Annotated in this window: 52 protein-coding genes (1 of these 52 running past the window's edge); 26 read left to right on the top strand and 26 right to left on the bottom strand. The window is 70.7% G+C overall.

Annotated features, from left to right (window positions below; translation table 11 throughout):
• A protein-coding gene (locus ABGB05_RS21165) for a MerR family transcriptional regulator (RefSeq protein WP_347655184.1) crosses the window boundary here: on the top strand, positions 1–193 show its end. It extends 203 nt beyond the left edge of the window; only the last 193 of its 396 coding nucleotides appear in the window; its start codon lies off the left edge, out of view; it ends in the stop codon at positions 191–193.
• Positions 194–236: 43 nt separating this feature from the next.
• On the opposite strand, the gene ABGB05_RS21160 is transcribed toward ABGB05_RS21165, so the two are convergent.
• The 4 genes from ABGB05_RS21160 to ABGB05_RS21145 all read right to left on the bottom strand — a co-directional run bounded on the left by ABGB05_RS21160 (position 237) and on the right by ABGB05_RS21145 (position 2860).
• Positions 237–401 carry a hypothetical protein gene (locus ABGB05_RS21160; RefSeq protein ID WP_347655183.1) on the bottom strand — a complete coding sequence of 55 codons (165 nt, stop codon included), beginning with the start codon at positions 399–401 and terminating at the stop codon, positions 237–239.
• Positions 402–950: 549 nt separating this feature from the next.
• Positions 951–1715, bottom strand: coding sequence for a hypothetical protein (locus ABGB05_RS21155; RefSeq protein ID WP_347655182.1), 765 nt, complete (start codon positions 1713–1715; stop codon positions 951–953).
• A 114-nt stretch (positions 1716–1829) separates the two neighbouring features.
• Positions 1830–2180, bottom strand: coding sequence for a type VII secretion target (locus ABGB05_RS21150; protein ID WP_347655181.1), 351 nt, complete (start codon positions 2178–2180; stop codon positions 1830–1832).
• Entirely contained in the window at positions 2180–2860 is a 681-nt protein-coding gene (locus ABGB05_RS21145; RefSeq protein WP_347655180.1) for a hypothetical protein, read from the bottom strand. The genes ABGB05_RS21150 and ABGB05_RS21145 overlap by 1 nt, the downstream gene beginning before the upstream one ends.
• Positions 2861–3648: 788 nt before the next feature.
• On the opposite strand from ABGB05_RS21145, the gene ABGB05_RS21140 reads away from it, so the two are divergent.
• Together ABGB05_RS21140 and ABGB05_RS21135 are read left to right on the top strand one after the other, a co-directional pair.
• The gene (locus ABGB05_RS21140) at positions 3649–4749 is read left to right on the top strand and encodes a hypothetical protein (RefSeq protein ID WP_347655179.1); all 1101 of its coding nucleotides are present in this window, start codon (positions 3649–3651) and stop codon (positions 4747–4749) included.
• A 193-nt stretch (positions 4750–4942) separates the two neighbouring features.
• On the top strand, positions 4943–8185 hold the full coding sequence (locus ABGB05_RS21135) for a UvrD-helicase domain-containing protein (RefSeq protein WP_347655178.1): 3243 nt from the start codon (positions 4943–4945) through the stop codon (positions 8183–8185).
• A 4-nt stretch (positions 8186–8189) separates the two neighbouring features.
• On the opposite strand, the gene ABGB05_RS21130 is transcribed toward ABGB05_RS21135, so the two are convergent.
• A complete protein-coding gene (locus tag ABGB05_RS21130) occupies positions 8190–8936 on the bottom strand; it encodes an A24 family peptidase (protein ID WP_347655177.1) in 747 nt (248 codons plus the stop codon).
• A gap of 145 nt (positions 8937–9081) precedes the next feature.
• On the opposite strand from ABGB05_RS21130, the gene ABGB05_RS21125 reads away from it, so the two are divergent.
• From ABGB05_RS21125 to ABGB05_RS21115, 3 genes are all read left to right on the top strand, one after another.
• Entirely contained in the window at positions 9082–10005 is a 924-nt protein-coding gene (locus ABGB05_RS21125) for a flagellar basal body protein FliL (RefSeq protein ID WP_347655176.1), read from the top strand.
• Positions 10006–10171: 166 nt separating this feature from the next.
• Positions 10172–11089 (top strand): hypothetical protein, encoded by a 918-nt coding sequence (locus tag ABGB05_RS21120; protein WP_347655175.1) that lies wholly within the window; start codon positions 10172–10174, stop codon positions 11087–11089.
• Between the two features lie 174 nt (positions 11090–11263).
• A complete protein-coding gene (locus ABGB05_RS21115; RefSeq protein ID WP_347655174.1) occupies positions 11264–12520 on the top strand; it encodes an ATP-binding protein in 1257 nt (418 codons plus the stop codon).
• Between the two features lie 69 nt (positions 12521–12589).
• On the opposite strand, the gene ABGB05_RS21110 is transcribed toward ABGB05_RS21115, so the two are convergent.
• Positions 12590–13129 (bottom strand): N-acetyltransferase, encoded by a 540-nt coding sequence (locus ABGB05_RS21110; RefSeq protein WP_347655173.1) that lies wholly within the window; start codon positions 13127–13129, stop codon positions 12590–12592.
• A gap of 84 nt (positions 13130–13213) precedes the next feature.
• Here ABGB05_RS21110 and ABGB05_RS21105 point away from each other — a divergent pair, with 84 nt between their 5' ends.
• On the top strand, positions 13214–13759 hold the full coding sequence (locus ABGB05_RS21105; protein ID WP_347655172.1) for a DoxX family protein: 546 nt from the start codon (positions 13214–13216) through the stop codon (positions 13757–13759).
• A 248-nt stretch (positions 13760–14007) separates the two neighbouring features.
• Positions 14008–15459, top strand: a complete 1452-nt coding sequence (locus ABGB05_RS21100) for a glycosyltransferase 87 family protein (RefSeq protein WP_347655171.1) — start codon at positions 14008–14010, stop codon at positions 15457–15459.
• Between the two features lie 65 nt (positions 15460–15524).
• Here ABGB05_RS21100 and ABGB05_RS21095 read toward each other — a convergent pair whose 3' ends face one another.
• The 7 genes from ABGB05_RS21095 to ABGB05_RS21065 all read right to left on the bottom strand — a co-directional run bounded on the left by ABGB05_RS21095 (position 15525) and on the right by ABGB05_RS21065 (position 19675).
• Positions 15525–15953 carry a VOC family protein gene (locus tag ABGB05_RS21095; protein WP_347655170.1) on the bottom strand — a complete coding sequence of 143 codons (429 nt, stop codon included), beginning with the start codon at positions 15951–15953 and terminating at the stop codon, positions 15525–15527.
• A 61-nt stretch (positions 15954–16014) separates the two neighbouring features.
• Positions 16015–16473, bottom strand: a complete 459-nt coding sequence (locus tag ABGB05_RS21090) for a molybdenum cofactor biosynthesis protein MoaE (protein ID WP_347655169.1) — start codon at positions 16471–16473, stop codon at positions 16015–16017.
• The gene (locus tag ABGB05_RS21085; protein WP_347655168.1) at positions 16470–17792 is read right to left on the bottom strand and encodes a molybdopterin molybdotransferase MoeA; all 1323 of its coding nucleotides are present in this window, start codon (positions 17790–17792) and stop codon (positions 16470–16472) included. Before ABGB05_RS21085 ends, ABGB05_RS21090 begins: the two co-directional genes overlap by 4 nt.
• A 141-nt stretch (positions 17793–17933) precedes the next feature.
• Entirely contained in the window at positions 17934–18416 is a 483-nt protein-coding gene (locus tag ABGB05_RS21080) for a MogA/MoaB family molybdenum cofactor biosynthesis protein (RefSeq protein WP_347655167.1), read from the bottom strand.
• On the bottom strand, positions 18413–18904 hold the full coding sequence (gene moaC, locus ABGB05_RS21075) for a cyclic pyranopterin monophosphate synthase MoaC (protein ID WP_347655166.1): 492 nt from the start codon (positions 18902–18904) through the stop codon (positions 18413–18415). The genes ABGB05_RS21080 and moaC overlap by 4 nt, the downstream gene beginning before the upstream one ends.
• Before the next feature lie 25 nt (positions 18905–18929).
• Positions 18930–19439 carry a hypothetical protein gene (locus ABGB05_RS21070; RefSeq protein ID WP_347655165.1) on the bottom strand — a complete coding sequence of 170 codons (510 nt, stop codon included), beginning with the start codon at positions 19437–19439 and terminating at the stop codon, positions 18930–18932.
• The gene (locus tag ABGB05_RS21065) at positions 19436–19675 is read right to left on the bottom strand and encodes a winged helix-turn-helix domain-containing protein (RefSeq protein ID WP_347655164.1); all 240 of its coding nucleotides are present in this window, start codon (positions 19673–19675) and stop codon (positions 19436–19438) included. The genes ABGB05_RS21070 and ABGB05_RS21065 overlap by 4 nt, the downstream gene beginning before the upstream one ends.
• A gap of 755 nt (positions 19676–20430) precedes the next feature.
• Here ABGB05_RS21065 and ABGB05_RS21060 point away from each other — a divergent pair.
• The 4 genes from ABGB05_RS21060 (at position 20431) to ABGB05_RS21045 (ending at position 25239) form a co-directional block, all read left to right on the top strand.
• Positions 20431–22953, top strand: coding sequence for a bifunctional diguanylate cyclase/phosphodiesterase (locus ABGB05_RS21060; RefSeq protein ID WP_347655163.1), 2523 nt, complete (start codon positions 20431–20433; stop codon positions 22951–22953).
• Positions 22954–23036: 83 nt separating this feature from the next.
• The gene (locus tag ABGB05_RS21055) at positions 23037–24422 is read left to right on the top strand and encodes a glycosyltransferase 87 family protein (RefSeq protein ID WP_347655246.1); all 1386 of its coding nucleotides are present in this window, start codon (positions 23037–23039) and stop codon (positions 24420–24422) included.
• Positions 24419–24877, top strand: coding sequence for a fluoride efflux transporter CrcB (crcB, locus tag ABGB05_RS21050; RefSeq protein WP_347655162.1), 459 nt, complete (start codon positions 24419–24421; stop codon positions 24875–24877). The genes ABGB05_RS21055 and crcB overlap by 4 nt, the downstream gene beginning before the upstream one ends.
• Positions 24874–25239 carry a CrcB family protein gene (locus tag ABGB05_RS21045; protein ID WP_347655161.1) on the top strand — a complete coding sequence of 122 codons (366 nt, stop codon included), beginning with the start codon at positions 24874–24876 and terminating at the stop codon, positions 25237–25239. The genes crcB and ABGB05_RS21045 overlap by 4 nt, the downstream gene beginning before the upstream one ends.
• A 94-nt stretch (positions 25240–25333) precedes the next feature.
• Here ABGB05_RS21045 and ABGB05_RS21040 read toward each other — a convergent pair whose 3' ends face one another.
• On the bottom strand, positions 25334–25951 hold the full coding sequence (locus ABGB05_RS21040; RefSeq protein WP_347655160.1) for a GNAT family N-acetyltransferase: 618 nt from the start codon (positions 25949–25951) through the stop codon (positions 25334–25336).
• Positions 25952–26067: 116 nt separating this feature from the next.
• Between ABGB05_RS21040 and ABGB05_RS21035 the strand changes: the two genes are divergently transcribed.
• From ABGB05_RS21035 to ABGB05_RS21025, 3 genes are all read left to right on the top strand, one after another.
• Positions 26068–26703: a phosphoribosyltransferase family protein gene (locus ABGB05_RS21035; RefSeq protein ID WP_347655159.1), complete on the top strand. Its 636-nt coding sequence runs from the start codon at positions 26068–26070 to the stop codon at positions 26701–26703.
• A gap of 19 nt (positions 26704–26722) precedes the next feature.
• Positions 26723–27121 carry a zf-TFIIB domain-containing protein gene (locus tag ABGB05_RS21030; protein ID WP_347655158.1) on the top strand — a complete coding sequence of 133 codons (399 nt, stop codon included), beginning with the start codon at positions 26723–26725 and terminating at the stop codon, positions 27119–27121.
• 96 nt (positions 27122–27217) lie between these two features.
• Positions 27218–27937, top strand: coding sequence for a maleylpyruvate isomerase N-terminal domain-containing protein (locus tag ABGB05_RS21025; RefSeq protein ID WP_347655157.1), 720 nt, complete (start codon positions 27218–27220; stop codon positions 27935–27937).
• Between the two features lie 25 nt (positions 27938–27962).
• Here ABGB05_RS21025 and dnaB read toward each other — a convergent pair whose 3' ends face one another.
• Positions 27963–30602, bottom strand: a complete 2640-nt coding sequence (gene dnaB / locus ABGB05_RS21020) for a replicative DNA helicase (RefSeq protein ID WP_347655156.1) — start codon at positions 30600–30602, stop codon at positions 27963–27965.
• A gap of 489 nt (positions 30603–31091) precedes the next feature.
• Here dnaB and ABGB05_RS21015 point away from each other — a divergent pair, with 489 nt between their 5' ends.
• Entirely contained in the window at positions 31092–33743 is a 2652-nt protein-coding gene (locus tag ABGB05_RS21015; RefSeq protein WP_347655155.1) for a hypothetical protein, read from the top strand.
• A 115-nt stretch (positions 33744–33858) separates the two neighbouring features.
• Here the strand turns inward: ABGB05_RS21015 and rplI are convergent, their stop codons facing one another.
• The 4 genes from rplI to rpsF all read right to left on the bottom strand — a co-directional run bounded on the left by rplI (position 33859) and on the right by rpsF (position 35528).
• Complete coding sequence (gene rplI / locus ABGB05_RS21010) at positions 33859–34308, bottom strand: 50S ribosomal protein L9 (RefSeq protein WP_331213536.1); 450 nt, start codon at positions 34306–34308, stop codon at positions 33859–33861.
• 13 nt (positions 34309–34321) lie between these two features.
• Positions 34322–34561, bottom strand: a complete 240-nt coding sequence (gene rpsR / locus ABGB05_RS21005) for a 30S ribosomal protein S18 (RefSeq protein ID WP_007073789.1) — start codon at positions 34559–34561, stop codon at positions 34322–34324.
• Between the two features lie 56 nt (positions 34562–34617).
• Positions 34618–35163, bottom strand: coding sequence for a single-stranded DNA-binding protein (locus ABGB05_RS21000; protein WP_347655154.1), 546 nt, complete (start codon positions 35161–35163; stop codon positions 34618–34620).
• Positions 35164–35237: 74 nt separating this feature from the next.
• Complete coding sequence (gene rpsF / locus ABGB05_RS20995; RefSeq protein ID WP_347655153.1) at positions 35238–35528, bottom strand: 30S ribosomal protein S6; 291 nt, start codon at positions 35526–35528, stop codon at positions 35238–35240.
• Positions 35529–36445: 917 nt separating this feature from the next.
• On the opposite strand from rpsF, the gene ABGB05_RS20990 reads away from it, so the two are divergent.
• Together ABGB05_RS20990 and ABGB05_RS20985 are read left to right on the top strand one after the other, a co-directional pair.
• On the top strand, positions 36446–37225 hold the full coding sequence (locus ABGB05_RS20990) for a deoxyribonuclease IV (protein ID WP_347655152.1): 780 nt from the start codon (positions 36446–36448) through the stop codon (positions 37223–37225).
• Between the two features lie 8 nt (positions 37226–37233).
• Positions 37234–39414 (top strand): hypothetical protein, encoded by a 2181-nt coding sequence (locus ABGB05_RS20985; RefSeq protein ID WP_347655151.1) that lies wholly within the window; start codon positions 37234–37236, stop codon positions 39412–39414.
• 39 nt (positions 39415–39453) lie between these two features.
• Here the strand turns inward: ABGB05_RS20985 and ABGB05_RS20980 are convergent, their stop codons facing one another.
• From ABGB05_RS20980 to ABGB05_RS20970, 3 genes are all read right to left on the bottom strand, one after another.
• Positions 39454–40956 (bottom strand): glycosyltransferase 87 family protein, encoded by a 1503-nt coding sequence (locus ABGB05_RS20980; RefSeq protein ID WP_347655150.1) that lies wholly within the window; start codon positions 40954–40956, stop codon positions 39454–39456.
• 170 nt (positions 40957–41126) lie between these two features.
• Positions 41127–43808, bottom strand: a complete 2682-nt coding sequence (locus ABGB05_RS20975) for a transglycosylase domain-containing protein (protein WP_347655149.1) — start codon at positions 43806–43808, stop codon at positions 41127–41129.
• 458 nt (positions 43809–44266) lie between these two features.
• Positions 44267–44755, bottom strand: coding sequence for a DUF5318 domain-containing protein (locus ABGB05_RS20970; protein ID WP_347655148.1), 489 nt, complete (start codon positions 44753–44755; stop codon positions 44267–44269).
• 192 nt (positions 44756–44947) lie between these two features.
• Between ABGB05_RS20970 and ABGB05_RS20965 the strand changes: the two genes are divergently transcribed.
• From ABGB05_RS20965 to ABGB05_RS20955, 3 genes are all read left to right on the top strand, one after another.
• Complete coding sequence (locus tag ABGB05_RS20965; RefSeq protein WP_347655245.1) at positions 44948–45634, top strand: PadR family transcriptional regulator; 687 nt, start codon at positions 44948–44950, stop codon at positions 45632–45634.
• Between the two features lie 23 nt (positions 45635–45657).
• Positions 45658–46737 (top strand): inositol-3-phosphate synthase, encoded by a 1080-nt coding sequence (locus ABGB05_RS20960; protein ID WP_347655147.1) that lies wholly within the window; start codon positions 45658–45660, stop codon positions 46735–46737.
• Between the two features lie 154 nt (positions 46738–46891).
• The gene (locus ABGB05_RS20955; protein WP_347655146.1) at positions 46892–48955 is read left to right on the top strand and encodes a heavy metal translocating P-type ATPase; all 2064 of its coding nucleotides are present in this window, start codon (positions 46892–46894) and stop codon (positions 48953–48955) included.
• Between the two features lie 130 nt (positions 48956–49085).
• Here ABGB05_RS20955 and ABGB05_RS20950 read toward each other — a convergent pair whose 3' ends face one another.
• Complete coding sequence (locus ABGB05_RS20950; protein ID WP_347655145.1) at positions 49086–49598, bottom strand: methylated-DNA--[protein]-cysteine S-methyltransferase; 513 nt, start codon at positions 49596–49598, stop codon at positions 49086–49088.
• 96 nt (positions 49599–49694) lie between these two features.
• Between ABGB05_RS20950 and ABGB05_RS20945 the strand changes: the two genes are divergently transcribed.
• The 3 genes from ABGB05_RS20945 to ABGB05_RS20935 all read left to right on the top strand — a co-directional run bounded on the left by ABGB05_RS20945 (position 49695) and on the right by ABGB05_RS20935 (position 52029).
• Positions 49695–50051 carry an ArsR family transcriptional regulator gene (locus tag ABGB05_RS20945; protein WP_347655144.1) on the top strand — a complete coding sequence of 119 codons (357 nt, stop codon included), beginning with the start codon at positions 49695–49697 and terminating at the stop codon, positions 50049–50051.
• Complete coding sequence (locus ABGB05_RS20940) at positions 50048–50341, top strand: hypothetical protein (protein WP_347655143.1); 294 nt, start codon at positions 50048–50050, stop codon at positions 50339–50341. The genes ABGB05_RS20945 and ABGB05_RS20940 overlap by 4 nt, the downstream gene beginning before the upstream one ends.
• 143 nt (positions 50342–50484) lie before the next feature.
• Positions 50485–52029 carry an alpha/beta fold hydrolase gene (locus ABGB05_RS20935; protein WP_347655142.1) on the top strand — a complete coding sequence of 515 codons (1545 nt, stop codon included), beginning with the start codon at positions 50485–50487 and terminating at the stop codon, positions 52027–52029.
• 79 nt (positions 52030–52108) lie between these two features.
• On the opposite strand, the gene ABGB05_RS20930 is transcribed toward ABGB05_RS20935, so the two are convergent.
• The 3 genes from ABGB05_RS20930 to ABGB05_RS20920 all read right to left on the bottom strand — a co-directional run bounded on the left by ABGB05_RS20930 (position 52109) and on the right by ABGB05_RS20920 (position 54618).
• Positions 52109–53116, bottom strand: a complete 1008-nt coding sequence (locus ABGB05_RS20930) for a phosphotransferase (protein ID WP_347655141.1) — start codon at positions 53114–53116, stop codon at positions 52109–52111.
• A gap of 67 nt (positions 53117–53183) precedes the next feature.
• Entirely contained in the window at positions 53184–54104 is a 921-nt protein-coding gene (locus ABGB05_RS20925; RefSeq protein ID WP_347655140.1) for a hypothetical protein, read from the bottom strand.
• A complete protein-coding gene (locus ABGB05_RS20920; protein ID WP_347655139.1) occupies positions 54091–54618 on the bottom strand; it encodes a SigE family RNA polymerase sigma factor in 528 nt (175 codons plus the stop codon). The genes ABGB05_RS20925 and ABGB05_RS20920 overlap by 14 nt, the downstream gene beginning before the upstream one ends.
• A 176-nt stretch (positions 54619–54794) precedes the next feature.
• Between ABGB05_RS20920 and ABGB05_RS20915 the strand changes: the two genes are divergently transcribed.
• Positions 54795–55334 (top strand): helix-turn-helix domain-containing protein, encoded by a 540-nt coding sequence (locus ABGB05_RS20915; protein ID WP_347655138.1) that lies wholly within the window; start codon positions 54795–54797, stop codon positions 55332–55334.
• 102 nt (positions 55335–55436) lie between these two features.
• Complete coding sequence (locus ABGB05_RS20910) at positions 55437–57635, top strand: MMPL family transporter (protein ID WP_347655137.1); 2199 nt, start codon at positions 55437–55439, stop codon at positions 57633–57635.
• Positions 57636–57671: the final 36 nt, after the last annotated feature.

The raw sequence follows: 57671 nt of genomic DNA, 5'->3' as shown, positions 1-57671 counted from the left end.
TGTCGACGCCGGGGTCAGCACCCCCGAGTCGATGGCCCGGCTGGTCGCCGAACGCGACCGCATCAACCTGCAGATCGACGGCCTGATCGCCGCCCGCGACCGCCTCGACGCCGTCATCGCCGCCGCCAGCGATTCCGCCAGTTCGTGTTCGTCAGCGCGCGTCGACGCCCAGCGGCGGACCGCCCGGAGCTGACCCGGTCGACCGCTCTCACCAGCAGGAGCAGAGTCCCACCTGATCACCGTAGGTCGTCGAGCACGTCCCGGGTCGCCGCGATGATGTTGGACTGCTGCGCCCGCAACACCTCCCGCCGGCGCTCCAAGTCGTACGTCACGTCGTCCTTCAGCAACAGGGTCGTGGTGACCACAGCATTCTCGGAAAGGACCTTGACCCCGATTCCCATGCCCGCGAGGTTGAGCGTGAGGTATGCCTCCTCCCCCAGGCCCGGCAGCTCCTCCAGCGGCAGGTTGTAGTCAGGAGCTCGGCGCGTCCCCTCCTGCGCTCGCTCTCTAGCCCGATCGAAGGATTTGTAGGCGGTCTCCTCGGGGGGGCCCGCGTCCCCATTCCGAAAAATTGAGACCAGCGCCTGGAGGGAGGGTTTTTCGTCATTGTTTCGTTCCCAGGAACAGGCCGCCGAGAGACCGCCTCGGATATCGAAATAGTCGTCGTCCGCAGTCCCCTCACCGACTAGCCCCGGAAGCCCGGGGAACTCACGGCTGATCGTCGGACACTTTGCACTCAAACCTCTCCAGTGGCCGGATGGTCCCCACGAGTAGGTGGGTACCGGCCCGAAGGTCGAGTCCCCGGGCAAATCAGAACGGACCGGTTCTGGGGTGTCCATCGAGCATGCCGTCAACATCGACAATGCCAGCATGCCAACCACTGCATTCGGACCGAGCCGTTGTGTTCTCATTCTCCCAGTACCCTTCCTCTGAGCCGAAGTAAGCGATGCCTAGACCGTCGCAACCTGTGGCCACTCGCCTCCATCCAAGCCACGGTTGTCTTCCGAACTGCCAGCCAGCTCGATGCTCTGATCCAACACCTCAGACAGACGTCTGGTGAGGTTGATACCGTACTCAAGAGCCTCTGCCACTGTCTGTCCGATGACCTCCGAGAGAGAGTGCAGGGCGAACAGAGCCTGGGGCGCATTCCCTGCGCCGGCCTGCGCCGAATTCGCGATCGCAGCCACGAACGGACCCGATATCGCCGCCACCCGATCCCCGAGTTCGGCGAGGTAGGCGATGTTCTCCTTGCCGACCGAAGCCAGCCACTTGCCCGTGTCTTTCACCTTGTTGTGGGTGTTCGTCACGGCGTTGACCTGGTCCTGCAACTTCTTGTCGTAGGCGATTCGGGCGGGCCCACCCCAGTAGGCAAGGTTGATCCCGCCGTCCATCTCCTCAGGAATGTCAGAAAGTTCGCTGTTGAGCCACGTGACGTAGACGATCGCTCGCTCGAACAGCAGCCCTACAGCTCCGGACTTCTCGACAGCTTCCTGCAACATCGACAGGATCTTGTCGACGCCGACCCTGACCTGCTCCAGCGTCTGCCGTATCTCGTCCAGGGTCCTGGCGACCTCGTCGGTCCACCACTCCACTACCCGAGCCAAGATGCTTCGCTGAACCTCGTTCCTCGCTCTGATCAGAAACGCGTTGACCTCACTGACCAGACGGTTCCACGCGGCGCGAATCTCCTCGAGGAGTTGCACGAGGAGTTCCACTCCCATACGCAACATCTCGAGGGAGCGTGGCATATATTCCGCGGCCGCGCTACCCCCTTGGCCGGTCGAGGGAGTGAGCCGGCGGAGCACACCTTCTTCGCTCATTATCGACGCCTACTCTCCCGTCCAGATCTCTTTGAGGTTGACCGCTGACTCGGCGTCGGTCCGCTCGTACGAGTCGGCCGCTCTCCGTAGGGCGTCACCGAACAGCTCGAACTGTTCCGTAGCCTGCTGGAAGAGCATCGTCAGTTTGCCGTGCATCCGGTCGTAGGTGTCCTTCAGGTCAGCGGCGGTGACCTCGCCGGTAGCCGGGTCGGCAATCAGAAACGACGACTGCGGGAGCGGCAAGGCGGCGGTTGTCTCGCGGACCTTTCCCATCCGTTCGGAGAGCTTGTAGAACTTGTTCGCCTCTTCACGGATCGCATCCGCCGCGATCCGGATCTCCCCGGTCGTGTAGTCGCCCATCAGATCCCCCGAAGATGCGTCAAGCGGGAATAGTCGTACGCCTCCTGCAGCGCGGGGCGGGCATCATCAGCGAGTTGGTTTCCGCCGTACGGACCCAGCCGGTCCTGGTCCACCTCCGCGCCCTGTACGGCCGTCCCGACCACGACGACCCGGAACAGTCCGCGCGGCCCCGACACGATCCGCCGCTGCGGGTCGTCAAGCCTCTGCCGGAGACGCCGGGCGGCTTCCAGGACGGCGAAACCCCGCGCGATCTTCGCCTCGATCGTGCGCTCGAAGTCCGGCGAGTCGAGGTGCGGCACGTCGATCGGCGGGCCCGCGACCTGTGCGGCGAAGTCCGGTCCGGGCGCCGGCTGCGCCTGGTGCCCGTGACGGTTGAGCGCCATCACCGCCACGACCACTTTGGTCCTGGCGTGCTCGAGTGCCTCGAGAACGCCGGCGGCGACTCGTTCCGGCCCCAAGGCTGACCACCAGCCCGGGTCGATCTGCAGATCGAGCAGCGCCCCGGCCAGGTCGACCGTGCAGTGGATTGTCCCGCTGGCGTCGACGCCGTCGATCCGGCTCAGATTCGGGACAGGCGTACCCGGCTGGGTGGCGGCGACAGTTTCCTCCAGGTTCTGGACGAATATCTCCGAATCCTGGGTACGGGCGTCAGGGTCATTCTGGTGGCCGTGCAGCCGCACTGGTCTCTGCTCCTCATGAAGGCTGTCTCTCGGCTCAGCGAGGTAGACGAGACTGGTCGCGGCTTCGCGGCCCCGCCCCGCTACTGTCCGAACAGGTTCCGAAGCATAGTGGAGTAGTTCAATATTGACTGCCCCGTCCCAGCCGATATGACCACTACCCGACACCTATCCATCCGGAACCGGCGGGGCACCGCTCCAAGATCTCAAGCTTTGCGTCGAAACCGTCGTTGGCACGACGGTTTTCGTCCAAGATCTGCGATCTTGAATCGGGTGGAGAGTAGTTGGGGCAGGGCAAACTGACGTACGAGGGCGCGTTCGACCCGAAGACCGACACCGGCGTACGGAAACCTGACCGCACTCACCGTCCAGGTCTCGTACGACGACGGCGCCACCTGGCGTCCGGTACGGCTGAGCGGAAGCGGTCTGCACCGTACCGCACACCTCCGGCATTCCGCCGGATCCGGATTCGTCTCGCTGAGGGCCAGCGCGACCGACTCGGCCGGCAACGCGGTGGGGCAGACGATCATCCACGTCTACGCGATCCACTAAATTGACGGACCGCCCGGGTGGCCGACACTCGGCCATCGGGGCGGAGCGCGATGGCCGATCCCGTGTCCGTACCCGTCCGCCGGGCCGTCGACCTGGGAACACGGATCCGGTCTCGGAAGGCTCGACCGTCATCGAGGCCCGGTCCGGCCGGGGGAGCGGGAGGGCGGCCGGGCCCGCCGAGACCCATTCCTCTAATAACATCGCCCAGTCATGCTGATCCATCGACCGAGGCGGGCCGAATGAGCTGTCCGAAGTGTGGAGAGGTCGCCGAGCCCGGGGCGACGTACTGCCTGCGGCCCGAGTGCGGAGCCCGCCTGCCCCTGACCGACATCGCGGAGCAGGAGGAACGCACCGAAACGGCGGGCGCCCCCGGAAGTGACGCAGCGGACCCCTCGAAGAAGCAGGGCACGACGCCGGATCAGGCCCCGACGGGACCGGGCGACACCGCCGCGAAGCCGGGCAGCCTCGGCGCGAAACCGGGCGACACCGCCACGGGACCGGGCAAGGTCGGCCCGAAACCGGGTGCCGTCGCCGCAGAACCGGCCAGCGCCGCCGCGAAGCCGGGCAGTGGCGGAACACCGCCCGGGAACGGTCCGACGGGCCGGCAGAGCGCCGGAACCGGGCCGGACGACGACGCGATGGGACCAAAGGAGGGCCCGGCGAGACCAATCGGTCGGATCGCCGCCGTCGCCGCCGCCGTACTCGGGCTGATGCTGGTCGGGACGGTTGTCGTACTCGGCCGGGACGATAACCCGGCGCGGCAGCAGGCCACCGTACCGCCGCCGCCCGCACCGGTCGGCCAACCGATGCCGAGCAGTCTGCCGAGCGTCGAACCCGCGCCGACCTCACCGCCGACGAAGCCAGGCGGGTCGGGCCGACCGCGCGACGGCGGCGGGCACGACGACAACCGGGAGCCGGCCGGTGACCGGGAGCCGGCGGACGACACACGACGACCGTCCGCCGACGACAACCAGCCGGAACCGACGCCGAGACGGACGACGAACCCACCGAGGGCGCCCCGGACGCAGGCCCCACCCGCACAGCCGCCGTCCATCACCGCTTCGGCGACGGCAGTCTGCTACGGCGACGGCACCTGGGCGGTACGCATCACTGGACAGGTGAAGAACGGCAGTGCCAGCATCGTGTGGGGATTTGCCCAGGGCGACGACTACGCGTACGTCGGATCGGGCATCGGCAGCGGCACCTCGTTCTCCGGCGAGGTCTACCCGGCGGTCGGCGACAGCGAACTGACCCGCTCGTCCACCAGCTGGTACGTCCAGGCCACCGTCAACGGGAAGCAGATCCACTACCCGACCGGTACGGTCAGTCGTAGCTGCTGACCGTACCGGCCGGCCACCCACCGAGGACGCCCCGGGGCCCGAGCCCATCGAACAGGGCGTTGCCGACACGTCACTCCAGGTGGCGGTGCTCGTCGTCAGATCGCCGTCGTCGACGGTGACGGCGACACAGGCGAGAAATCACATTCGCGCGTGGCGACAGGCGCTCACATACCGGCCCGTGACAGGATGCGGCGTGTCTCCGTTGCGCGCCGCACCCGCTGACGGCTCCCCCAGCGCCGCCGTGCCCTTCGTCGCGGACCTGCACATCCACTCGAAGTACTCCCGGGCCTGCAGCCGCGACCTGACCCTGCCGAACCTCACCTGGTGGGCCCGGCGCAAGGGGATCAGCCTGCTCGGCACCGGTGACTTCACCCACCCGGCCTGGTACGAGCACCTGCGCGAGACGCTGCATCCCGCCGAGCCCGGCCTGCACCGGCTCACCCCGGACGCGGAACGGGAGATCAACCGCAGGTTGCCACCCCGACTGGCGAGTGTCGCCGAGTCCGCCCCGATGCGGTTCATGCTGAGCGTCGAGATCTCCACGATCTACAAGCGGGGCGACCGGACCAGGAAGGTGCACCACCTGGTCTACCTGCCGGACCTGGACGCGGTGGCCCGGTTCAACGCCACGCTCGGGCGGATCGGGAACATCGGTTCGGACGGCCGGCCGATCCTCGGCCTCGACTCCCGCGACCTGCTGGAGATCGTTCTCGAAGCCAGCCCGGACGGCTACCTGGTGCCGGCGCACATCTGGACCCCGTGGTTCTCCGCGCTCGGCTCGAAGTCCGGCTTCGACGCGATCGCCGACTGCTACGCCGATCTTGCCGAACACATCTTCGCCGTCGAGACCGGGCTCTCCTCCGACCCGGCGATGAACTGGCGGGTGTCCAGTTTGGACGCCTACCGGCTGGTCTCGAACTCGGACGCGCACTCCCCGGCCGCACTGGCCCGGGAGGCGACGCAGTTCAGCACCGATCTTGACTACTACGCCGTCCGCGAGGCGCTGCGGACCGGCGACGGGCTGCACGGCACCATCGAGTTCTTCCCCGAGGAGGGGAAGTACCACGCCGACGGGCACCGGCTCTGCGGGGTCAACTGGGAACCGGAACGGACCCGCCAGGCGGGCGGCAGCTGCCCGGAATGTGGCAAACCGCTGACCGTCGGCGTACTGAGCCGGGTCGAGGACCTCGCCGACCGACCGGACGGGCACCGACCGGCAAACGCTCCCCGGGTCACCCACCTGATCCAGCTCGCCGAGATCCTCGGCGAGGTCAACGGGGTCGGACCGAAGTCGAAGACGGTGGAGGGGCAGCTCAACACCCTGGTCGCCGGGCTCGGCGCCGAGCTGGACATCCTCACCGTCACCCCGGTCGACGAGATCCGCCGGGTCGGCGGCGAACTGCTCGCCGAGGCGATCGGCCGGCTCCGCCTCGGCCAGGTCCGCCGGGTGCCGGGCTACGACGGCGAGTACGGCGTGATCACTCTCTTCGAGCCCGGTGAGCTGCCCGGCGGGCGGGGCGGCCAGCAGGCCGACACCCTGTTCGCGGACGCGCTCTTCGACGTACCGGTGCCGAAACCGCGACCGGCGGCGGAACCGAAGGCGGCACCCCGGGCGAAGAGCACGACGGCCGCCACGCCGACCGAACCGACGCCACGGCGGCGGTCGAAGCCGACCGCCCCGGCCGAGCCGGTCCCGCCGCTGCCGCCGGCACCCTCACCACACGAGCCGTTCGAACCGATGCTCGCCGGCATGGAGGAGGTCGGCACCGGGCTGCTCGACCGGCTCGACGCGATGCAGCGGGTCGCCGCGTCCGCCCCCGGCGGGCCGCTGCTGATCGTCGCCGGCCCCGGTACCGGCAAGACCCGCACCCTGACCCATCGGATCGCGTACCTCTGCGCCGAACTGAACGTCTATCCGGAACACTGCCTGGCGATCACCTTCACCCGGCGGGCCGCCGAGGAACTCCGGCACCGGCTCGACGGGCTGCTCGGGCCGGTCGCCGAGGACGTCACCGTCGGCACCTTCCACTCGCTCGGCCTGACCATCCTGCGGGAGAACGCCAAGGCGGCCGGACTGCCGGTCACCTTCCGGATCGCCGACGACACCGAACGGGCGACCGCCAGGGCCGAGGCCGGCGACGACGACGCCACGTACGTCAAACTGCTCCGCGCCGCCGACCTGGTCGACCTCGACGAGCTTGTCACCCTGCCGGTCGAGCTGCTGCGCGCCGACCCGGCGCTGGTCGAGAAGTACCGGGACCGGTGGCGGTGGATCTTCGTCGACGAGTACCAGGACGTCGACGCCACCCAGTACGAACTGCTCCGGCTGCTCAGCCCGGCGGACGGCAACCTCTGCGCGATCGGCGACCCGGACCAGGCGATCTACTCGTTCCGGGGCGCGGACGTCGCGTACTTCCTGCGCTTCTCCGAGGATTTTGTCGACGCCCGGCTGGTCCGGCTGACCCGCAACTACCGGTCGTCGGCGCCGATCCTGGCCACCGCCGTCCAGGCGATCGCGCCCTCGTCGCTGGTCCGGGGCCGGCGGCTCGACCCGGCCCGGCTGGACCCGGAGGCGCCGCTGGTCGGCCGCTACCCGGCCGCCTCCGTCGCCGACGAGGCCGACTTCGTCGTCCGCACCATCGACGAACTCGTCGGCGGCCTCTCCCACCGGTCACTGGACTCGGGAAAGATCGACGGCCGCAACACCGACATCTCGTTCTCCGACATCGCCGTGCTGTACCGCACCGACGCCCAGGCGGCACCGATCCGGGACGCGTTGGCCCGGGCGAACGTGCCGGTGCAGAAACGGTCGCACAACCGGCTGCGGGACCGGCCCGGTGTCTCCGTCATCGCCCGCGAACTGCGGCACGCCGACGGGCTCGGCGGCTCGGTCGCCGCCCGGGTACGCCTCGCCGGCCAGGTCCTCGCGCAGCGGTACGCCGCACCGACCCTCGACGTCACCGGCGGCGTCGGCCCGGAGGACATCTGGTCGGCGGTGGAGGTGCTGACCCCGCTCGCCCAACGCTGCGGCGACGACCTGACGTCGTTCCTGTCCCAGCTCGCCACCGGTGCCGAGGTCGACGCGCTCGACCCACGTGCCGAGGCGGTCACCCTGCTCACCCTGCATGCCGCCAAGGGCCTGGAGTTCCCGGTCGTCTTCCTGGTCGGCTGCGAGGACGGGCTGCTGCCGATGCGGTTCCCCGGCTCGACCCCGACCGACGACGACGTGGCGGAGGAACGCCGGCTCTTCTTCGTCGGCCTGACCCGCGCCCAGGACCGGCTCTACGTCAGTCATGTCGGGCGGCGGCTCCGACACGGGCAGGAGCGGGACTCTTTCCCCTCCCCGTTCCTGGCCGACATCGACCCGGGCCTGTTCGAACGACTCGGCGACACCGCCCCGCGCCGCCCGAAGGACCGCCAACTCCGCCTGCTGTGAACTGTCAGGTGGCGAGCAGCACCGCGCCGAAGGTGCCGACCAGCATCGCCGGACCGTGCGGCAGCGGGTCGTGGCGGCTGATCCGGCGCAGCCCGAGCAGTATCGCGGCGGTGCCACTGGCCAGCAGCAGACCGGCGAGCACGGCGTTGAGCGTGGTCGGCCAGCCGTACCAGCCGGCCGCGGTGCCGAGCAGGAACCCGAGTCGTACGTCGCCGGCACCGAGCCCGGTCGGGGAGGCGAGCACCAGCGCGAGGTAGAGCAGGGCAACGCCGAGTCCGCAGGCCAGCGCGACGCCGAGCCGGGTCGCCGGCTCCCCGGCGAGGACGGCGACGGCGAACAGCAGCACGGTGCCGCCGGTCGCCGGTCCGGTGAGCCGGTCCGGAAGCCGACGTACCGCCACGTCGACCGAGCCGAGCACGATGCCGCAGAGCGCGAGCCAGCCGTACGCGAGCAGTGGCACCGGCTCGTCGATCCGCCAGGCGAGGGCGGCGAGGAGTACGCCGGCGAGCACCTCCACGAGCCCGGTACGGGGGCCGACCCGCTGGCGGCACCGTGCGCAGCGGCCGGTGGGGGACAGCACACCGAGCCGGTGCGGAAAGCCGGGGCGGGGCAGCATCGTGGCGCAGTGCGGGCAGTGTCGCCGCCCCGGTTCACCGGCCGGTACGGCGTACCGGTGGATCTGTCCGCGCAGCGACGGTCCGAGCAGGACTCCGAGGAGCCCGGCCAGGGTCGCCGCCACGCCCGGGGTCACGGTCGGCCCGTTCCACCGTTCGGCGCGACGATTGGCGCGTTTCCGGGAGGTGAGCTCATCGGGGGGTCACGCTACGGTGACCACAGCAATCGCGTAACCGGCGAGTGGCATGCCTCTCACCGACGGCGTACCAGGAGGACCTCCGATGGCTAACTACGGACCGCCGGGCGGGCCGTACCCCGGCTCGTCCCCGGAGCCCTGGCCGCGACCGGACCGGGAGGCCACCGACGAGTACGGTCAACCGGCCGACCCGTGGGGCGGTCAGGACCAGCCCGGTGGGGAGCAGCGTTGGGGCGGCACCCCGTCGTCCGTCCCGCCCGGCGGTCCCGGCTCGCCGGTCAGCCACCCCGGATATCCGTACCAGAGTCCGCCCGGCCAGCCGGGAGCCGGCGCCGGCTATCCGGGCGCGAGCCCGGCCGGCGGCGGCGGATATCCGGACCCGGGCTATCCGCAGACCAGTCGGCACGACGTCGGGTACGGAACCCCGCCGCACCACGCCGGCGGGGCGGTCGGCGCACCGCCCGGTTGGACACCGCCCGAACCCGAGCCGATGTGGGCGCCGCCCGCCGCGGACGCCAACTGGCCCACGCCCCAGCCGGTGCCGCCCCCGAAACGGGGTGGCGGACGGCTTGTCCTCGGGGTCGTCGCGACCCTGCTGGTGTTGGCGCTCGGCGGGATCGGCCTCGGCATCTACCTGTCGGACGGCGAACCGGTGACCCCGACGGTGCTGCCGACCAGCGAACCGACCGGTGCCGTGGTCGAGGGTGAGGAATGGCCGGAGCCGACCGAGCCGGCCCCGACGACCCCGGTGCCGGGGCCGTCCACCGACGCCCGGTTCGTCAAGGCGGGGCAGTGTGTGGCGAACGAGGGCTCGGCCCAGCGGCCGAAGCTGGTGATCGCCGAGTGCCGGCCGAAGACGTACGAGGTGCTGGCCCGGATCGACGAGCGCACCACCGGTGACGCCGACGCCAAGGCCAAGTGCGCGAAGGTGAAGGACTACACCAACTACTACTTCTTCAACAGCGAACTGGACGACCTGGACTTCGTGCTCTGTCTCAGGGAACGATAAGGGTTTCCGACCGGCTCGACGCCGTCACCCAGAATGTGGTGCGGACGTCCGGTGTGGCTGCCACACCTGCCAGCGGGGCACCCTTCGGCGCCCGCCACCCCGCAACTCCTACCATCCCCAGGTCCCGTGTACCAGCCGGAACGCGTGGCCCCGACCCTGGAGCAACATGTCGATCTACGGCTCCCCGAGCCCAGGCCAGCCCGAAGACCCCTACCAGCAGCAGCCGTCGTCGAGCCCGCCGGGTGGCGGCTACCCGCCACCACCCCAGGGCAGCTACCCCGCACCGCCGCCCGGCGGTTACCCGCCGCCACCCGACCCGGCGTCCGGTTACCCGCCGGCACCGGGCACCGGCTACCCGCCGCCGACGCCGGAGTGGGGGCAGCCGGCCAACCCGGGGTACACACCGCCGACCCAGGAGTGGGGACAGCCGCCGACCAGCGGTGGGCCGCAGCAGCCGCCGTACGGGTCGGACCAGCCGCAGTCGGGTCCGCCGGCCGCTCCGTACGGCAGCCCGGCGGCGCCGTACGGTCAGCCGGGTGCGGAGTACGGGCAGCAGCCGGCGGCGCCGTACGGTCAGCCGGGTGCCGGTTACGGCCAGCCCGGTGCCCCGCTCGGCCCGCCGGTCGCGGAGAAGAAGGGCGGCGGCCTGAAGATCGCCCTGATCATCGGCGGGATCGTGCTGGTGCTGCTCTGCGTCTGCGGTATCGGTGGCGTCGTCTGGGCGCTGAACCAGGATGACGACAAGCCGACCGACCCGATCGGCGCGCCGACCCCGTCGGCCTCCGCCTCCGCCCGCCCCAGCAGTACGCCGAGCAAGCCCAGCAACCCGGGTGGCGGCTCGGACGAGGACGACTTCCGCAAGGGCGACTGCCTGGTCAACGAGGGCAGCAACGACGATCCCGAACTGCGTAAGGTGCCGTGCGGTCCGGACACCTACGAGGTGCTCTCCCGGATCCCGTTCACCACGGACGGCGACCGCTGTAAGGACGACCCGATCTTCGGTTCGCCGGACACCGACGTCAACTACGTCTACGACGACTCACTGGACATCGGCGACTTCGTGCTCTGCCTGAAGGAGCGCTGAGCGCTCAGGGCTACCGGGCAGGTACGACAGGAAAAACTAGGGCTGTCTAGCGGATCCGCTAGACAGCCCTAGTTTCTGCTCGACGCGCTGACCCTCCACCCCGGACCGCGACACGCCTACCCCGATCTATCCATCTCTAGCCGGTCGGCTAGACGGACCGATACCGTGCGATACGTGGATCCGGTCCGCAACCCGTACGCGCCCGGCGCCGGCCAGCGCCCACCCGAACTCGCCGGTCGGGGCCGCGAGCTCGAGGTCTTCGACATCGTGCTGGAACGGATCGCCCGGGGCCGCCCGGAACGCAGCCTGATGCTCACCGGACTGCGCGGCGTCGGCAAGACCGTGCTGCTCAACACGCTGCGCTCCCAGGCCATCAGCCGACTCTGGGGCACCGGCAAGATCGAGGCGCGGCCGGACCAGTCGCTGCGCCGCCCGGTCGCCGCCGCCCTGCACATGGCGATCCGCGAACTGGCCCCCCGACACCGCGCCCCGGACCGGATCGACGACTTCCTCGGCGTACTCAAGGCGTTCGCGCTGCGCGCCGCACCGAGCGGTCGGGGTACGGCCGGCCCGGCGAAACTGCGGGACCGCTGGCAGCCGGGCATCGACGTCCCGGCGGCGAGCGGCCGGGCCGACTCCGGCGACATCGAGATCGACCTGGTGGAACTCTTCACCGACGCGGCCGAGGTCGCCGCCGACGTCGGCACCGGCGTCGCGGTCTTCATCGACGAGATGCAGGACCTCGGGCCGGAGGACGTCTCCGGGCTCTGCGCCGCCTGCCACGAACTGTCCCAGCTCGGCGCACCGCTGATCGTGGTCGGCGCCGGACTGCCACACCTGCCGGCGGTACTCTCCGCGGCCAAGTCCTACTCGGAACGCCTCTTCCGCTACCAGCGCATCGACCGGCTCGACCGGATCGCCGCCGACCAGGCGCTCTGCGCACCGGCCGCCCGCGAGGACGTGGAGTACGAGCAGAAGGCCCTCGACCTGCTCTACGAGAAGTCCGGCGGCTACCCGTACTTCGTCCAGGCGTACGGGAAGGCGACCTGGGACCACGCGCCCCGGTCCCCGGTCACCGCCGCCGACGTACGGGTCGCCGCGCCGGAGGCCGAGGCCGAACTGGCGGTCGGCTTCTTCGGCTCCCGGTTCGAACGAGCCACCCCGGCGGAACGCGAGTACATGCGGGCGATGGCCGCGCTCTCCCTGGTCGAGGCGGGCGACGGTGGCGGCGGGGACGACAGCGTCCGGGACGACATGGACGCCGCGGTCTCCACCGCCGAGATCGCCCGGTCGCTGGGCCGCAAACCGGCGAGCCTCTCTCCGGCCCGGGACGCGCTGATCAAGAAGGGCCTGATCTACTCCGGGGAACGGGGCACGGTGGCCTTCACCGTGCCACACTTCGGTCGCTACCTGCGTACCCAGCCGGGTTGACGAGTGCCCACGCCGGCGCCGCGCCACGCGGGCCGGGCCAGGTCCGGCGGCCGGTCCGGCATGCTGGCGTCAGACCTGTGACCAGGGCGGCGGGAACGTCACCTCACCGCGCGGGACCACCGGTTCCGAGCCGTCGACCGAGGGCAGCGGCAGCGCCTGCCACGGGTCACCGAGCCCGGACCACGGGCTGGTCAGGCCGAACCGGGCCGCCGGCGTGAAGCCGAACCGGCGGTAGTAGGCGGGGTTGCCGAGCACCACCACCAACCGCTCGCCGAACTCGGTCGCCGCGTCCAGCGCGGCCTGCACGACGTCCCGACCGTAACCACGGCGCTGCCGGTCGGGGCGTACCGCCACCGGGCCGAGGGCGAGTGCCGGCACCTGGCCCGGCTGCACCCGGACCCGGGTGAGCAGGGCGTAGCCGACCAGTTCACCGTCGACCTCGGCCACCATGGACAGTTCGGGAAGCCATGCGTCACTGCCGCGCAGTGCCTCGACGAGCCGGACCTCGGCCGGTACGCCGCCGTCCGGGCGGGCGAAGGCCAGGGCGACCAGGCGCCGGATCACCGCACTGTCGGACTGCTGCTCCGGTCGCAGCCGTACAGTCGTCACAGGTGGCGACGGTACCGGTACCGCACCATCCAGTCCGTCCCATCCACGGGTGAAATGTGCGCCGGACGGGTAAGACTATGACTCATGAGACCCGTACGCACCGCCGCCCGTACGCTGCTGAGCGCGATTTTTGTCGTCGGCGGCGCCCGTGCCCTCACCGATCCCGAAGCGCACGTGGAGCGGGCGAAGCGGGTGACCGACGTGGTCGGTCCCGCGCTGAACCGGGTGCATCCCGGGCTCCCGACCGACGCCGCGACGCTGATCCGGCTCAACGGGGCTGCCCAGGTCGTCGGTGGCGTCATGCTGGCCACCGGTCACCTGACCCGGCCGGCCGCCGCCGTGTTGGCCGGCACGCTGGTGCCGACGACCCTCGCCGGGCACTCCTTCTGGACCGTCCAGGATCCGGTGGAACGTCGCGGGCACCAGGTCCACTTCCTGAAGAACCTCGGCCTGCTCGGCGGGCTGCTGCTCGCGATCGCCGACAACCAGGGGCAGCCCGGGCTGCGCTGGCGGGCCGGTCACGCGGTCGGGACCGGTCGGCGTACCGTCCGTCGGGCGGTGCGGACCGCGCGCCGGGACGCCCGGATCGCGGTACGGTCCGCAGCGGCGGCCCGCCGGCTGCCCGGATAACGCCCCGGCGATCGGCACGATTGCCTGGTCCGACCCCGGTCCACGCCGGACATATGCTAGTTTCGCCTCACTGAGCGGCTGTGAATAACCTGAACCGCACGCCCTGCGTTAACGCGGTGGAAATGTCGCGAACCAGTGTGGGATCGGACACGGTCGCATAACGCAGGAGGCATCTGAGTGACCCACCGTTCTAGGCTCCCTGGAGGACCTGGGCGGAACACCGACATCGGTACGGGGGTGGCCACGCCATGCCGGCGACCGTCGCGAGACGGCTGAGCCGCCTCGCCCCAGTCCGTCGCTTTGTTCGTGGGATCGACCGTCGAACAGTCGTACGGGTCGGCATCGTCGCCGCCGTCTGCTACGCGTCGTGGCTTGCCATAGCCACATTCGGGCGGCCGTACAACTTCTTCGACATGAAGATCTACCACGGCGCGGTGGTCTGGTGGGCGGGCGGGCACGACCTCTATGAGTTCATCGCGCCCAGAACCACCCTCGGCTTCACCTACCCGCCCTTCGCGGGCCTGGTCATGCTGCCGATGGCGGCCATTCCACTCGGTCTCGCCGGCTGGCTCAACGGCATCGCCAGCGTCGCCGCGCTCACCGTCGTCCTCGCCGCGCTGCTCAAGCCGATCACCGACCGGCTGGGCTGGTCGCTCTGGTTCACCCTGGGCATCGCGGTACCGGCCGCGGTCGCCATCGAACCGGCCCGGGAAACCCTCGGGTACGGCCAGGTCAACCTGCTGCTCTTCGGCCTCATCATGGCCGACCTGGTGGCGTTGCGCTGGCGTGCCCGCCGCGGCTCCCGGGTCAGGCCGACCGACGGGCCGCTGCGGCGGCTCTTCTTCAGCGGCGCCTGGGCCGGAGTCGGCATCGGCCTGGCCACGTCGATCAAACTCACTCCGGCGCTGTTCATCGTCTACCTGATGCTGACCCGCCAGTGGCGGGCCGCGATGACCGCGATCGGCGCCGCCGTCACCGTCACCATCGGCACCTTCGCGGTCACCAGCCGCGAGTCGACCGCCTACTTCACCTCGGTGCTGTGGCAGACCGAACGGGTCGGGGCGGCGGACATGACACCGAACCAGTCGCTGGCCGGTCTCCTCGCCCGGCTCTACGACTCGATCGACACCCCGACCCTGCTCTGGTTCTCGTTCGCGATGCTGCTGCTCGCGCTCGGGCTCTCCCGGGCCTCGCACTCACACGCCGACGGCGACGAACTGACCGCGTTCACCCTGGTCGGGCTCACCACCAACGCGATCAGCCCGATCTCCTGGTCACACCACCTCGTCTGGGTGATCCCGGCGATCCTGGTACTCGCCGACGCCGCCAGCCGGCGCCGCTCCGCGAGTCGCCCGCCGGCACACCGGACCGCGCTCGGTCCGGTCGGCTCGGGACCGGTCGGCCTCGGCGGGCTCCGGGCACCGATCTGGTTCCCGACCCTGGTCGGGCTCAGACACGGCATCGCCGCGGTCGGCCTCTACCTGCTCTTCCTGATCTCGCCGATCTGGCCGTACGAGCACCAGTTGCCCGAGGTCTCGCACTACCAGGACGGCTTCTTCGGGGTCCTGATGGAGAACTCGCTCGCGTTGGCGATCATCGTGCTGCTCGCCGCGCTGCCGTGGCGCCCGGGTGCGGAGCCGGCGTTCTACACCGAGCCGAGCCGGTTCGAGCGTCGACTCGCCAGCCGTTCGGCACACTGAGGGGTCCCGCCCGACCGAGACGTTCGGGGCGGCGGGACTCCGGCAGGGCCAGACCGGACAGCCGGCTAGGCGACGAAGATGCAGAACGGGTGACCGGCGGGGTCGGCGTACACCCGGAGCGGCTCGTCCGGATCGTCGAGGCGTTCGAGCCGCAGCCGACCACCGAGGCGTAGCACCCGCCCGTGCTGCCGCTGCAGTTCCTCGACAGAGTCGACGGTGAGGTCCAGGTGCATCTGCTTCGGCACCCCGTCCTCCGGCCAGGTCGTTTCCGGCAGGTGCGTGACCTGCTGAAACGCGAGCTGACGGGCGCCGTCGGGGCTCCTGAGCACCAGCCAGTCACGGCCACGCTCGTCGTCACGCCCGGCCTCCGGCGGTTCGTCGCCGGGCCGGTAGACCAAGCCGAGCAGGGACCGGTAGAACTCCGCCAGTGTCCTGATGTCGGTGCCGTCGAGCACCACCTGGCACAGTTTGGGCACACTCTCGCGCTCGGTCATGTGACCACCTCCGCGCCGCCATTCTGCCCGAGGATGATCAATCCCGCCGGGTACGCGCGGCTCAGGCGCAGTTGACCCACTCCTCGGTGCCGTCGGCGAAGAGCTGCCGCTTCCAGACCGGCAGCCGGTCCTTCACCTCGTCGACGAGCTTGGCGCAGGCGGCGAACGCGGCCGCCCGGTGTGCCGTACTCACCGCCGCCACCAGGGCCACGTCGCCGATCTCCAGCGCGCCGAGCCGGTGCGACACCGCGACCGCGTAGACGTCCGGGTCGGCGGCGATCTCCTCGGCGACCTCCCGCAGCACGGCCGCGGCACTCGGGTGGCCCTCGTACTCCAGCCGGGTCACCGACCGGCCGTGGTCGTGGTCGCGGACGACCCCCTGGAACGAGACCACCGCCCCGGCCCCGGCGTCGGTGACCAGCGCCTCGTGGAAGGCGAGGTCAAGCGGCTCGACGCCGACCGTGGTGTGCACCCGGGTCGGCGCCTCCGGCTCGACGGTCGGCCCAATCTCGACGCTCATCTGTCTCCCCCCTGGAACCGCTCGCCCGGCAGCAGCGGTAGTGGTACGAGCGGGACCTGGTCACCCGGTCGTCCCTCGGTGCCGGGAACGATGACCGCAAAACCGTCCGCCTGGGCGAGCCCGCGCAGCATCGCCGAGCCGACGTGCCGTACCGGGTGCGCGGTGTTGCGGACCGGGTCGACCCGGACCAGCGCCAGGTGGGTGTGGTCGCCCCGCCCGGCGACCGGCTCGGCGAGCGTCACCCGCGGCAGCTCCGGCATCGGCCGGCCACGCAGCCCGGCGAGCAGCGGCGCGACCAGTGACACGGTCGCGACGATCGCCGACTGCGGGTTGCCGGGCAGTCCGGCGACGAACCGGGTACGCCCGTCGGCGCCGACCACCCGGGCCAGCAGCATCGGGAAACCGGGCCGGACGGCGACGGTGTTGACCACGTACTGGGCGCCGAGCGCGGCGAGTGTCGGGTGCAGGTGGTCGACCGGACCGTTCATGGTGCCGCCGGTGGTGCAGACCAGGTCGGCGGTCTGCAACGCCTGACGCAGCGCGGCGACGTGTGCGTCGAGGGTGTCCGCCACCGGACCGACCACGTCGGCGGGGGTACTGACGCAGCCGTACCGGCGCAGCCAGGCCGGGACGGACGGGCCGAGCGAGTCACGGACCCGACCGGCGCCGGGAGATCCGGCGGTGAGCAGCTCGTCACCGAAGACGATCACGGCGGCTCGGGGGGCGCGGCGGACCCGCACGGTGTCGTAGCCGCAGGAGGCGGCGAGCCCGATCACTCCCGGGTCGACGGCGGTGCCGGCCGGGAGCAGTTCCTCACCGGCGTACGCCTCCTCGCCCGGGTCCCGCCACTCCGGGGTGTCCCGCAGGGTGCCGGTGACCAGCCCGTCGACGGTCCGGCTCGACTCCTCCACCCGGAGCACACCGGTGGTGCCGTCCGGCAGCATCGCGCCGGTGGCGATCTCGGCGGTCGTACCGTCTTCGGTGAGCGGGGGCGGGGTGCCGCCGGCGAGGACCCGGCCGACGACCCGCCACGGTCTGGCGCCGCGCACCGCCCAGCCGTCCACACTGGAGGTCGGGAAGGCGGGCAGGTCGGTGAGGGTGGTCAACGGGTCGGCCAGGGTCTGACCGTCCGCCTCGGCCAGCGGCAACTCGACCGGCTCCGGTGCGGCGGCCCGACCGGCCGCGTACGCCCGGGAGCGGGCCTCGGCCCAGTCGAGGGTGCCCGGATCGGCGGTGGCCGACGCGGTCCCGACAGCCCCGGCACTGCCGGCGCCTTCGCTGCCGGCGGCTTCGCTGTCGACGGCAGAGCGGGCGCTCATCGCTTCCTCACGTTCACCGTCCGAGCCTATCGCCGGGATCCGACGGTCGGCGGATGAGTCAGATCAATCCGCTGGCGGTCGGGCGATTCGATCCGCTGGCGGTCCGGCGCTTGTTCGTCGCTGGCCCGGACATGGCCGGGTTCAGTCCGTCCGGGGGTGGTCGCCGCCACGGAGCTGGTCGACGGCGTGCCCGAGGATCGGGCCCAGTACCGCGAGCCCGTCGCGCGCCCCGCCGGTCGAGCCGGGCAGGTTCACCACCAGGGTCCGGCCGATCACTCCGGCCACCCCCCGGGAGAGTACGGCCGTCGGAACCTTGTCCCGGCTGTGTGCCCGGATCGCCTCGGCGATGCCGGGGATCTCGTAGTCGAGCAGGGCCCGGGTGACGTCCGGGGTCCGGTCGGTCGGGTTGATGCCGGTGCCACCGCTGGTCACCACCACGTCGACGCCGTCGGCGGCAGCTTGGCGCAGCTGTTCGCCGACCGGGTCGCCGTCCGGCACCACGATCGGCGCGTCGACCTGGCAGCCGAGTTCGGTCAGCCCGGCGACCAGCAGCGGGCCGCTGGTGTCGGCGTAGATCCCAGCAGCGGCCCGGTTGGAGGCCACCACGACCCGGACCCGGATCACGGCCGGTCCGCCGGTCGGGTCCAGTCTCCGGTCTTGCCGCCTTCCTTGCGCAGCACGCGTACCCCCTCGATCGAGGCCGCCGGGTCGACGGCCTTCACCATGTCGATCAGCGCGAGCCCGGCGGTGGCGACCGCGGTCAACGCCTCCATCTCGACCCCGGTCCGGTCCGCGGTCCGGACCGTCGCGGTGATCTCGACGGTGTCGGTGCCGGGTTCGAGATCGACGGTCACGCCGTGCAGCGCGATCGGGTGGCAGAGCGGGATCAGGTCCGGGGTGCGTTTGGCGCCCATGATGCCGGCAAGCCGACCGACGGCGAGCGCGTCGCCCTTCGGCAGGCCGTCGCGGCGCAGCAGCTCGATGACCTCGACGGTGGTACGCAGCCGACCGGCGGCGACCGCCCGCCGGACCGATACCGTCTTGCCGGAGACGTCGACCATCCGGGCCGCCCCGGCGGCGTCGACGTGGGTGAGGTGCGCGGATTCGGTCACGTCCGCGAGCCTACCGACCGGGCGCTCAGCCCTGGAACTTCTGGATCTGGTACGCGATCGCGGCCTGAGCGTTGCCCGCCGGGATGATCAGCACCGAGGAGTTCGTCGCCGGGTCCGGCAGCGTCAACTCGACAATGCCGGTGGTGACCGTCGGCGTGCAGGTCGGCAACTCGGTCACTTCCGATCGCTCGCCGAGCGAAAAGTGCGCGTAGATGGTGCCAGCACCCACGCAGTACACGACAAGGCGATAGTTGCCGGCTTCCCAGCGGTCCTGCCCCTCGTCGCGGATAACCATGGTCATCAGCTCCGAGTCTTGGAGGGTAACCGTGGGCCGCGCAGCGGTAGAAACCACCGTGTGCTCAGTTCTGGCGTTGGCCCGGTCAGCTTCCCTCAGATAGTGCGGCATCTGGTCGGAGATGGTCGTGGAGGCGCCGGCGATCGTGGTGGGACCCGAAGGCTCCGCATCGGGGCCCTCTCCATCGCCGGTGCACCCTGTTACGCCGAGGAGGGCGATGACGAGCACAACTCCGATCACCCGTATCCAGCTCCCTGACGGACCAGCAGTTGCTTGGTCGCGGCTGTTCGGTCGAGGGTGCGCCGCAGGTTCGCCGCGTAGGTGCGGGTGTTCGCGACCGCCGAGGGCGGCGGCCGCTCCGGCCACACCTCGTCCACCAACTCTTCGACGCTGACGAGCCGGCCGGGCCGTACCGCCAGCATGGCCAGCACGACCTGCTGCTTGGGCGTGCCGAGCGGCAGGGACACACCATCCACGAGGAGCTCCATCGCTCCAAAGAGCCGAATCTCGATCATGGATCGCCCTCGTCATACGAAAAGGACACGCGTCATGCGACCCAGCAGTCTGTCGGTCACGGTCGACTCAAATCGACAGGCGTCATTTCTTGTCAAGGTTGCCGCAGACCGGATTCGTGGCCGTTGACCTGCCCCCCAAAAAGATCACCTTTCAGCCCAACCCGACCACACGCAGGGTGAGCTCATCAACACGAGACGAGTTCTGGCAGGTCATCCGATGCGGACCGACATTCGTTACAGCGACACTCTCGTCAGTCAAGTGCAGTACATCACATCAGCACAGACCCCAAGCGAGTCCACCCGGGTTTTCCGGTGCAATGCCACCAGGACGCGGAAGAGATCTTCCGCTGCGGCCTGCGACGGGGTATCCAGATGAAGCCGGACAACGCCCCCCACCGCCAACGCTTTCGATCACCGCTCTGAGTTCTCATATATGGACAGAGCGTAGCGAATCGGCCACTACTTAGCTAATAGTGAGCATACCGACATTTATTGTGGCTAACCCGGCCTTTAGTGCCTAGGCTCGAGTCATCAATCGAACGCATCAGGCATTCGGGGACCATTCCACATTTTCGGGCCTCGAGCATGGATGGCCGGAGGGAGTAAAGGCATGCGCACCAACGAGTGGTACTGAGGGCGATGCAACCATCACGTCAAGGCGGTTTGGTTGCTACCGTTACTGAGCCATGAGGTTTCGGTAACACAGAGGAACCAGCGTGAGTCGAACACAGCGAAGCGACAACGGGACTGATCAGCGGCTAGTGCCGCTCATCGGTCTCGTCGCTGTTTGTGCCGGCATAGTGGCGATCTTGTCGATACTGGACTTTTCCGCCGATGCGCCGACGTCGGTGGCCCAGTTGGCCACCGTGACAGCGCTCGTCTCCATGATCACAATCAGCGCCACAGTCAAAGCCCCAATCCGAATCGGCTCCACAACACAGGCAATCACATGGAACGAGACCGCCATCGTCATCGGGGTTGCCGTCGCGCCCACCTCATGGATGGTGTTATGCACTGGTCTCGGCTTGATCATCGTGGTCCGCCTACTGCGTCTGCCATTGATCAAGGCTGTCTTCACCATCAGCAAGAACATGCTTCTGGCCGCAGCGGCAGGAACCACACTGACACTCCTCGGCTGGGCTTGGCCGCCCACCGAGCTCCATCACATGGTCGTCTCGCTCCCCGCCGCCTATGTCGTTCTGGTGCTGCTCGATGAGGCCATCGCCATTCCGGTGATCGCGATCGCGAGCCGGACGCGGATACTGCGGCAGTTCACCACGAACTGGGATCTCCGACTTGTCGGCTACGCTGTGCGCTTCGCTGTCACTGTCCTCACCCTGGTGCTTCTCCGAGCCGAGACATGGCTACTCGTGGCGGTGCCGCCGCTGGCGTTGAGCCTGCACCTGGCGTACTCGACGCGGGTCAGGGCACGAGCCGAACGGCAGGCCTGGCAGCGACTGGCGCACACCACCGACGCACTCAACGTGGTCGACCTGGACGCCGTACTGCACACCGCCGTGGCGCAGGCCGCCAACCTCTTCTCCGCCGACGAGGTCGAGGTGGAACTCGAGGACGTCGGACGCACGGTACGGGGCAACAGCGAGACCGTCACGTACGACGGCTCTCCCGACGAGGCCTCCACGGTCAGCGGCACCGTCATCCCGATCGAACTCAAGGGGTACGACAACACCGCGATCGGTCTGCTGCGGCTGCGCTTCCACGGGCCGGTGAAACTGTCCGAGCGGGAGCAGTACACCCTGCGTACCTTCGGCTCCGCGCTCTGTACGGCGGTCCGCAACGCCACCGCGTACGCCGAACTGAACCGGGTCGCGGAGGAACACGCGCACGCCGCCCGGCACGACGCGCTCACCGGGCTGGCCAACCGCCGGCACCTGCTCGACCGGGGTGCCGAACAGCTCGGCCGACGCCGTACCGAGGGCGTGACAGCCCTCCTGCTGATCGACCTCAACCACTTCAAAGAGGTCAACGACACCCTCGGCCACGCCGCCGGTGACCGGGTGCTGACCCGGGTCGCCGAACGGCTCCGTGCCGCCGTGCACGCCGACGACCTGGTCGCCCGGCTCGGCGGCGACGAGTTCGCCGTACTCTTCCACGCGCTGCCCGCCCCGGCGGTCGCCGCGCACCGGGCGGAGACCCTGCTCGGCGCGTTGCACGAGCCGATCGACCTGGACGGGATGCGGATCAGCGTCGAGGCCAGCGGCGGCATCGCGATCGCGCCGAACAGCGGCGGCATGACCGAACTGCTGCGCCGTGCCGACGTGGCGATGTACCAGGCCAAGCGGGCCGGCCGGCGGATCGCCACCTACGCCCCGACCCGGGACACCGCCGACCTCGGCCGGCTGGCGCTCGGCGGCGACCTGCCCCGGGCCGTCGCCGAGCAGGAGTTCACGGTCAACTTCCAGCCGATCGTCGACCTCGGCAGCGGCGAGGTGGTCGCCGCCGAGGCGTTGGCCCGCTGGCGGCATCCGGCCCGGGGCACCATCGACCCGCTGCGCTTCCTCGAGACGGTGGAACGCTCCGGCCTGCTGCCGGCGTTCGCCGAAGCGGTGCTCGACCAGTCGCTGCTCGCCGTCCGTACCTGGCGGGAGGCCGGCTTCGACCTGCCGGTCGCGGTCAACGTCTCACCACGCAGCCTGCTCGACGCCCGGTTCCCGGGTTCGGTCCTCGCCCGGCTGCGCGCCCACGACCTGCCGCCGGACCGGCTCGTCCTCGAACTCACCGAGACCCTGACCCTCAGCCAATTAGAGGTCGTCGACCAGGTGCTCGGCCAACTCCGGGACGCCGGCATCCGGCTCGCCCTCGACGACTTCGGCACCGGCTACTCGTCGCTCTCGGTGCTGTCCCGGATCCCCGTACACGAACTGAAGATCGATCGGGGTTTTGTCACCGCGATGGAGACCTCGGCCGAGGCGACCGCGGTGATCCGCTCCACCGTCGACCTCGGCCGCAGCCTCGACCTGGTGGTGGTGGCCGAGGGGGTGGAGAGCGAGCCGCAGCGCCGGGCGCTCTGGGAACTCGGCTGCACCGCCGGTCAGGGCCATCTCTTCGCCCGGCCGATGGCAGCCGCCCGACTGCTCTCCGCGTTGCAGCAGGGCGCGGAGGGCCGCCCCGGCACCCTCGCCCCCGCCCTGCACGACAGCGGCGCTGTGGTGCGGCTGTCACCCGGCCGGCGATCGGGTCCGCGACGTCCGGAGCGTCTGCCACACTTGCCCGCGTGAGCGCTGCGGACGACAAGGCTGCGGACGACGGCCGGACCGCGTCGGCCCAGGCCCCCGACCGTACGGCCGCCGGCCGTGACCCGGTGACCCGCATCTGGCACCGGGCCGACCGGGCGGCCGGCGGGCTCGCCGCCGACCTGACGCTCTACGCGCTCTCCACCGGATTCGCGGCGGTCACCGCGGTCACCTCCACGCTGCTGCCGCACCGGGCCTGGGGCGCGGTCGCGGCGGTCGGCTACCTGGTCGCCACCGTCGCCGTCCTCGGTCAACTGCTCGCCCGGCGTCGCCGGCCGGCCAGCCGACTGGCCGGTGCCGCCGGTCGGGGCGTACTGGTCGCGCTCACCTGGGCCGGGACCGGCCTGCTGCCGCTGGTCTGGCAGGCGGTGGACCGGGCCGGTGGACGGCTGGACCGGGCGCAGGAGGAGGTGCTGGTGATCGAACACTCCGGCGCCCGACTGCTCGACCACGGCACGCCGTACCTCACCCGGGACACGATCGCCGCCCTCCCGGCCGGTGAGCAACTGCTCGGCTACACGCCGTACCAGCCGGGGATGGCGGTCTTCGGGCTGCCCCGGGCGGCCGCCGGCACCGTCTGGTGGACCGACGCGCGGATCTGGTTCGCGGTCGCCACCGCGGTCGCCCTGCTCGCCGCGATCCGCCTGCTCCGCCGGGACGCCGACAGCGGAACCGCCGGGCGGGCCGCCACCAGCGGAACCGACAGTCGTGCCGCCGGGCGTCGGGATTCCGCCCTGGTCCGGGCGGTGCAGCTCGCGACCGTACTGCCGGTCTGCGCGCTGACCCTGGCCACCGGCGGAGACGACCTGCCCGTACTCGCGCTCTGCCTGCTCGCCCTCGCCTGCACCGCCCGGGACCGTTACCTCGCCGCCGGCCTGGCGGTCGGGCTCGCCGCCGCGCTCAAGCTCTTCGCCTGGCCGGTGCTGCTGGTCCTGCTGATCCACACCATGGTCCGGAGCCGCCGGCAGGCCGACCGACCCGCCGGCTCCTGGCTCACCCGCCCCGGCCCCCGGTTCACGGTCGGCGCGGTCGGACTACCGGTGGTCACCCTCGTCCCGGCCCAACTGGTCGACTCGGCCGCCCTGGTCGAGAACGTGCTGCGGTTCCCGCTCGGACACGGACTGGTGACCAGTCCGGCCCAGTCCCCGTTCCCCGGCCACCTGATCGCCGAAGGGTTGCCCGGTGGCCGCCTCCTCGCCGCCGCCCTGCTCGTCGCGACCGGCCTGGCGATCGCCGTCCACCTGCTGCGCCGTCCGCCGCGCACCGCCGCCACCGCCGCGCTCTTCTGCGGGTACGGCCTGCTGGCCGCGATCCTGCTGATGCCCTCCACCCGCTTCGGCTACCTGCTCTACCCGGTCGCCCTCCTTGCCTGGGCACCCGCCCTCCGGCTGGCCGACCGCACCGGCCGGGCCACGGACCACCCACATCCCTCCCTGGCGGCGTCGGCCCCATGACCACACCCCGCCCCGCACAACCCGCCGGGCCGGTCCCGCCACCGGCGACCGGTGGCACCGGCGGCCGACCCCGCTGGGACGTCGTCGCGGTCGTCGCCCTCGGCGGGGCGCTCGGCGCCCTCGCCCGGTACGGGATATCCGTCGGCTGGCCGCACCCGCGACACGGCTTTCCCTGGTCGACCCTGGTCATCAACCTCGCCGGCTGTGCCCTGATCGGCGTACTGATGCAGCTGATCAGCACCCGGATCGCACCGCACCGACTGGTCCGGCCGTTCTTCGGCACGGGTGTGCTCGGCGGCTTCACCACCTTCTCGACGTACACGGTGGAGATCCGGGACCTGCTCGGGGCCGGCCGGACCGGCGTCGCCCTCGGCTACCTGTTCGGCACCGTCGCCGGGGCACTGCTCGCGGTTGCGCTCGGCGCGTGGACCGCGGAACGGTTCCGGCCGTCATGACCTGGCTGCTGGTGCTGCTCGGCGGCGCGGTCGGCGCGGTCTGCCGGTTCGGGGTCAACTGGCTGGTCGAACTCCGCTCCCGCCCCTCCCCGTGGGCTACCTTCACCGTCAACCTGGTCGGCTCGTTCCTGCTCGGCCTGCTCGCCGGGCTCGGCGCCAGCCTGCCCGGCTGGGTCGGAGTCCTGCTCGGCACCGGGTTCTGCGGCGCTCTGACCACCTGGTCCACCTTCGCCCACGAGACCGTACGGCTGGCCGGGTCCGGACCGGCCGGACGGGGCTGGGCACTGCTCAACCTGACCCTCACCCTCACCTGTGGGCTCGGCGCCGCCACCCTCGGCTGGCTCGCCGGCCATCAGCTCTGAGGACGGCCCGCCGGCAACCGTCGGCCCAGACCCTGGCCGCCTCGACCAGGCTGGTCACGTGGGACGCGTTCAGCGGCGGCAACTCCACCCCGTCTCAGCAGGCGCCACGACACGCCTCCCACATCCCGCGAGTCATCTCGTACTCGACCTCACCCAGGTCCGCTCCCGGCAACGGGTCATCCCAGTGCGGAAAGTACGTGCGCACGTACCGCATGCCGACGGCCTTCATCACGCCCCGGGACCCGGCGTTCACGGCCATGGTCTGCGCGATCACCCGGCTCTGCCCGACGGTGTCGAAGGCATGCCGCAGCAGTGCGCGGGACGCCTCGCTGGCCAGTCCCTTCCGCCAGTGGCGGCGGACGAGACGGTAACCCAGGTCGGTCACGGTCGGGTCGTCAGGTTGGTCGGGGCCGTGTGCCGGCGGAAGCATCATGAGCCCGACGAACTCGCCCTCGTCCTCCCGTACCGGCGGTGTCGACCCCCGCGCGCCGTCGGCAGACCCGAACGCCATCCAGAAGCCCAGGCCGTCGACCTTGGCGGCCAGGGCCATCCGCTGCGCGTGGGACGCGACCACCTCGTCCCTGGATCGCGCCCGGCCGGTGATGTAGCGAAGCACCTCCGGATCGGAGTCGAGCTGGATCTCCCGCTCGAGGTGCCGGTCGGCAAGTGGGACCAGCAACAGGCGGTCAGTGCGCAAGATCGGTTGAGGCATCCGGCAACGATCGCACCACCGTGCCATCGGCGCGATCCGGCGCGCGGACCGGCATTCCCGGAGGGTTTCTGCCCGGTCCGCCAGCAGTCCCGGGCGGCAGGGCGTAAACCTGAGACGTGGAGACCACCTACCGGGACCGGACCGAGGCCGGGAACGTACTCGCGGACCGCCTGAACTCGCTCGCCGGCCGCTCCGACGTGACGGTGCTCGGGCTGGTCCGGGGCGGCGTACCGGTGGCCGCGGCGGTGGCCGACCGGCTCGACGCCCCGCTCGACGTCCTGGTCGTCCGCAAACTCGGCCTGCCGGCAGCCCCGGAGCTGGCCTTCGGCGCGGTCGGGCCGGGCGGGCTGCGGGTACTCAACGACGAGATCGCCGACCGCCTCGACCCGGACGAGGTGGAGGAGGTCGTCCGGGTGGAGACCGCCGAGCTGGAACGGCGCGAACGGCGGTACCGGGAGGGCCGGCCGCCGCTGCGGCTCGACAACCGGGTCGCGGTGATCGTCGACGACGGGCTGGCCACCGGGGCGACCGCCCGGGCCGCCGTCGGGGTCGCCCGGCAACTCGGCGCCCGCCGGGTGGTGCTCGCCGTCCCGGTCGGGGCGCCCGAGGCGTACGCGCTGCTCAGCGAAACCGCAGACGAGGTCGTCTGTCCGCAGCGACCGGCCGGATTCGGCGCGGTGAGCCGCTTCTACGACGACTTCCACGAGGTGTCGGATGCGGAAGTGGTGGCGGTGCTGACGGGCTCCGGGTGACTTCACCGGGTACCGTCGAGTGATGCAGATGACCTGTCCGAAGTGTCGTGGCGAGATGCGTCAGTACGAGCGCAGCGGCGTCACGGTCGACCAGTGCACCGAGTGCCGTGGCATTTTCCTCGACCGAGGCGAGCTGGAGAAGCTCTTCGAGGCCGAGGCCAACTGGAGTCAGCAGCAGGCGCCGCGTGCCCCGCAGCCCTCGCACGTGCCGCCCGCCCCGGGTGGGGGATACGCCCCGCCGCCCCCGCCGCCCGCCCCACACCAGCCGGGCTACGGCGCGCCGAGCCACGTCCCGCCACCGCCACCGCCGGCCCACGGCTACCCGCCGGCGCCGGCCTACGGGCAGCAGCACCACGGCTACCACGGGCACTACCGGCACAAGCGTAAGAAGAGCTTCCTGAACGAGCTCTTCGACTGACGGTCGGACCGACGCTCGGATCCCCGCGACCAGGGAAGGCTTCCCCGGTCGCGGGGACACCTGACCTGACCGGCGTGGCACGGAGGAACGGGCGAGGTGGGCAGCCAGCGCGGCCCCGCTGCGGGGTGGGGCAGCTCCGGGGCACCGGAGGCGGCGGACAACCACGGCGCGCTCGCGCAGACGTACGCCCGGATCACGGCGACCGTCGCGGACCTCGCCGACACCGACCTGCTCCGGCCGACCCGCTGCCGGGGTTGGCTGGTCGTCGACCTGCTCTTCCATCTGACCCTGGACGCCCAGCGGGCGCTGGTCGCGCTGGCCACGCCGGCGGCCGGGCCGGCAGACGTGGACGCGGTCAGCTACTGGCGTACGCCTGCCGACCCGGGTGAGGGCCGGCACGCGGCCTGGGTACGCCGCTGTGCCGCCGCCTTCGACCACCCGACGGGGGTGGTCCGGCTCTGGACCGACACCGCCCCGGCAGCGGTACGGGCCGCCGGGATGGCCGACCCGGACGGTTTTGTCGCCTCCCAGGGCCGGGTGCTCGCGGTGCCGGAGTTCCTCGCCACCCTGGTCACCGAGGCGGTGGTGCATCACCTCGACCTGACCGTCGATCTTCCGGATCCGCCGGAGCCGGAGCCGACCGCGGTGGAGATCGCCGTGGCGACTCTCGACGGACTGCTCAGCGACGACGCGGTACGCCCCGCCGACTGGTCGGACCGGGACTACCTGTTGAAGGCGACCGGACGGCTGCCGTTGACCGCTCCCGACCGGTTGGCGCTCGGCGAGGCCGCCGGCTGGTTTCCGCTGCTCGGCTGACCCGGGTTCCTGGGCCTGGCAAGGCTCAGACGATCGCCATGTCGACGAAGCGGGACAGGTGCAGCTGGGCGGCGACGGTCACCGTGTCGGTGGGGCCGTTCCGGTGCTTGGCGACGATGAAGTCCGCCTCGCCGGCGCGCGGGGACTCCTTGTCGTAGTAGTCGTCCCGGTGAAGAAGGATGACAACGTCGGCATCCTGCTCAATTGACCCAGATTCACGCAAATCGGACAACTGGGGCCGCTTGTCGGTCCGCTGCTCGGGGCCACGGTTCAGCTGGCTGACCGCGATCACCGGACACTCGACCTCCTTGGCCAGCAGCTTCAGGCCCCGGGACAGTTCCGCGACCTCCTGCTGTCGACTCTCGGTGCGCTTCGGTGAACTCATCAGCTGGAGATAGTCGACAACGATCATCTTGAGGTCGTGCCGCTGCTTGAGCCGCCGGGCCTTCGCGCGGATCTCCATCAGGTTCATGTTCGGGGTGTCGTCGACGAACAGCGGCGCCTCGCTGATCTCGCCCATCCGGCGGGCCAGCTTGGTCCAGTCGTCGTCGGAGAGCTGCCCACTGCGCAGCACGTGCAACGGCACCCGGGCCTCGGCCGAGAGCAGTCGCATGACGATCTCGACCTTGCTCATTTCCAGGGAGAAGATCGCGCTCGCACAGTTGGACCGGATGGCGGCATTTCGGGCAAAGTCCATCGAAGCGGTTGAATTGTGCGTGGGGATCATCGCCCGGCCCGCCAGATAGAGGTGGTCAGCGTTGTCGACGGTCACACAGCGAACCGGCACGCTCGGCACCGGGCGCACCGCCACGATGTACCTCGCGCTCGACCTGGCGGCATTGGTCGCTCGGCGACGGTCGCGATGTGCCTCCCGCTTCCGTCCGAGGCGGAAGATCTCGTCGGGCGTGCTGAAGTTCACGGTGTACGCGGTCGACGTCTCCTCGCTGCGACCCCTTACCCGCCTGGTCGCGATCGTGCAGCGGTAACCCAGGCTGGTCACCAGCTCCCGTACGTCGTATGCCAACCGATGCGATGTCGACGTGTACTGGAGATTGCCTGACGGCCCGACCGTGCCGTCGGTGTCCATCAGACCGGCGAGCAGGGCACGTCGCTGAGCCTCGGACGCCCGCAGGTACGCGACGGGCACGTGCTTGTTGTGCAGAACGTCCAACGCTCGGAGGGCTCCGACAAAGGAGCCGTACCGCCGGTGGCATTCCTCGCATCGGCGACCCTGGGACGCCTTCGTCTGACTCGGCATCGGCTGGCCACAGGAAGCACAACCAACAGCGGGCCTCGACAGCCCCCTTGAGCGGCACCCGCAGACCCGGCCGCAGGTGAAGACGGATGGCGACTTCGGGGCGAACTCGACACCACAGACGATGCAGTTCCGAGCCGGCAGCGGCGGCAGCGCTGGCGGGAGGATGGTGTAGACGGCGGGACCCGACGGCCGTACCAGGAGTCCGTCCTGCTCGACCCCGGCGACGATCTCCTCGTCGATGCTGGTGAAGCGCGCGGCGGCGCTGTGACCGTCGCCGAGCCACACCCCGAGGGTGTATGGCGGGATGGTCAGGTCGCGTTCGGGCAACTGCAGGGGGGCGCAGTTCTCGACAGCATGATTGAGCCGCTGATCCTGGGTGGTGGTCCGGAGGGTCGCCCTGATCTGCTCGGTGGTGAAGACGTTGTCGTGGGGCGCGGTCGTGGCGCCGGGCGTCTGCCGGCGGCTTGCCCTGGTGGTCGTCTTCCACAGGTGTTCGGCATCGGCGACCAGGATCGATCCGTCCGAGAACTCCACCTCGTAACACGGACGGCCGTGCATGACCTCGAAGGCGTGGGTTACCCGGGTCGGCCAACCGTCTGCGCCGAGCAGTTGGTCTCCCGCCCGCACCTCGCCCATCGTCGTCCAGCCGTTCGGCGTCGCCAGCGGCGTGTCCAGGGCGAGCGCCTTGCCCAAACCAGGCCTACCCGCCACGATGATCAACTGCCCCGGGTGCAGCCCGTTCAGCAGCCGGTCCAGGTCCGTGAAGCCGGTCGGCACCCCGGTCATCACCCCACCCTGGGCACCGACCGCCTCGATCTCGTCGAGCGTCGGCTGCAGCATGTCGGCGAGGACGGCGAAGTCCTCGCTGACCCGCTTCTCGGTGACGTCGTAGATCGCCTGCTGGGCCAGGTCGACCACGTCGTCGACATCCCGCCCGCCACCGCCGGCCGAGCCGTACCCGAGCTGGACGATCCGGGTGCCGGCCTCGACCAGGCGCCGCAGCACCGCACGCTCGCCGACGATCCGGGCGTAGTAGGAGGCGTTCGCGGCGGTCGGCACACTGGCGATCAGGGTGTGCAGATATGGCGCTCCGCCGATCCGTCCCAGGTCGCCGGAGTCGGCGAGGGCGGCGGCGACGGTGATCGCGTCGGCGGGTTCACCACGCCCGTACAGGTCCAGGATCGCGTCGAAGATGGTGGCGTGCACCGGCCGATAGAAGTCGTTCGACTTGAGGATCTCGACGACGTCGGCGATGGCGTCCTTGGAGAGCAACATGCCACCGAGCACGCACTGCTCGGCGGCGACGTCCTGGGGCGGCGTCTTGTCGTACTGTCCGTCGCGGGGGCCGGGGCCGTCGGGCGGCGACGCCGACCGCGAGTCACCACGAACGTCGTCAGTGATCGACATCCGACCATCCCCCCTTCGCCCATCCGACCCGCTTCCAGCGAAGCGCCGCCGTACGACAGTTTCACCACCGGCCCAGCCGGTCCCCGACCCTGACAGCCGCCGGTGGTCGATGCCGTCGTTCCTGGTCGGTCGGTGCCGCTCGGGTCGGCCCCGGCGGTCCGCGCGACCGGGGGAAGTCGGTGCGACCTGACGAGGCCAGGGGGCAACCATACGTAAGTCGAGGTCAGCCCCTCAACACCGACGGTGGACGGAGTTCGGGACAACCTGTGGACGGTTGTCGGTGGGGTGTGCGCAGCCCTGTGCACAGGCTGTGGAAAACAACTGGGGAAGATAGCTTGGACCATCCTTGAGCTGGGCAAACTCGGTCCCCACCTTGTGGAGGAAAGAAACCAACTGAATCTGGGCCAGTCGGACGGCGTATCATCAGGCAGCGACATTCTTCGGTACGGCTCCCCGCGATCGACTCAGCAGAAAGGTCACGCTGCGGCCGTGGACCATCGGGACCGGGGGCGGGGTGAACTCGCCCGACAGGAACGGCAGGACAGCATCGGCTGGGGCGACCCGCTCACCGGACCGCCGGGCGACCCCTACTCCCGCCCCGAAGGCAGCTACCGCACGCCGAGCCGCCGACGGGCCCGGCACCGGGGCGCGCCGGACCCGGTCGACACCTACACCCCGCCCTGGGCGTTGGGCGCCACCACCGAGGCGGCCCCGTCCACCGGGTCGCCCGGCACCGGGCGCGACGACGACCCGTGGCACACCGGGACGTCCCGGCGCGGTGACGACCCGTGGCACACCGACACGAGCACGTCAGGACGGGCCGGTGGACGGCACCAGCGGACCGAGTCGACGTCGGCGACCGGATCGGGTCGACGTCGGCGGGCGGCCGACCCGGCGGAGTCGACCGGAGACCCGGCCGTCGGCTGGCGGGACTCCGTCGGCGACAGCGGCACCCGCCGTCGACGTGAACGTACGGCCGACGGTTGGCGGGACAGCACGGCACCGCCCGACACCTGGCGGGACAGCACGACACCGCCCGACACCTGGCGGGACAGCACGACACCGCCCGACACCTGGCGGGACAGCACGGCACCGCCCGACACCTGGCGGGACAGCACGACACCGCCCGACACCTGGCGGGACGACGCCGCCTCGCGCGACAGCTGGCGGGACGGTCGCGACAGCTCGCTGACCGGTGGCTGGCGCGGCGACGACAGCACACCCGGCGGTTGGCGGGACACCGGCGCCGCGGCCACCACGGAGAGCTGGCGGGACGCCGGCACCGTGGTCGGGGGCGACGGCACGGACGCCTACGCCGGAGCACCGGACGGCAACAGCCGAGGCGTCGGGCGCCGGCGCGCCGAGCGGAGCGGCACGGACAGCGCCGACAGCACAGACGGCGCGGACGGTTGGCGGCGCGACGCCGGGATCCGGCGCGACACCCCCGCCGGCGACGGCCCACCGCAGGGCGGTCGCCACTCGGACGGCAACAACACCGACACGTGGCGCCGGGCGGACCTGGCCGGCACCGGCGCGACCGGGAGCTACCTCGACGACCGGCCGAGAAGGACCGGTCGGAGACGTCGACCGGATCCCGAGGAGTCACTCTCCGGGTCCTCCGCCGTGACCGGCGACGCTTCGACCACTTGGACGGACCCGGCCCGTTGGCGGGGCGAGCGTGCAGGTGGCGGGCGCCGGGCCGCCGAAGACCGGGACCGGCCCGAGCCTCCGGGCGCCGCGCCGGGAGAGTCCGCGCGGCAAGCTGAGTCGATCAGTCCGATCAGTCCGGCGGCCCGGTGGATCCGGTCTCCGGACGAGGTCGGCCAGGGCGACAGTCTCGCCGGTGGCCGCGCGGACGGGGCGGACGGCGAGGGCCGCCGACGGCGCCGTCGGGGTGGCGACCAGACCACCGGGCCCGATCCGGTACGACGTTCCGCCGCCGACCGGGGCCGGCACACCGACAGCGGTTCGGCCCGCCCGTACGCCGAGCCGCCCGGGCGGGACCGGGAGGCGGAGGCTACTCCCTGGGACCGGTTCGGTGACACCCACACCGGCATGCTGGACCGGGTCACCGACGACGTACCCGAGGGCCGCCGTCGGGCGCCGGACGGGGATGACCGCGAGTCGTCGGGCTATGGCCGTCGGAGCCGGGCCGGCTCCGACGGCGGCGGCCGTACCGGCCTCAGTCCAACCAGCGGTGGCGCCTATCCCACCAGCGGCGGTCCCATTCCGACCAGCGGTGGCGCCTACCCGACCAGTGGCGGTCCCATCCCGACCAGCGGTGGCGGCTGGGGCCGGCGCGGTGAGGCCGCCCGCTGGGACGGGTTCGCCGACACCGGCCAGTGGGACCGGTTCACCGACACCACGGAGTGGCGTCGGGGCGAACTCGTCGGGACGGGACGGGACGACGACCCCCGGGCGGTGACCGGCACGGATCGGGACGAGACCTTCTGGTCCGGCACCCGGCTGGCCGAGGACGATCCACGGTGGATGGGCATTCCCGACTCGGCACCGAAGTCTCCGGCCGTGGTCTATCCGCCGCCGCGCCCTTCCCGTTCGGCACCTCCCGGACGTCAGCCCACCGAGCAGGTACGGGTACCCCGGCAACGTACCGCCGGGGAGGGTCGGGCCGACGGTCGTACCGCGTCGCCGGCTGGCGCCCGACGGAGCGTTGCCACGGTCGGGGCGCCCGGCGGACGGTCATCGACTCCGAGTCGGCGGCTGACGTCGGAGGCCGCCCGGCGCCGGCCCTCGCCGTTGAGCCGGCGGCTCGAGGACGACCTGCTCGATCCCCGGCCCAGCGGGCCGCTGAGCGCGGTGCTCTACGCCGCCGCCTGGTACGCCGTACCGGTGCTGGCGATGTTGGTCTGGGTGTTGACCCTCGACGCCAGCCTGCCGGTGGACTGTGTGCCGGAGTTGGCCGGTGGGTGCGAGTCGGAGCGGGGACGGGCGATGGCAGCCCTGGTCGACGGCCTGCCCCGGTTCGGCGCGGCGCTGGCGACCAGCCTGGTCATCGCCGCGCTCCTGCGCTGGGTAAACAAGACCTGGCGGGTCGTGACGATCGGGCTCTCCGCCGCGGTGGTCGGCGGAGGACTCTCCACGCTGCTGTTCAGCGTGATCAGCGACCAACCACTGACCTGAGTCCCGGCACCGCGCGACGGTCTCCGGAAGCGGAAGCAGCAGCGGTGTGGGCCGGAAACGGATCAGGGGTGCCACCCCGGTCGGGTGGCACCCCTGATCGTTTGTTCCGTACCGCCTACTTGCCGGGGACGACCTTCAGGTCGAAGCTGGCAGTCACCTCGGGGTGCAGCTTGACCCGCACCTTGTGGCTGCCGACCGCCTTGATCGCGCCCGGCAGTTCCAGCCGACGCCGGTCCAGCGACGGCCCACCGGCCGCCCGGACCGCGTTGACCACGTCGCCGGGGGTGACCGAGCCGAAGAGCCGCCCGCCGTTGCCGGCACGCGCGGTCAGGTTGACCTTGAGCCCTTCGAGCTGGGCCTTGACCTCGTTGGCGTGGCCCAGGTCCCGGATCTCGCGGGCCTCGCGGGCCCGACGGATCACCGTGACCTGCTTCTCCGCGCCCTTCGTCCAGGTGATCGCGAAGCCCTGCGGCAGCAGGTAGTTACGGCCGTAGCCGTCCTTCACCTCGACGATGTCACCCGGGCTGCCGAGGCCGGACACCTCCTGAGTCAGGATGATCTTCATTTGGTGCCTCCTCTCAGCGGGCCGTGGCCGTGTACGGCAGGAGCGCCATCTCGCGGGCGTTCTTGACCGCACGGGCGATCTGGCGCTGCTGCTGGGAGGTGACCCCGGTCACCCGCCGAGCGCGGATCTTGCCGCGGTCGGAGATGAACTTGCGCAGCAGCGCGGTGTCCTTGTAGTCGATGTAGGTGATCCCGTCCTTGTCGAGCGGGTTCACCTTCTTCTTCGGCTTGCGCAGTGCCGCAGCCTTTGCCATTGCTCTTGCTCCTGGTTTGCGATCTCGGGCGCTCGGCCCACGGGCACGGCCCGGGGTCAGAACGGGGGCTCGTCGTCGAAGTTTCCGCCGCCCGAACCGGACGAACGCGAGGCGGCCGGAGCGGCCGTGGCCCACGGGTCGTCGAAGTTGCCTCCGCCGCCCTGGCTGCCACCGCCACCGCCACCGCCACCCGAGGCGCCGAAGCCGCCGCCACCGGAGCGCGCCATCTTCTGCACCTTCGCCGTGGCGTACCGCAGCGAGGGGCCGATCTCGTCGACCTCCAGCTCGATGACGGTGCGCTTCTCGCCCTCACGCGTCTCGTAGGACCGCTGCCGAAGCCGGCCCGACACGATCACGCGCGCACCCCGCTGCAGCGACTCGGCGACATGCTCGGCGGCCTGCCGCCAGACGGTGCACGCAAGGAACAGCGGCTCGCCGTCCTTCCACTCACCGGAGGCCCGGTCCATGAACCGGGGCGTCGACGCGACCCGGAACTTGGCTACCGCGGCGCCGGAGGGCGTGAAACGCAACTCGGGGTCATCGGTCAGGTTGCCGATGACCGTGATGGTGGTATCTCCTGCCATGACCATCTCCTCGCGCACTCATCAGTCCGGTCAAGGCTGCCAGAGCCGTACGACAGGACCGGTGAGGCTGATCCGGGCGTGCCGGAAACGCGTCAGCGCGTCTCCGGCCGGATGACCTTGGTACGCAGCACGGACTCGTTGAGCCGCAACTGCCGGTCCAGCTCGGCCACCGCCGCAGGCGTCGCCTGCAGGTCGATGACGGCGTAGATCCCCTCGGCCTTCTTGTCGATCTCGTACGAGAGGCGCCGGCGGCCCCACACGTCGAGCTTCTCCACCGAGCCACCCGCGGTCCGGATCACGTTGAGGTACGTGTCGAGCGATGGGGCGACGGTGCGCTCCTCGAGGCTTGGATCGAGGATGACCATGATCTCGTAATGACGCAAGACGTGCTCACCTCCTCTGGGCTAGCGGCCACGGTCCTTCCGTGGCAGGAGGTCGTGCGTCGTTGCCGGGACGAATCCGGGAGGGATCCCACAGCGTCACGGGCAACCTGAGCAGAATACCCGGTGTGCCGGGACCGGGCACGTCCGGTCTCCGGCCGCCCGGAATCGTGTCGGTCGAATCGTTCCCGAAGGAGATCAAGTCGGATCGGTCCGGTGAAAGACCAACCGGCGACGGGTCGACGGAAACGACGGAACCCCGTCCGGCGGCGTGCCGGAGCGGGGTCCGCTACGAAGCCGCGGGGCGCATCCCGTCCACATTCTTTGGGTGGGACCTGGGGAGGAACGACCACACCGACGAGTTGGATGGGAGGCGCCCCGCGGAGCCTATTGTATTGTCATCTTACGCGACAACAGCATGTCTTGTGCCGTTAATGGCAGATAGCCCGATTCACCGCTGACTCGTCCACCGGTGGACGAGTCAGCGGCCAGCGGCCCCGCCGGGTCGGTCGGACGGCGGAGAGCTCTCCGGGCGCCGCGTTCCGCAGCTCCCGGCACGCCCGGAACCGACCGCTTCGGGACCTCGCGGTACCGGTTCCTCCTCGACGCCCCCGACCGACCCGGCGGGGAAAACCAGGACCGTCCCCCGACGCCGGCAACGGGGCACGGGCGGCGCACGCGGCGAACACCGCGCCGGCCCGGCAGCATCGCGACGGCAGGGTCACGGACGTCTTCCTCTCTCGGCGGCAGGTGGATCCACCGGCGCCCCACACCTCGGACACCGTCGATCTCACCAGGAGAAACGAAACAACCACGGCAAGGTGACGCGGCCGGCGCGGACCCCCGCCGATCGGCCGGAACCGGGGTACGCCGACCCGCCGCTCCCCGTCCTGACACCGGCACGACGTAGGCTCGCCATCATGCGTATCGGAGCCCATGTCGATGCCACCGACCCGCTGCACGAGGCGGCCCTCCGGAAGGCGGACGCGGTCCAGTTCTTCCTCACCGATCCGCAGAAGGACTGGAAGGCACCACAACCACGGGAGGACGCGGCACTGCTGCGCGCCTCAGAGGTGGACATCTACATCCACGCGCCGTACGTCATCAACCTCGCGACGACGAACAACCGGATCCGCATCCCGAGTCGGAAGCTGCTGACCAGCCACGCCGAAGCCGCCGCCGCGGTGGGCGCCAAGGGTCTGGTGGTGCACGGCGGGCACGTCAACGCGGGCGACGACCTCGCGGTCGGGTTCGACAACTGGCGCAAGGCGTTCGTCCAGGCCGCCGAGACGGGCGGGCACCGCACCCCGGTGTTCATCGAGAACACCGCCGGCGGCCACAACGCCTGTGCCCGCCGCTTCGACAACCTGGCCCGGCTCTGGGACGCGGTGGGTGACTACGGCGTCGGTTTCTGCCTGGACACCTGTCACGCCCACGCCGGCGGCGAGGACCTGCTCGACGTCGTCGACCGGGTCAAGGCGATCACCGGCCGGATCGACCTGATCCACGCGAACGGTTCCAAGGGCGACTTCAACTCCGGCCAGGACCGTCACGACAACCTGGGCAGCGGCACCATCGATCCCGAACTGGTGGTCGAGGTGATCCGAGCGGCCGGCGCGCCGGTGATCGTCGAGACGCCGGGCGGGGTCGACGGGCAGGCGGCGGACATCGCGTACCTGCGCGACCGACTCGGCCGGTAGGGGCGACGATGTCGACAGACCAGTCCAAGGTCACCGATCCGGCGCGGGACGAGAGCAGCTCGGGCAGCACCTCCACGGAGAGCACCACGGTGCGGGACACGGTTCCGGACAGCCCGGCCGACACCAGCAGCAGGCCGGTCGAGACGAACGCCGAACCGGCGGACGTCAACAAGCCGACAGACGCCAGCACCGAACCGGCGGACGCCAACAAGCCGACAGACGCCAGCACCGCGCCGGCCGACACGGCCAGCCCGACCGACGCCAGCGACAAACCGAAGGACGCGGACAGCCCGACCGGGAGCGGTGACAAGCCGGCCGAGAAGGCCGACAGCCCGGACGACGTGGCGAAGCCAGGCGACGCCACAAAACCAGGCGACACAAGCGACAAACCAGGCGACACAAGCGACAAGCCGACCGACCCGTTCACCGCGTTCGCCCCGGCTCCCGAGCCGGTGCCGGGCCGGCTGCGCCGGGTCGGGCGTGCGGTGGGCCGGCGGCTGACGCACGAGTGGACCCTGGCGGCGCTGGCCAGTCTCGTCCTGGCCGTGCTGATGAACTGGCCCACGCTGAAGTACCCGCTCTACGAGCTGCCGCAGGACACCTGGGACCCCACCCTGCAGGCCTGGCAGGTCGCCTGGTCGGGGCACATCCTGCTGACCGATCCGGCCCAGCTCTGGCAGAGCAACGCGTTCTTCCCGGAAACCTGGACCTTCGCGTTTTCCGACACGCTCCTCGGCTACGCCCCCGCCGGCATGCTCGGACACGGCCCGGAAGCCGCGATCCTGCGTTACAACATTCTTTTCCTGCTGGCGCACGCCCTGGCCACCTTCGGGGCGTACGCGCTGGTCCGACAGCTCGGCGCCGGGCGGATCGGCGCCGCCGTGGCCGGGGTCGGTTACACGTACGCGCCGTGGCTGCTCGCCCAGGCCGGCCACCTGCACATCCTCTCCAACGGCGGCATCCCGCTGGCGCTGGCCATGCTGGCCCGGGGACACGGCTGGTCGCTGCGCCACGGCTACCGGCCGGAACGACGCCGGGCCGGCTGGGTCTTCGCGGGCTGGCTGGTGGCGGCCTGGCAGCTGAGCCTCGGCTTCGGCATCGGTCTGGTCTTCGCGTACGTGCTGGGTCTGATCTCGGTCGTGGTGCTGCTCGGCTGGCTGCTCCGTCGGATCCTGCGCCGGCCGCGGCGGCAGTTCGGCGTCCGGATGGTGCTCGCCGACCTGCTCGGCGGCGGGGTCTTCGCGGCGGCCGGCATCCTGCTGGCGATCCCCTACTTCAAGGTCGCCGACCTGTACCCGGAGGCGCGGCGGACCGCGGCGAACCTGCACGCGTACTCACCGCCGCCGACCGGCTTCGTGACGGCGCCGAAGGAGTCGCTGATCTGGGGGCAGTTGCACGAGACCGTGCGCGACGGGCTGCCCTGGGCGCCGGAGATGACCCTGCTGCCCGGCTTCGTGCTCTACGCGCTCGCCGTCGCCGGCCTGTTCCTGTCGATCTGGACCGTACGGCAGCGGTTGCTGCTGCTCGCCGGGGTCCTGGTCAGCGGCATCCTGTCGATGGGTACGGCGTTCTTCGGCGGCACCTGGACCTACCTTCCGCTCTTCGAGCACCTGCCCGGCTGGGACGGACTGCGTACCCCGGGCCGGCTGATGCTCTGGACGACCCTGCTGCTGGGCGTCCTCGCCGCCGGTTCGGTCGGCGCCTTCGCCGAACGGGCCCGGCTGATCTCGGCGGCCGAACGGGTGCCGCCGCGCCCCGGCCCGTTCCTGCGGTTGGTGACCCTGCTGCCGCTGCTGCTCGTCGTGGTCGAGGGGCTCAACAACACGCCGCACGAGGTCGTACCGCCGCAGCCGGCCGCGATGCGGACGGTGGCCGGGCCGATCCTGGTGCTGCCGTCGAACCAGAACAACGACCAGCACGTCATGCTCTGGTCGACCAGCAGGTTCCCGGACATCGTCAACGGCGGTAGCGGGTTCACCCCGACCCGGCTCGCCGAGGTGCGAGACGCCACGGCGAACTTCCCCGACGTGGCCAGCATCGACTACCTGCGGCTGATGGGGGTACGGACCGTGGTGGTGCTGCGGGACCGGATCGCCGGGACCCCGCTGGAGGCCAGCATCGACCAGCCGGTCGACCTGCTCGGCATCCAGCGTGAGGACGTCGGCGAAACGGTCGTCTACCGGCTCTAGGAGAGATCCCACCGGCCGGGACATCTCCCGGCCGGTGGGTCAGTTCGCCGGAGTGGAAACCGATGGTTCGAGTGGGCTGCGGAGCCCGCGCAGCCAGCCGGCGTCCCGGACACCGTCGAAGACACCACCGTCCGGGTCGTCCGGGTGGGTGGCCCGGACCGGGTCCTGCTCCGGACGCAGGATGTCTCGGATGACCAGGCCGCAGAGGACCGCGACGGTGATCAGCCGGAGGCTGGCGGCGAGCACGAACACGCCCTCCGGGAAGACCGGCTTGCTGGTGGCGGCGCCGAGCAGTTCGCCGTAGAACGCGACGAAGTAGCCGACCTCGGCGAACTGCCAGGCCAGGAAGGCACCCCAGCGGGGGCGGGCGAGCACCACCAGCGGCAGCAGCCAGAGGGTGAACTGCTGTGACCAGACCTTGCTGAAGATCAGGAAAGCCGCCACCATCAGGAAGACCAACGCGGCCAGCCGGGGCCGGCGCGGTGCGAACAGCGCCAGCGCGCCGATGCCGAGGAAGGCGAGCACGATCAGGGCGTACGACAGTGTGTTCAGCGTCGGGATGTGGTCACTGAGCCACTGGAACGGTCCCTGGTCGCCGGGGGCGCCGCTGTTCCACTTGCCGTCGAGGTAGCGGCCGATGTACCAGAGCGTGCCCCAGTCGATCGCCCGCTCGCTGTTCAGGTCGAAGAACCGTCGCCAGTTCTCCGGATAGAGGATCGCGATCGGCAGGTTGACCGCGATGATCGTGCCGACGGCGGTGGCCATCGTCACCACCGGTGCCCGGAACCGACTGGTACGCAGGGCGAGCACCGCCAGCGGCCAGAGCACGAAGAGCGGCCAGAGTTTCGCGGAGGTCGCCAGGCCGAGCAGGAGGCCGGCGATCACGGGTCGTCGTTTCGCCCAGGCGTACAGGCCCATGGCGGCGAGTCCGATGGCCAGCAGGTCCCAGTTGACCGTGGCGGTCAGCAGGAGGGCCGGGGAGAGTGCGAACAGTGCCGCGTCCCACGGTCGGCGTCGGCGCAGGGCGAGGATCATCGCCACCGTCGCCACCGCGAGCGCACCGAGCACCAGGGCGTTCAGGTTGTAGAACCAGCGCGCCTGGTTGATCTCGGGACGGTCCACGCCGATGTCGTGCACCGGCAGGCCGAGCGCGCCCATGAAGAACCCGGTGACGACCGGGTACTCGACCGGATGGTCCCGGTACGGCACCTTGCCCTCGTTCAGCCCCTCCGCGTAGTAGAGGGCCAGGACGTCGGTGTAGCAGAACCGGGTGTACTGGATGTTGTTCGACCAGGCGCCGGTCTGGCAGGGCGACTTCTGCACCCAGTGCAGGGCGAGGGTCAGGCAGGTCAGGGCGAGCACGATCCGGGCCGCGGTCCAGAACCGGCCACGCCACTGGTTTCCCCGCCGATCCACGCCCACCGCGTGCTCGCCGATCGGGCCGCCGATCGCCTCGGCAAGCCCGCGGACGAAGCCGTCCGACCGGGACGGGTGGTCGACCTTTTCAGGTTCGTCAATGCCAGCCGTCGACTGCGCGCTCATGAACAGGCATCCTGCCGTACCGGTCCGGAATCCGTCAGACCCGGATCGGCCGTGTCGCCGATCGGGACGGAAAACGCGGTCGGCGGCCGGGTACCGGACCCGACCGCCGACCGCGGATATTTATATCTCCGAATGGTTACCGACCGCTGGCGGTCGTCCCCACCCGGCGGCTAACCGCCGGTCGTGTTGCGGTTGTTACCGCCACCACCGCCACCGTCGCCCGGTGGGAGGGTGATGCCGCCCCCTGGGTCGTCCGGATTGGTGGTGCCACCACCCGGTCCACCCGGTCCACCCGGACCACCGGGGCAGAGCGGGCTCGGGTTCGGGCCCTGGCAGTCACCCGGTCCGCCCGGACCGCCGGGACCACCCGGCGGGGGGTTGCTCGGCGGCGGCGCCGGTTGGGTGCCGTTGCCGGCGTCCTTGTTACCGATGTGCTTGGCGTCCGGCAGGGCCACCAGCGGCTCACCCTGGAGCGCTTCCTTCATGAACCGATTCCAGATGCTGGCCGGCAGGTCGCTACCGTTGATGTTGCGACCGTTCTTGTCCTTGATCTCGGGCCGCTTGGGGTCCTTGCTGCCGACCCAGACCGCCGTCGCCAACTGTGGCGTGTAGCCGACCATCCAGGCGTGCGCGTTGAACTCGGTCTTGCTGTACTCCCAGGTACCGGTCTTACCGGCCGCCTGACGCCCGCCGAGCTGGACCGAGCTGAGCTTCTTCAGCACCGCAGTGACCTCGTCGGCCACCTCTTTCTTGATCCGCTGCTTCGGATCGCGCTTCTCGCCGTTGATCTTCTTCCACTTGCCGGTGTCCTTGTCCTGCTGCTCGATCGAGACCACGAAGTGGGCCTTGTTGTAGACACCGCCGTTGGCCAGTGTCGCCAGGCCGTTCGTGTGGTCGAGCACGGTGATCGGATACTGACCGTACGCCAGCACGTTGAAGAACGGCCCCCGGAGATCCTTCGGGTCTTCCTTGGTCAGGTCGTGCGACTTCGGCGGGTTGTCCTTGGTCTCCCACATCCTGTTGATGCCGGCGTCCCGGGCGAGCTCGATGAGCTTTTCCCGGCCGATCTGCTCGGTCACGTGGTAGAAGGGCACGTTGTACGACTGGAGCGTCGACAGTTCGAGCGAGCACCACTTCGCACAGGCGGCCTGGCGGCCCGCGTTCTCGACCTCGATCTGGGTGCCCGGCACCTTGTAGTCGCTGGAATCCCAGTGCGAGTCGATCGAGATGCCCTCGTCGATCGCGGCCGCCAGCGTGTAGACCTTGAAACTCGAGCCCGGCGGATGCCCACCGCTGAGATATCCGGAACTGTCGGTGTTGAGTCCGGCGTAGTCGTAGCCGGCGCCACTGTCACCGCCGTAGTACGCCATCACCCGTCCGGTCTTCGGGTCGATCGCGGTCAGCGCGGCCATCAGGTTCGACGGCTGTCCCTTGATCTCCGAGCCGGTCTTGCGCTGGGCGGCGTCCTCCGCGGCCTTTTGCATGTCCCAGTCGATGCTGGTCCTGATCTTGTAACCGCCGTCGCGGAGCGCCTCGGAGCAGTTCAGCTTCCCGTTCGGCTCGGTCGGGCCCATCGTGCAGATGCCCTTCTCCGCCATCTCGGCCTTGACGTAGTTGATCACGTTGCCCCGGGGGGTGGCGACGCCGAACGCCTCGTTCGCGTTCTTCCGCTTCTGCACCGTCGGGTACTTCAGCTGGGCGCGCTCCGCGGCCGACAGCCAGCCCTTGTCGACCATGCCGCCGAGGACGTAGTCCCAGCGGCCCTTGGCCTCCTCCAGGTTGTCCGCCGGGTCGTAGCCCTTGTGCCCGGTGGACTTGTCCGGCTCCGGCTGCTTGATCAGCGCGGCCAGCACCGCGCCCTCCTCGACCTTCAGATCCTTGGCCGACTTGCCGAAGTAGGTCTGGGCGGCGATCTCGATGCCGTACGCGCCCCGGCCGAAGTAGACGATGTTCAGGTAGTGCTGGAGGATCTCGTCCTTGCCGAGCTGGTCGTTCAGCTTCGAGGCGAGCACCGCCTCCTTCACCTTGCGCTGGTAGCTGTCGTCCTTCAGCTCCGCGTACGCGTTCCGGGCGTACTGCTGGGTGATGGTCGAGGCACCCTGCTTGCTGCCGCCGGTGAAGTTGTTCCACGCGGCCCGGGCGATACCGACGTAGTCGACACCGTCGTGGTCGTAGAACTTCCGGTCCTCGGCCGAGACCACCGCCTGCTGCACGTACTTCGGGATCTGGTTGATGGTGACGATCTGCCGGTTCTGGTCACCCAGCTTGGCGATGACGCTCTTGTTGTTGTAGGCGTAGACGGTCGTCGCCACCGGCAGCGGCAACTCGTCCGGCATCACCATCTTGGTCGAGTACCAGGTCGCGCCGACCACGCCGCCGCCGGTCAGGATGATGAACACCGCGAACGCCGCGATGATCATGTTGATCCGTTTGCGCTTCTTGGCCCGGCGTACCGCCGCCGGGTCGGCGTCACCGGCACCGCGCCGCCCACGCCGACCGGGGCCGGTCGGCCCGTCGGGACCGTCCGGGCCACCGGGTCCACCCGGTCCGGCCGGGGAGACCGGGACCACGGCCCGGCCGACCGTCGCCCGACCCGCGGCACCACCGGCGCCCGCGCCACTCACCGAGGCGGCGCCGACACTCGCCCGGCCGGCGGAGGCCCGGCCGCCCGCGCGGCCCGCGCCGTATCCGCCGCCCGAGCCGGGCGCGTCCGGGACCGCCGCGCCGCCGACCCCGGCCCGGCCGCCGACCCTGGCCCGACCGGGCGAGGCCGAACCGACCGAGGCGGAACCGACGGACGCGGAGCCGACGGACGCGGAGCCGACCGAGGCCGAACCGGCGGCAGGGGACACCGGCGATGCGGCCCGTCCCACTCCGGCCGCCCGTCCGGGTGGCGTCGCGCGGCCGCCGGCCCGAGCCGACGGGGCATCGGACTGCCCGCTGTTCGCGGGCCAGCCGCCCCGGTCGCCGTCGCGTGCGGAGCGGCGGCTCGCGGCCTGGTCGTCCCAGGACGGGCGCTGGTATGGATCGTCCGCTGCTCCGTGGTCGCCACGCGCGCCCGGGAACTGGTCCCGTCCGCGCGCGGAACTAGGATCGCCGTACGAGTTCATTCGTCACACCCTGCCGGTCGCGGTGATGGGCGTGCGCGCCCCCACCGGGTTGCCGTGAGCTAGAACACGCCACATCCAGACTCGGACACGCCGATATCCGGGTGGCGCAACATCGGAAATAACCGGACTTATCCGGTTCGCTACGTGATACTCGCCCCGCCCTGGTCGGAAAATCCCGGAACCGGGGAGACGAGTCACCGTCACCGTCCCGCCTCGCGCCTTCGACGTATCGACGAGCCGCCGGCGCCTCCGGCGACAGTGCCTGCGGCATGCGACACCGAGGCCGCCGCCGCACCCGGCGCGTCGCCCTGGTCGTCAGTGGGTACGCCGTCCCGGCCGAGCAGGTACTGCTCGACGAGATGGTTCCAGTCGCAGCCGCGACACACCTCCACCACGTACACCTGGAACTCACGCAGGGTCATCGCCAACACCGACAGCTCCGCACGGGTGCGGGCCTGACCGGCCGACTGCCTGAGCTCATCCCCGTAAATGTAGTGCACGTGGGTGAGATTCTCGCGGCGGCAGACCGGACAGAGCGTTTCGGTCGGTTCGCCATGGAATCGTGCGGCGTTCTTCAGGTACGGCGACGCGTCACAGACCTCGTAGGTGCCGACCCGACCCGAGTGCACCTCACGCAGCACCGCTCGCTTCTGGAGCGAGTAGTCGACGACCTGGCGCTGCGTACGCATGCGGTGAAGGGTAACCGGTCCGGCCGGGCGAGGCGACCACCGTCACTCAGAGTAGTCAAATCCGTGCCGTACGAGGGGTTTGCCTAGCCGACGCAGAGGGTTTACGGTGCGATGTATCGGCCCGATACATCGAGCCGGTGACGACGGGCCTGACCAGGCCACCGGATCCGCGTCAGGACGAGAGGGGTGCTCATGCTCGAGCTCGCCATTCTCGGCCTGCTGCAGGAGTCCCCGATGCACGGCTACGAGCTCCGCAAGGAACTCGCCGCCAAACTCGGGGCGATCCGCGCGGCCATCAGTTACGGCTCCCTGTATCCGACCCTGCGCCGGCTGCAGGCGGCCGGTTGGATCACCGAGGCTGGCCAGGCGCCGGCCACCGCCGAGGAGATCCCGGCCCTGACCAGCCGACGCGGCCGCGTCGTCTACAAGATCACCGCAGAGGGCAAGGAACGTTTCGCCGAGCTGATCGCCCAGACCGGCCCGGAGAGCTACGAGGACACCGGTTTCGGCGTCCACTTCGCGTTCTTCGCCCGTACCGACCGCGCGACCCGGCTCCGGATCCTGGAGGGCCGCCGCCGCAAGGTCGAGGAGCGTCGCGAGGGGCTCCGTGACGTGTTGAGCCGGGCGGCCGAACGGCTCGACGCGTACACCCTCGAACTGCAACGCCATGGCCTCGACGCCTGCGAGCGTGAGGTGCGCTGGCTGGAGGAGCTCATCGCCAACGAGCGCTCCGGCCGGGCCCCGGCAGGGTCCACCCCGGGCACCGTCCCGGACACCCCGGGCACCGTCCCGGACACCCCGGGCACCGGCCCGGGGCCAGCAAAAGAACACAACCCGCCTCCGCCTGGGCAGTCCAGGAATGAGCCGGAGCGGCCGTGATGAACACAAAGGAGGCAAACGCGATGGGCTCCGTCCGCGTCGCCATCGTCGGTGTGGGTAACTGCGCCTCGTCCCTGGTCCAGGGCGTCGAGTACTACCGCAATGCCGACCCCAACGACCGCGTCCCGGGTCTCATGCACGTGACCTTCGGCGACTACCACGTCTCGGACGTGGAGTTCGTCGCGGCGTTCGACGTCGACGCCAAGAAGGTCGGCATGGACCTCGCGGAGGCGATCGTCGCCAGCGAGAACAACACCATCAAGCTCTGCGACGTGCCGCCGACCGGCGTCACCGTGCAGCGCGGTCCGACCTTCGACGGTCTGGGCCAGTACTACCGGGAGATCGTCGAGGAGTCCGACCGCGAGCCGGTCGACGTGGCGCAGGCGCTGCGCGACGCCCAGGTCGACGTGGTCGTCTGCTACCTGCCGGTCGGTTCGGAAGAGGCCGCCAAGTTCTACGCCACGGCGGCGATCGAGGCCGGCTGCGCCTTCGTGAACGCGCTGCCGGTCTTCATCGCCTCCGACCCGGCCTGGGCGCAGAAGTTCGTCGACGCCGGGCTGCCGATCGTCGGTGACGACATCAAGAGCCAGGTCGGTGCGACGATCGTGCACCGGGCGCTGGCCAAGCTCTTCGAGGACCGCGGGGTCGAGCTGCTGCGCACGTACCAGCTCAACTTCGGCGGCAACATGGACTTCATGAACATGCTGGAGCGCAACCGGCTGGTCTCGAAGAAGATCTCGAAGACCCAGTCGGTCACCTCCCAGATCCCGCACGAGATCAACAAGGGTGACGTGCACATCGGGCCGTCGGACCACGTGCCGTGGCTGGACGACCGCAAGTGGGCGTACATCCGGCTGGAGGGTCGCGCCTTCGGTGACGTACCGCTGAACGCCGAGTTGAAGCTCGAGGTCTGGGACTCGCCGAACTCGGCCGGTGTCATCATCGACGCGGTCCGGGCCGCGAAGATCGCGCTGGACCGGAAGATCGGTGGCCCGATCCTCTCCGCGTCGAGCTACTTCATGAAGTCGCCGCCGGTGCAGTACTCCGACCACGACGCCCACCAGAGCGTCGAGGACTTCATCGCCGGCAAGATCGAGCGCTGATCCGGAACGCCGGAGAGAACTGACGTACGGCCTGCGGGGTCGGACCGGAGACGGTCCGGCCCCGCCGCCGTTTCCTGACCACACGCCGCCGACCGTTCCGTCCCGCGAGATGTACCCCCGGGGGGTATGCTGACGAGAGAAGGAGGCGGTCCGCATGCACGACGGGCACAACCATCAGCAGCACACCGGGCACGGCGGCCACGACAAGCACGCCGGGCACGATCCGCTGGTGTTCCGCCGAAAGTTCTGGCTGAGCCTGGCGCTGACCCTGCCGATCGTGGTCACCAGCCACATGGTGATGGACTGGTTCGGCTACTCCCTCGACTTCCCCGGCATCTCGCTGGTCGGGCCGGTGCTCGGCTCGGTCGTCTACGGCTACGGCGGCTGGCCGTTCCTGGTCGGCGCCGTCCGGGAGGCCCGGGACCGGGCCCCCGGCATGATGCTGCTCATCGCGATGGCGATCACCGTCGCCTACGTCGCCTCGCTCGCCACCAGTCTCGGCGCGTTCGACCTGGACTTCTGGTGGGAACTGGCCGCCCTGGTCACCATCATGCTGCTCGGGCACTGGCAGGAGATGAAGGCGATCGGCCAGGCCCGGGGCGCGCTGGCCGCGCTCGCCGCGCTGCTGCCCGACGACGCCGAACGGGTCGACGACGACGGTGCCGTGCAGCGGGTGCCGCTGGCCGACCTCCGGGTCGGTGACCTGGTGCTGGTCCGACCGGGCGCCCGGGTGCCGGCCGACGGCCCGATCGTCGACGGCGGCGCCGAACTCGACGAGTCCATGATCACCGGCGAGTCGCGACCGGTACCGAAGCGGACCGGGGACCGGGTGGTGGCCGGCACCGTGGCAACCGACTCGGCGATCCGGGTACGGGTCGACGCACTCGGCGAACAGACCGCGCTCGCCGGCATCCAGCGGCTGGTGGCCGAGGCACAGCAGTCGAGCGGGCGGGCCCAGGTGCTCGCCGACCGCTTCGCCGCCTGGCTGTTCTACGTCGCGACCGCCACCGCCGTGGTCACCTTCGTGGTGTGGACGGCGCTCGGCGACGTCGACGAGGCGGTGGTACGTACCGTCACGGTGTTGGTGATCGCCTGCCCGCACGCGCTCGGGCTGGCGATCCCGCTGGTCATCGCGCTCTCGACGGCCGTCGCCGCGAAGGCCGGCATCCTGGTCAAGGACCGGTTGGCGTTGGAACGGATGCGTACCGTCGACACGGTGCTCTTCGACAAGACCGGCACCCTGACCCGGGGCGCGCACACCGTCACCGGGGTCGCGGCGGCACCGGCGCTCGACGTACCCGATGGTCGGGCCGAGGACGAGCTGCTCCGGTTGGCCGGCGCGGTCGAGTCCGACAGCGAGCACCCGCTGGCCCGGGCCATCGTCACCGCCGCGACCGACCGGACCGGTACGGCGTCCGCGACCGACTTCCGCGCGCTGCCCGGCCGGGGCGTCCGGGCCAGTGTCGAGGGGCGGGAGTACGCGGTCGGCGGCCCCGCCCTGCTCCGGGAACTCTCCGCCCGGCCCGACGACGAGCTCGACCGGGCCACCGCCGACTGGGCGGGGCGCGGAGCAGCGGTGCTCTACCTGGTACGCCTCGACGACACCGGCCCCCGGGTGCTCGGTGCGCTCGCCTTGGAGGACGAGGTACGCCCGGAGGCCCGCGAGGCGGTCGACGAACTACGGCGGCAGGGGATGCGTTCGATCGCCATGATCACGGGTGACGCCCGTCCGGTCGCCGAGTCGGTCGCGGAGAAGCTCGGCTTCCGGGCCGGCGTGGACGAGGTCTTCGCCGAGGTCCTGCCGGCGGAGAAGGACAACAAGGTGACCGAGCTGCGCGAGCGCGGGCTGACCGTGGCGATGGTCGGTGACGGGGTCAACGACGCGCCGGCCCTGGCCCGGGCCAACGTCGGGATCGCGATCGGCGCCGGTACCGATGTGGCGATCGAGTCGGCCGGGGTGGTGCTCGCCTCCTCCGACCCGCGCGGGGTGACCGGGGTGATCCGGTTGTCCCGGGCGGCGTACCGGAAGATGCTGCAGAACCTGGCCTGGGCGGCCGGCTACAACGTGGTCGCGCTGCCGCTCGCCGCCGGGGTGTTCGCCTGGGCCGGGGTGGCGCTGAGCCCGGCGATCGGCGCGGTCCTGATGTCCGGTTCGACGATCGTGGTGGCGCTCAACGCCCAACTGCTCCGTCGGGTACGCCTGACCACCGACCGGTAGCGGGCAGGCGCCCGTCCCGGCGGGCCGCACAACCGGACGTGTAAGCAGCGCCCCGGCCCGCCGGGCCGCACAACCGGACGGGTGAGCGACGCCCCCGGCCCGGCGGGCAGTCGACCCGACAGGCGGCGGCTCAGGCCCAGGCGCGCTGGAAGGCCACCCCGGCCTCCAACTCCAGCAGGTGGCGCTTGCGGGGCAGGCCGCCGCCGAAGCCGACCAGCTTGCCGCCGGCGCCGACGATCCGGTGACAGGGCACGATCACCGGGATCGGGTTGCGGTTGCAGGCCACCCCGACCGCCCGGGCCGCGCCCGGATCGCCGACCGCCGCCGCCACCTCGCCGTAGGTCCGGGTCTCGCCGTACGGGATGGTCGTCATCTCGGTCCAGACGGCGCGCTCGAATCCGGAGCCCTGCCGGACGTGCAACGGCACGGTGAACCCGGTCAGCTCGCCGGCGAAGTACGCCCGCAGTTCGGCGACCGCCGCCGCGAGCACGGGCTCACCGGCCGGCAGCCCCGCCTCGCCGGTCGCCAGTCCGTTGGCCTCACCCGCCGTGTCGACCCGCCCGAAGCGGACGCCGCAGATCCCGACGTCGTCGACGCCGACGGAGAGTTCCCCGATCGGGGTGTCGAGCACGGTCCAGCGCATCGTCCCATTGTCCACCCGGTCCGACAGCACGGGACATCCGGCTGGCAATCCCACCAGGCACCTGCTAACTTTCCTTGGCATGTGCAGGGTTTCATTATGAGCAGGGACGGTCCCAGCGGCGACGACCTGGTCCGGGCCCTGGCGACGCTGGCCAATCCACACCGGTTACGGGTCGTCGCGGCGCTCGTCCGCGGTGGACGGAACTACGTGAGCCAGCTGGCCCGCGAACTGGGCATCAGTCGGCCGCTACTCCAGGTCCATCTCCGCAAGTTGGAGTCCGCGGGCCTGGTGTCGGCGCGCCTGGAGCTCTCGGAGGACGGGAAGGCAATGAAGTTCTACGAGGTCAATCGATTCGACATCCGGTTGACACCGGACGCGGTGGAGGCGGCGGCACGCACGCTCAGCCTCTCGGAGCAAGGCGGCCGGGAGGCCGAAGAGGGAGCGGGATCGTGAACGAGTACGACTGGACGGCCATGAACACGGACGACTGGATCGAGATCGTCGGCGCTGTCGGCCTATTCGTCCTGGTCATCGCGGTGATCCTGACGGTCATCATCCAGGTGTCCCGCACCCTGCGGGCCAGGATCGCGGCCGGACGCGACGGTGAGTACAAGGCACTCGCCGAAGCGGCGGTCCGTACCCAGGAGGGCACCGAACGCCAGTTGGCCGAACTCGGCGGACGTCTCGCCGCGATGGAATCCCGGATGACCTCACTCGAACGGGTCCTCAAGGACGTCGAGTAAGCCCTCCCCCACCGACCGGGCGTGAACAGCCGCCCGGCCCTGGGCCGCCGAGCGCCAACTCGGCGGCCCAGGAGGAAAAGCGTCACCTCGCCCAGCGGCGAGTTCTCCACGCAACACTTCCCCGGCAGAAAGGACAGCACTTCATGCTGCCCGGAAACAAACCGGTCCGGCGTACCCGTCGGACCGTCACCGGATGGTCCGCGACCCTGCTCGCGTCGGTCGTCCTCGCCACCCTCACCGGCTCTCCCGGTACGGCGGGCGCGGCCACCGCCCCGCGTCCGACGCCGGGCATCAACTGGCAGCCGTGTGCCGCCGATGCCACCGCGCAGTGCGGCACTCTCGCGGTGCCGATCGACTGGAGCCACCCGAACGGGCCGACCTTCGATCTGGCGCTGGCCCGGCGTACGGCCACCGACCCGGCCGCCCGGGTGGGGGCCCTGTTCTTCGGCCCCGGCGGTCCCGGAGACTCCGGGGTGAGTCGGGTGGCGAACCCGAACAACTTCCGGCGGTTCAGTCCCGAACTCCACCGTCGGTTCGACATCGTGAGCTTCGACCCGCGAGGCGTGGGCGCCAGCAGTCCGGTGCGCTGCTCGACCGAGCTGCTCAACCAGCGGCCCACACCGGTGCTGACCAGCCAGGCCGACTTCGACCGTACGGTGTTGTACAACCGCAGACTGTGGCAGGACTGCCGGGAGCGGACCGGGCCGGTCTTCGACCACGTCGACACCGTCAGCATGGCCCGTGATCTGGACGCCGTACGCGCCGCGCTCGGCGAGACGCGGCTGACCTACCACGGCAGTTCGTACGGCACCCTGCTCGGTGAGCAGTACGCCGAACTCTTCCCACACCGGGTCCGGGCGATGGTGCTGGAGAGCGTCGTCGACCACAGCCTCGACACCCGGGATTTCCTGAACACCCAGACCACCGCCGCCCAGGACTCGTTCGACGCGTTCGTCGCGTGGTGCGGCCGTACCGAGAGCTGCCCGCTGTATGGGCAGGATGTTCGCGCGGTCTGGGCCGACCTGATGGACCGGGCCGGACGCGGGGAGGTGCCGGACCCGAAGGACCCGTCGGCGACGCTGACCCCGTACGCGCTCAGTGGTTTTCTCGCACCCCGGGCGCTCTACAACCCCGACTACGCCGGGCTGGCAGGGATGATCAGCACGCTGAGCGCCCAGGCCCGGGGCGGAACCGTCGCGGCGAGGGTCGCCGACCCGATCCCGACGGCGCCGGGGGCACAGACCAGCTCGAACTACCTGGCGATCTTCTGTCAGGACTGGCACCTGCCGATCCGCGACTACCGGGAGTACGCCGCCCGGCTGCGGGAGATGGCCCGGATCGCGCCTGACCTGCCGTACCCGCAGGCGCTGGCGGTCGTGGAGTCGTGCCTCGGGTCGCCCCTGGTCGACAATCCGCAGCACCGGTTGAAGATTCACAGCGAACAGCCACTGCTGCTGCTCAACGCGGTGCACGACCCCGCCACCGGATACAACTGGGCGACAAACGTGGCCCGGCAACTCGGCCGGCACGGTGTGCTGCTCAGCTACGAGGGCTCCGGCCACGGCGTCTACACCGCCACCTCGTGTACAAGGGACACCGTGGACGCCTATCTGATCCGGTTGGCGGTGCCGGCCCACGGCACCCGCTGCCCTGCCGCCGAACCGGCACCGACCGCTTCCGCTGGATAGTCGTCCGGTAGCAACCTGGCTCGGACGCTCCGATCCGGCGCGTCCGGGCCTGGTCGGCTTCTCCCGCGCGGCCACGGGGCTACGACGGGGGAAAGGACAGCAGGCGTTCGGTGTGGTGGGCCACGATGCCGAGCATGAACTCCCGGTTCGGGAAGTCGCCGTCGAGCAGCCGCAGCGGGCCGGCGACCAGCGACAGGTGCTGGGCGAGCTGGTAGAACCGCAGTCGCCGCTCGTCCAGCCCGTCCGGCCGGAGCAGCGGATAGTGCTCGCCGAAGCGGATCCGCAGGAAGACGTGCTCCCACTCGACGTCGAAGAACATGGTGCCCTCGATGTCGATCAGCACCGGTTCACCGGCGGCGTCCACCAGCACATGGTCCGGACCGAGTTCACCGTGGACCAGCCCGTACGACGTCACCGGATCGACCGCCGACGCCAGCTCGTGTACGAGGTCGGTCAGCCGTGCCCGCTCCCGGTTGATCCGCTCGTCACGCCCGGCCGCCTCGGTCAGGTCCTTGAGCGCCCATCTCCGGACCACGTCCAGGGCCGACGGGAGCGTCGGCGTCGCCTCGGCGGCCACCGCGACCTTGCCGAACCGGGTGGACCGGTGGTCGCGCATCACCGTCAGCATCTCGGCCAGCCGGGCGACGGTACCCGCCGCCGCCCGCGGATCGTCGGCCAGCCGCTGCTCCAGGTTCGGCCCGGGGACCTCCTCGACCAGGGCGATGTCGGCCGGATACCAGCGCCGGCTCCGGTCGAGCAGGTGGATCTCGGGCACCCGGACGCCGATCCGGGCGTACTCGGCGGTTGCGGCCTCGAACAGCACACTGTCGGCGGCGTTGGCGAGCACCGTGGTGCCCGGCACTCCGTCGGCACCCGCCGCGACCGGCCAGTAGTTCTCCTCGGCGCTCCAGATGTAGCCCACCACCGTGGAGTTGTCGTCGAGGGTCAGCCGGTACACACCCTTCCTGGTCCCGCCGCGCAGCCGGGTGACCGTACTGATGCTGCGGGAGGTGCCGTACGCGGCCCGGACCACATCGGTCAACTGGGTCCGGTCGGCGAACTGGCGAGGTGTCCGGGCGGCGTCCACCCACCGCACCATAGTGGGCACCGGAACGATGCGGGGCCGCGCCTGAAGGCGCAGCCCCGCATCCGGTTCACTTCTGCTCGGTGAAGCCCGGCGGGGGCGTCAGCTCCAGATGCCTCAGGTTCTCCGCCGTACGCGGCAGCCAGGAGTACCTGGTCGTCACCGTTGCCGCGGCGGGAAACTCACCCGGGCCCTGCCCGCCGATGCGTTTCACCGCGGTTCCCTGAACCGGCAGGTAGGTCGTCTCGTCCACCCACATGTCGATCCGGTACGACCGGTGCGGCCCGAAAAGTTGCAGGTGCAGGGTGTCGACGCCGTCCACCTTCTCCTTGCCCACCAACTCCACCGTGCCGTCGGTGATCGCCTCACGGATGCTCTCCGGATCGGTGATGTCCGGCATCCCCGTGGGGTCCTCGTCGGGCAGCGGCCCCGTCCACCACTGTTTGAGCAGGTAGTCGACGGTGACGCCGTCCTGGTCACCCTCCGGACCGGTAACCAGGTGCGACTGGGACAGCCGGATCGGCCCCCGCGTCCGGTCGGTGGGAGCCGGGGGTGCCTGTCCCTTCCCGCCCGGCGGGACCGAAGCACGCACGGAACTGTCGTAGACGTCGTTCCGGTACCGCTGGGTGGCCTTGTCGGTCCACTCGTCGTAGTAGCCGCCGTCGTAGGTGTTCCTCGCGTAGATGACGTACTCGGTGGCCCGGCCCAGCGCCTTCAGGGTCTGCTCCTGCACCTGGGCCACGTTCTCGAACCGCACGGTGCCGTCGGCCGGACGCCCTTCGCCGGGCACCCCCTGGCCGACGGTCGTGACCAGTAGGGCGGCGGCGGCCACCGCGACCACCGGCGTGGCGATCGCGGTACGGATCGACCAGGTACGCCGGGCCTGCTGACGACGCAGCGCGGAGACCAGCCCCGGTGACGCGTGCACGTCCTCCAGTTCCTGCCGCAGTCGGACACCGAGTTGGTGGCCGTACCGCTCATCGGTGAGCATGGGGAACCTCCAGGGGATAGGAATCGTGATCGTCTGCCAGGAGCTCGCGCAGCCTGGCCAGGGCCCGGGACGTGTACGACTTGACCGTCCCGGTGGAGAAGCCGAGCAGTTCCGCGGTCTGCTCGACGGACAGGTCCTCGAAGAAGCGCAGTACGACAACCTGCCGCTGACGGATGGGCAGCTTGGCCAACGCCCGTACCACCACCCGACGGTCGGTCACCCGCTCGTACCCGCCGTCGACCGCGCGCAGGTTGTCCGGCTCGGCTGGCATCGGTGCCTCCCTCGGGCGCCGGAACAGCCACCTGATCCGGTCCCGCGAGAGGTTGACCAGCACCTGGCGGGTGTACGCCTCGGGTGCCTCACGCGCCCGCGACCAGTGCCGCGCGGTACGCAACAGGGCCGTCTGCAACAGGTCCTCGGCGTGCCCGCGATCCCCGGTGAGCAGGTACGCGGTGCGGAGCAGTGCCGTGGACCTGCCCTCGACGAAGGTTTCGAAGGTGGGATCAACCCGCATACCCCTCAGAACTCCGTCCTGTCGGGGCGGGTTGCCCTACCGGAGGGATCAGTTGCCGGAGCGGACGAACAGCGGTACGGCGGTTCGGCCGCCATCGGGTGACCCGACCCACACTCTGACCGATCGGTTAGTTTCTGACCGATCGGTCAGGCACCCTGGGCGGAGGAGGTGGTGGGATGGCACGCGGCAGAACCCGTGACGAGATCCTGGCCGTGGCGGCCCGGCAGTTCACGCACGCCGGGTTCAAGGGCACGTCGCTGCACGACATCGCGGTCGAGGTCGGCTGCTCGAAGGCGACCCTGCTCTACCACTTCGACAGCAAGGAGGCGATCCTCCTCGCCCTGGTCGCCCCGGCAGCCCGGGACCTGGTCGCACTCGACGCCCGGCTCGGCGGGCTGTCCGCCGCCGAGGCGCGGGAGGCGGCCATCGAGGGCTTCGTCGACCTGGTGGTGACGTTCCGCCAGGAGGTCGCGCTCATCTACGACGACATGCCACACCTGCTCGAACATCCGGCCTTCGGGGACCTGCAGCCGGTCACCACCCGGCTGGTCGCCGCCTTTGCCGGGCAGTCGACCGAGCTGTCGGCGCGGATCGCCGCCCAGGTGCTGCTCGCCGGGATCACCGCGATCGTCATCGACTGCGCCGACGAGAACGCCGACGAACTCCGGCAGGCCCTGGTCCAGGTGGCCCGCCGGGCCCTGGTCGACCACGCCTGACCCGCCCACCGCCACCCCGGACAGCACCGCACCACCAAACCAGCACAACGCCGCACCACCCCGATTTCCCGCAGCCGCTCCATCCCCCGACAAGGAAGCGACATGGCGACACTCCTCTACCGGCTCGGCCGGGCATCGTTCCGGCGCCGCCGGCTCGTTGTGGTCCTCTGGCTCGTCCTGCTGGCCGCGCTCGGCGGCGCGGCGGTGGCGTTCATGGGACCGACCTCGAACAACTTTTCCATCCCCGGCACCGAGTCGCAGCGGGCCATCGACGCGCTGCAACGGGAGTTCCCGGAGGCGAGCGGCGCGACCGGCACCATCGTGGTGGCCGCGCCCGAGGGGCAGCAGCTCGCCGCCCCGCAGCACCAACCGGCCGTCGCCGGCCTGGTCCGGGAGGCCGCGACCCTGGCGGGCGTGCTGGGTGCGCTCGACCCGTTCGCCACCGGCGCCGTCTCCCGGGACGGGCGGTACGCGCTGGTCCAGGTGCAGTTCGCCGCGCAGGCCGACGAGATCACCGAGGCGCAGCGCGAGGCGTACGAGGCCAGTGGCGGCAGCGCGACGGCGGCCGGGCTGCGGGTGGAGCACGGCGGTGAGGTGATGTCCGGCCCGCCCGAGGTCGGCGGCACCGAGGCGATCGGGGTGGTGATCGCCCTGGTCGTCCTGGTGGTGACCCTCGGCTCGCTGGTCGCGGCCGGGATGACCATGCTCAACGCACTGCTCGGGGTCGGTGCCGGCATGGCCGGCCTGTACGCGCTGAGCAGCGTCACCGACCTGACCAGCACCGCGCCGATCCTGGCCCTGATGCTCGGCCTGGCGGTCGGGATCGACTACTCCCTGTTCATCACCTCGCGCTACCGACAGAACCTGTTGGAGGGGCTGGAGCCGGAGGAGGCGGTCGGCCGGGCGATCGGCACCGCCGGTTCGGCGGTGCTCTTCGCCGGGGTGACCGTGGTGATCGCGCTGGCCGGACTCTCCGTGGTGAACATCCCGTTCCTGACCATCATGGGCCTGGCCGCCGCCGGTACCGTCGCGGTCGCGGTGCTCGTGGCGTTGACGTTGCTCCCGGCGCTGCTTGGGTTCGCCGGCCACCGGGTGCTGCCGCGCCGGCTGCGGGCGGCGACGGCGACCGGCGGCGACGACGCCGGCCACTCCGGGAGCTTCGGTTTCCGCTGGGCACGGCTGGTCATCCGGCTGCGCGTACCGGTGATCCTGGTCGCGGTGCTCGGGCTGGGCGCGCTCGCCCTCCCGGCCGCCGACATGCGGGTCGCGCTCCCGGACCACGGCAGCGCCCCGGAGGGTACGCCGGAGCGGGCCGCCGCCGACCTGATCACCGAGGGCTTCGGGCCGGGCTTCAACAACCGGCTGGTGCTGGTGGTCTCCAGCGACTCGGCGGAGCGGACCGGTGCCGCCGCCCAGCAGGTCACCGCGGCGGTGCAGGGTACGCCGAACCTGCTCGTGGTCGCCCCGCCGAACCCGAGCCGGGACCAGCGCACCGCCCTGCTCGCGGTCATCCCGACCACCGGCCCGACCGACGAGGCGACCGAGACGCTGGTGCACGACCTGCGGGCCAGGGTCGCCCCGATCGACGGGACGGACGGCGTCGAGGTGGCGCTCACCGGTCAGACCGCGGTCGGGATCGACGTCTCGGAGAAGCTCTCCGACGCGATGCCGTGGTATCTGCTGCTGGTCGTCGGCCTGTCGGTGCTGCTGCTGATGCTGGTCTTCCGGTCGGTGCTGGTACCGGTGAAGGCGGCGCTCGGCTTCCTGCTGACCGTCGGCGCCACCTTCGGCCTCACCGTGCTGATCTTCCAGCAGGGGCATCTCGCCGACCTGGTCGGCCTGGACACCCCCGGTCCGCTGATCAGCTTCCTGCCGATCCTGCTGATCGGCATCCTGTTCGGGCTGGCGATGGATTACGAGGTCTTCCTGGTCTCCCGGATGCGGGAGGACTTCGTGCACGGTGACACGGCGGTCCAGGCCACGGTCAACGGGATGGGGCACGGCGGCCGGGTGGTCACCGCCGCCGCGCTGATCATGACCTCGGTCTTCGCCGGTTTTGTCCTGATGGAGGACCCGGTGATCAAGTCGATGGGCTTCGCCCTCGCGATCGGGGTGGCGATCGACGCGTTCGTGGTCCGGATGACCCTCGTCCCGGCGGTGATGTCGCTGCTCGGTCGGGCCGCCTGGTGGCTGCCGGGCTGGCTGGCCCGGATCCTGCCGAGCGTGGACATCGAGGGTGAGCGGCTGCGCCACCACCTGGGCGCCGTCGAGGCGGAGCAGCCCGAACTCAGCCGGGTCTGACCAGGCCCACCAGTCGGGGGGGGGGGGGGGGGGGGG

Origin of the sequence: Plantactinospora sp. B5E13 (genome assembly GCF_039871775.1) — a bacterium.
Classification (GTDB): domain Bacteria; phylum Actinomycetota; class Actinomycetes; order Mycobacteriales; family Micromonosporaceae; genus Plantactinospora.
Note: the sequence above shows the minus strand (reverse complement) of the source record. Positions and strands in the feature narration are given on the sequence as shown.

Coding starts and splice junctions, on each gene's coding strand:
- rpsR (WP_007073789.1), bottom strand. CDS start 34,561: ATGGCAAAGGCTGCGGCACTGCGCAAGCCGAAGAAGAAGGTGAACCCG.
- ABGB05_RS20980 (WP_347655150.1), bottom strand. CDS start 40,956: ATGAGCGCGCAGTCGACGGCTGGCATTGACGAACCTGAAAAGGTCGAC.
- ABGB05_RS20915 (WP_347655138.1), top strand. CDS start 54,795: ATGGCACGCGGCAGAACCCGTGACGAGATCCTGGCCGTGGCGGCCCGG.
- ABGB05_RS21095 (WP_347655170.1), bottom strand. CDS start 15,953: ATGACCGAGCGCGAGAGTGTGCCCAAACTGTGCCAGGTGGTGCTCGAC.
- crcB (WP_347655162.1), top strand. CDS start 24,419: ATGACCACACCCCGCCCCGCACAACCCGCCGGGCCGGTCCCGCCACCG.
- ABGB05_RS21150 (WP_347655181.1), bottom strand. CDS start 2,180: ATGGGCGACTACACGACCGGGGAGATCCGGATCGCGGCGGATGCGATC.
- ABGB05_RS20945 (WP_347655144.1), top strand. CDS start 49,695: ATGAGCAGGGACGGTCCCAGCGGCGACGACCTGGTCCGGGCCCTGGCG.
- ABGB05_RS21085 (WP_347655168.1), bottom strand. CDS start 17,792: ATGAGCGCCCGCTCTGCCGTCGACAGCGAAGCCGCCGGCAGCGAAGGC.
- ABGB05_RS21100 (WP_347655171.1), top strand. CDS start 14,008: ATGCCGGCGACCGTCGCGAGACGGCTGAGCCGCCTCGCCCCAGTCCGT.
- ABGB05_RS20920 (WP_347655139.1), bottom strand. CDS start 54,618: ATGCGGGTTGATCCCACCTTCGAAACCTTCGTCGAGGGCAGGTCCACG.
- ABGB05_RS21120 (WP_347655175.1), top strand. CDS start 10,172: ATGTCGATCTACGGCTCCCCGAGCCCAGGCCAGCCCGAAGACCCCTAC.
- ABGB05_RS21125 (WP_347655176.1), top strand. CDS start 9,082: ATGGCTAACTACGGACCGCCGGGCGGGCCGTACCCCGGCTCGTCCCCG.
- ABGB05_RS20985 (WP_347655151.1), top strand. CDS start 37,234: ATGTCGACAGACCAGTCCAAGGTCACCGATCCGGCGCGGGACGAGAGC.
- ABGB05_RS20990 (WP_347655152.1), top strand. CDS start 36,446: ATGCGTATCGGAGCCCATGTCGATGCCACCGACCCGCTGCACGAGGCG.
- rplI (WP_331213536.1), bottom strand. CDS start 34,308: ATGAAGATCATCCTGACTCAGGAGGTGTCCGGCCTCGGCAGCCCGGGT.
- dnaB (WP_347655156.1), bottom strand. CDS start 30,602: ATGTCGATCACTGACGACGTTCGTGGTGACTCGCGGTCGGCGTCGCCG.
- ABGB05_RS20960 (WP_347655147.1), top strand. CDS start 45,658: ATGGGCTCCGTCCGCGTCGCCATCGTCGGTGTGGGTAACTGCGCCTCG.
- ABGB05_RS21105 (WP_347655172.1), top strand. CDS start 13,214: ATGAGACCCGTACGCACCGCCGCCCGTACGCTGCTGAGCGCGATTTTT.
- ABGB05_RS20970 (WP_347655148.1), bottom strand. CDS start 44,755: ATGCGTACGCAGCGCCAGGTCGTCGACTACTCGCTCCAGAAGCGAGCG.
- ABGB05_RS20955 (WP_347655146.1), top strand. CDS start 46,892: ATGCACGACGGGCACAACCATCAGCAGCACACCGGGCACGGCGGCCAC.
- ABGB05_RS20925 (WP_347655140.1), bottom strand. CDS start 54,104: ATGCTCACCGATGAGCGGTACGGCCACCAACTCGGTGTCCGACTGCGG.
- ABGB05_RS20965 (WP_347655245.1), top strand. CDS start 44,948: ATGCTCGAGCTCGCCATTCTCGGCCTGCTGCAGGAGTCCCCGATGCAC.
- ABGB05_RS20910 (WP_347655137.1), top strand. CDS start 55,437: ATGGCGACACTCCTCTACCGGCTCGGCCGGGCATCGTTCCGGCGCCGC.
- ABGB05_RS21040 (WP_347655160.1), bottom strand. CDS start 25,951: ATGCCTCAACCGATCTTGCGCACTGACCGCCTGTTGCTGGTCCCACTT.
- ABGB05_RS20935 (WP_347655142.1), top strand. CDS start 50,485: ATGCTGCCCGGAAACAAACCGGTCCGGCGTACCCGTCGGACCGTCACC.
- ABGB05_RS20950 (WP_347655145.1), bottom strand. CDS start 49,598: ATGCGCTGGACCGTGCTCGACACCCCGATCGGGGAACTCTCCGTCGGC.
- ABGB05_RS21090 (WP_347655169.1), bottom strand. CDS start 16,473: ATGAGCGTCGAGATTGGGCCGACCGTCGAGCCGGAGGCGCCGACCCGG.
- ABGB05_RS21160 (WP_347655183.1), bottom strand. CDS start 401: ATGGGAATCGGGGTCAAGGTCCTTTCCGAGAATGCTGTGGTCACCACG.
- ABGB05_RS21045 (WP_347655161.1), top strand. CDS start 24,874: ATGACCTGGCTGCTGGTGCTGCTCGGCGGCGCGGTCGGCGCGGTCTGC.
- ABGB05_RS21140 (WP_347655179.1), top strand. CDS start 3,649: ATGAGCTGTCCGAAGTGTGGAGAGGTCGCCGAGCCCGGGGCGACGTAC.